We start from the raw sequence: 57,671 nt of genomic DNA, 5'->3' as shown, positions 1-57,671 counted from the left end.
TTGATGGGGTCGGTCATGATGGTCGCCGGATTGGAATTTATCAGAATGACCTCAATTCCTTCTTCTCTCAATGACCGGGCGGCTTGCGAGCCGGAGTAATCAAATTCACATGCTTGACCGATGATAATGGGACCGGAACCAATAATGAGGACAGAGTTGATGTTTGGATTTTTTGGCATTTTTTTGAGGAAAAGTTATCAGTTATCTGTTATTCGTCGCTCGCTTTGACCTTTTCAGACACCCTAATAGGGATATTTCTGATAAATGTGGCGCGTCTAACTTTTAACTTTTGCAACAGGGTTGCTGCAAAAATTGCACAAAATTAGGGGATGAAATGTTTTTTGAGGCATTAAACCTTGAAAAAAAATGAATTGTTAGGCTAAATTAATGTGAAAAAAGAGGTATATCATTGATAGATAGTCTTTTAACGAATATGCATCGTGCAAAATAGGTACGGTAAATAAGTGCATTTTTTGATTTCATGCTAAATCAGCACCTTTGTTTATATGAACCCTTTATCATTTCTTTTGGATGAGTGGCAACAACGCCACCTCCTGACCAACGAGCAGCGTGTGCAATTGGAAACGCACGAGCGCAACCGCCCCGTTTCGTTGTATCTCCTGCTGCGCAGCCTGCTCTACGCAGGCATTTTGCTGTTTACTTCGGGCGTTGGTGTACTCATTTATAACAACATTGACACCATCGGCCACACGGCACTCATTGCCCTTTTGGCGGTGCTGACGGTGGGTAGTTTCTTCTACGTCTACCGCACGAGCGTTCCATTTTCGCGGGGACTCATCGAAAACGAGGCCAAGTTCAGCGATTTTGCCTTGCTCATTGCCTGTACTTTGTTTCTGATATTGGAGGGATATGTACAATGGCGCTACAATGTTTTCGGTACGCGCTACGGTTTGGCTACGGTTTTGCCCGCGGTCCTTTTTCTGTTTTGTGCGTACCGTTTCGACCACCGGGGAGTTCTTTCGATGGGTCTGACGGCCTTTGCTTCGTGGGTGGGCATTACCGTTGCGCCGATGGAAGTGCTGAGCAACAACGATTTTAACGATATGAGACTTATCGTGACGGGGGTACTTTTGGGCATTTTATACATTGGGGCAGGAGTGGCTTCGGAGAGAATGGATTTCAAAAAACACTTCTCGTTTACGTATTTATTGCTCGGAGGAAACGTCTTTTTTATTGGTTCATTGGCGGGGTTGTTTCGGTCAGAAGGTTGGGCCTTTGGGTTTGCGTTGCCGATTGCCGCAGGATGTTGGCTGTTTGTAAATCATGCCCGACGCTCGCAATCGTTTCTTTTCTTGTTGATGGCGGTGGTTTATGGGTACATCGCGTTTACGTACCTACTTTTTGAGGTGATGAACGAAGCGTTGTGGGCATTTTTTGGGATGTTTTATGTAGCCGCAAGTACAGGAGGAGTGATTTGGTTTTTCCTGAATTTTAAAAAATTGTTGAAAGTAAGGGACGAGCAGCAGCAGCGGCAGCGGTGAGAAGTGAGTCAAAAGACCTAATATTTATCATAAAAATCAGCATTCTATTTTGATTATGAAAGCTTACAACGAGACGCTTCTTCTGAACGAATACGCCCAAAAGATGGCTAAAAAATGGCATTCTGAGCGCTTGCTGTCGACGGAACAACTGGCGGAAGCCGTTCAATCGCACGCTCAAGTACCTTATAATCCCAACCTATTTATCAAAATCGGCCTGTTTCTGTTTGGGAATGTTTGTTTCATGTTTGGGGGAGGGTTTGTGTTTATGATTTTGGGTGAGGGGGGAGGCTTTGCGTTCACGGCGCTGTTGTACGGTTTTGGCGTAACTTTTTTGTTGCTCCGACTCATCAAACAGAAACAACTGCATTTTGCGGGGGTGGACAATGCGCTCATATACGGTATTATTGGTGCCACGATGCCGCTCATTTTTGAAGTTTATGATGCGCTGAGAATCAACGAGTTTTGGGTAGGTGTGTTGTTTTGTTTACCCGTTTTGGTGGTGGTGGTTTATAGTTTTGGGGAGCCGTTGGTGGCTTTGGGGGCTTTTCTGTCGGGCTTATTTATTCTGGCTTCCATATTAATGAAAAACCCCATTGGCAAGGCACTTCTGCCTTTTGCGTTGATGATTTACGCGGCAGTGTTTTTTGTCGTTACGCGAAATCTGAGCCAAAAATCAAGTGCCTTTTATTGGAAATTAGCCATTTATTGGGTCAACACTGCCGCTTTGGTGCTGTTTTATGCGGCGGGCAATTATTTTGTGGTTCGGGAGCTAAATGCTGAACTGAACGGACTCGGCTCGCCCTCTCCTGAAGTTGCCTTTGCGGGGTTGTTTTGGGGGTTTTCCATTTTAATTCCTGTGCTCTATCTGTACGGCGGTTTTCGCTGGCGCAACCGTACTTTGCTTTTGTTGGGGCTATTGGGCATCGTGGCTACGATTCTGACGGTCCGTTATTATCATGCCATGCTGGCCATTGAGTGGGTGTTGATTTTGGTTGGTGTTGTGGCGGCAATTAGCGCGTTTTTCCTCATTCGTTCGCTCAAAACGCCTAAATTTGGCTTTATTTACGCTCCCGAAAAAGACAATGACGAGCGTTTTGCGATTGAAATGGTCGTGATTTCTCAAATGACCCAAAATAGTCACTCGGCCGAAAAAGGTGTTGAATTTGGTGGCGGAGATTTTGCGGGCGGTGGCGCAGAAGACAAGTATTGAAGTTGCTTTTTGTGTAGTAATTACCTATTTTTGGGTAAATAACACTGCAATGGGTGCACTTACCATCAAATCAGAAAAAGATCAATATATCATTAATATTGATAAAAATTTGCTTGACAAAGATACATTAATAAAGGTACTTAGCTGGCTAAGAATTGAAGAACTCGCTCAGAAAATGAACGTGGATGATGAAGTGTTTCTCCTGGATGATGAAATTAAATCATCTTGGTGGGAACGAAATAAACATCGTTTTGAGCAGCAATGAAGAAAATTATTGTAGATTCAAACATCATACTTTCAGCGTTGCGTACCAAAGATTCTGAAACACGCCGTAAGCTTATTGCAGCTACTGGGGTTTTGTTTTGCTCCCCTAATTTTTTGATAGCAGAATTGTTTAAGCATCGAACCCGTATCTTCAAAAATGCGATTGCAACAGAAATTGAGATTTTAGAATTTTTAAATCAGATTTTAGAAAAAATCCATTTTGTGAACGAGGAAATTATTTCCATTGAAAATTACTTCGAGGCGTATTACTTATGCCGTGATATTGACCCAAAAGACACTTCTTTTATTGCTCTTACTATCGAATTAGACGCCACTTTTTAGACCCGAGATGATGTGCTCAAACGTGGTTTAGCGGCCAAAGGCTTTGAGCGTTTTTTTGATGAGAATGATTTAACATAAGCGGCCTCACGAGTGGCAGAGAGGGTAAATTTTTGTTTTTCGTTCCTTTCCTGAGTTATACACCCCGAACGAACCCATTCCGAACTCAATGAAAAAGCTGTGCTTCGCGCTTTATTTTTTGCTCCTGTTTTTGCCTTCTTTTGCCCAAAAAAATACCAAACCCACCTCCCAATGGCCCGTCGATATGCCTTGGTGGAAGAAAAATAACCTGCGGGTCATTCAGACCAATCTGCCCGCTTACGAAGCCGCAACGCTGAATCCTGATTCGTTACTCAAAGATTTGGAGGCTTGTTCGGCCAATACGCTGCTCATCAATGCTGGTGGAATCATGGCATTTTATCCTACTAAACTCGATTTTCACTATACCAATCCCTACATGAAGGGAAATATGTTGGGCGACGTCATTCAGCGTTGTCATCAGCGGGGGATAAAAGTCATTGTGCGGTTTGATTTCAGCCGGGTACACGAAAGTATCTTCAAGGCGCATCCCGATTGGTGTTATACCTCGCCCAAAGGCGAGCGCATCATCAATACGGATATGTACGTGGTGTCTATCAATGCGCCGTATGTGCAAGACCGTGCGTTTAAAATCATCGAGGAAGTGATTGATAATTACGGTATTGACGGCATTTTTCTCAACATGCCGGGTTATCAGGTCAACAACCCGTATGAGGGAAAATACCACGGTATTGACCAAAATGAATACGACAAAAAGCGTTTTGCGGAGTACAGTAACGGCCTGACCTTGCCCACAGTAGAGAACAAAGCCGACCCTGTTTTTCAAAAATATTTGGCTTTTAAAAAGTTTACGGTCGAAGATTGGTCGAAGCGGCTGCACGCATTGGTTAAGTCCAAAAGCAATCAAATCGCGATTTGTACCTACATGGACAAGTACGTGGACATCATCCGCCACGAATCACAAACCAACAGCCTGCCCTATTGGCCGTATTCGGCCTCCGACAACGTGGGAAATGCCGTCAATTCCTTTCCTGACCACATCATTAGTAATAGCAGTATTCAGCAAATTTCGTTTCAGTCGCGCTACAATGCCGTGGAGCCAGAAGAGGTTTCCATTCGATTGTACGAAAATATCGCCAACGGTTCGGGGCTAGACATCAGCATGATGGGGGATATGCGTGGCTACGAAGACGAGCGGAATTATGACGTAATTAAAAAAGTCTACGCCCATCATAAAAAGTACGAGCCTTACTTTGGGAAATACACATCGGTGGCCAAAATCGCGGTGGTGGCACCGGGCGCGTGGCCGAGCGGCGCGCCGATGCAGGAGTATCGTGGCATTCAACTGATGCTCAAAGAAGCCCATATTCCGTTTGATATTGTGGAAGACGCCCAAATTGAGCACTTGGCCGACAAGATGAAGAACTACCGCCTTGTGATTTTACCCGACATTACCTATTTGAGCAATGCCTCGGTGCAGGTGTTGAAAGAGGCTGCTCTTCAGGGTGTAAATCTGCTGGCAACCAACCAGACAATGTTTGATAATCCCGACGCTCTGTATCAACTGTTTGGCGCTAAGATCATTAATAAAGACCATGAAGGCAGCGGTTTTTACCTCAAACCCGACAATCATGCGTTGTTTAAGCGCTTTGTGAAGCAAAAAATGCTTTTCTGGAAATTTAATTTAGGCTTGTATGACCTTTCGGGAACTGACAAACAATTCCTGCCCATCCTGAGCAAAGGCCGTCCCGGACCGCCCGAAATCATCGGCGGGCATGAGCCAACGGGCTATTTTGCCATGGGTTTGAATCAACATCCGCGCAGTAAAGCGGTGATTTTGCCTGTTAATGTGGGGCGTTTGTATTATCTGCACGGGTACGAAGAACACAAGAATATTGTCCTGGATGTCATTGATTCTGTTTATCCCGAAGCAAACCAACTGCTGCAAACCAACGCCCACGAGCGCGTGGAGGTGATATTGAAAGAATACATCAAAAATGTTCCCGAAAACAAAGACAAAAAATCGGCGGATGGCCTGATATTGCATTTGGTCAACATCACGGGCTTCAGCGGCAATACGTATTTTGAACCTTTGCCCGTATCCAATCTTTCGTTCAAAATTCAAACAGCCTTTAAACCTTCAAAAATATTCTCGATGGTCAGTAAACAGCCGATAGCATACACTTGGAAAAATGGTAATTTGGAGTTTAAGTTGAATAAGCTGGTTGATTTTGAAGGAATTGTGATTGATAAATAGTGATTCTTGCTATTACTTTGAAACTTTTTGAAAATAAATTAGGTTGACATATCAACAATATTTATTTTTGCGCCATGATAACGAATGAACAGCAAAGCATAAAGGAAAAAATATGGGGACAACTGGGGCAATATCTGACCTTTAATATCAACCATGTGTCACATTTGTTTGCTCGAAAGGTAAACCGGGAGCTTTCCAAGTCTGGGTTTACGCTTCAAATCGAACAATTCCCTATTTTGTTTTTGGTCAATCATTCGACCGAAGGATTACTGTCGCAGCAAGACATCGCCAACTTTCTCCAACGCGACAAATCGGGAATTCAGCGTTCTATTCGCACTTTAGAGCGCGATGGTTACGTACGAATCGTGAGCGATGATACCGACCGACGTAAGAATTTAATTCAATTAACGCCCGCAGGAAAATTTACCATTGATAAAATCACTGAAATGGCAGTTACCTTAAATCAAGAGATTTCTAGCCAACTTACCCCGGAAGAAGTGTCAGCCTTGCTATCAATTTTGAGAAAAATTTCCGCCACCATTGACAATTAGTTTTTTTTATTTAATTAGTTGATATGTCTACTATTGATATGTCAACAATCTATATTTTTCTTTATTTTTTACAAAATGAAACGTTTAGCAGCCTTTTTAATCATCACCTTCGGTGCAGGGTTAACCGCTTCAGCGCAGCAAAGTCGGTCGCTGAAAGAGTGCATCGACTACGGATTGCAGCATTTTGGTACGATGCGCGTGGCGCAGTACCAAGTCGAAACCGCCAACCAGCAGGCGCGGCAAGCACTAGGACAGTATTTGCCCCAAGTGTCAGGAACGGGAAATTTTACGGATAATCTTAAACTTCAAACCACGCTGTTGCCGGCGGGCTTTGCGGGGCCAGAGCCGCGACGTATTTCGTTGGGCTCCAAGTACCAAACCAACTTATCTGCGCAACTGACCCAAACGATTTATGATAAATCGCTGCTCATTGGCATCAAAGCCAACGAAGCGAATCAAAAATTGGCCGATCTTAGTGTACGACAAACCCGTGAAGAGATTATTTACAACATTGCGAGCAATTATTATCAGGTATTCATTGTGCAACAGCAGATTGCGTTGCTTAAAGATAACCTCGAACGCACGCAACAAGTACTCAATATCCTGAAATTACAGCGCGACAACGGCGTGATTCAGCCGATTGATTATACCAATACGGAGGTGAGTTTTAACAACACTCGTTCTCAACTTTCGCTGAGTGAAAACAACTTGGCGCTGGCGCTCAACCGCCTAAAATACCAGATGGGGCTGTCGCAGGAAGCAGAACTTATGCTTTCAGATTCTCTTTTGTTAAAGAAAGTGCCCACCGTGGAGGAAACCAATTTTAGTGCGCAGAGCTTGATTTCGTACCAAAAAGCGACCGCAAATCTGGACTTGCAGCGCTTGCAGTTGTTGCGGACCAAAGCGGGTTATCAACCCACGCTCAATTTTTCGGCGAGTTATGGAACGCTTGCATTGGGTAATCAATTTGCCGATGGCTTTCGCAATTTTACGGGCTTCGGTAGCGTTGGGCTGCGGTTGAATATTCCCATTTTTGACGGATTTCAGCGTGACGCCCAGATTCAGCAGAATCGCCTGACGGTTATGACGCAGGAGGAACAGCTTCGGTTGAATACCGCCGCCTATCAGTTGCAGTTCAGCAATGCCCAAACGCAGATTCAAAAATCGAAGACCAATATTCAAAACGACGACCGCACCGTAAAACTGGCGCAGGAGGTGTACAACATCACCACGTTGCAATACAAACAAGGCACCAAGTCGCTGACGGATTTGATCAATGCCGATAATTCGTACCGACAGGCGCAGTCGAATTACATCAATTCACTCATCAATTTTTACCAAGCCCGACTGGATTTGGAACAATCGCAGGGCTCGTTACTCACTTTTTACAACCAACTTTAGAAATTTCAGCCGAACCATGAAAAAGACCACATTCATCGTCATCGGGGCTGTATTGGCCGTTATGGGCCTGATTGCCTTTCGCCTTTCTTCCAATAAAAAGAAGATTGACACCCAAAATCAATTACCTGCCACCAACGTCACCATCGCTATTCCCGTTACGGTCAGTCACGTAGAGGAAGGCGATGTAAGTCAACAACTGATAAAAACGGGGAATTTAATTCCTTTCAAAGAAGCCGCAATTTCGGCCACCACCGCAGGTCGGGTCACCCACGTCAACTTTAACTTGGGCACGCAGGTGAGCCAAGGAGCGGTGTTGGTTCAGGTAGACAACAAATTGAAAGAACTGTCGCTAGAAGCTACACAGCTTACCATCAGCAAGTTAAAGAAGGATGTTGACCGTTATAATACGTTGTTGGCGGGCAATGCCACCACCGAACTTCAGGTAAATGAGGTGAAGTACAATTACGAAAATGCCATAAATCAGGCGGAGCAAATCAAAAAACAGTTGCTTGACGCCACTGTAAAAGCACCCATCGGCGGCCGCATCGTTAAAAAAGACATCGAAGTGGGTGAGTTTATCAATGCAGGAGCAGTTCTTGGAACCGTTTTGGACGTGTCTCGGCTGAAAGCGGAAGTGCTGGTCAACGAAAGTGACGTGTATCAACTCCGCGTTGGGCAGTCGGTGCGGGTGAGCAGCGATATTTTTCCGGACCGAATTCTTTCGGGGACCATTTCCTACATTTCTCCGCAGGGAAACAGTGAGCACAATTATCCCGTCGAAGTGACGGTCAGCAATTCCCTTGGGTTGAAAGCAGGAACGTTTGTAAACGTAGATTTTTCGCAAAAATCAAATCAAAAAGCGTTACAAATTCCACGTTTGGCTTTGGTGGAAAGCCTCAAAAACCCTTACGTATACGTGGTATCGAACAACATAGCGCAACAGCGTGTCGTCAAAATCGGCCGTGATTTGGGCGATAAAATTGAAGTACTCAGCGGCCTTTCGGCAGGCGATACGGTGGTCGTAACGGGCCAACTCAACCTGAGTGAAGGCAAGCCAGTACAAATTACGAAATAATACACCCTTTTTAAAATACTACAACCATGTCAATAACCGAGATTGCCGTTAAGCGACCGCTATTGGTCACAACGGTGTTCATCGTTCTGATTTTATTCGGTGTTTTGGGGTATAAGCAATTGTCTTATAACTTGTTACCGAAGTTTGAAGCCAACGTCATCAGCGTGGCCACGACCTACATTGGGGCGTCGGCTGATGAGGTCGAAACCAACGTCACCAAACGCATCGAAGACGCGCTGTCGTCGCTCGAAGGTTTGGATAGGATGACCTCGATTTCGCAACAAGGCGTGTCGATTGTTACCATTCAATTGAAAAACGGCATCAATACCACCCTCGCCCAACAAGACGCGCAGCGGAAAGTAGAACAGATTATCAACTTCTTGCCCGATGAAGCCGACCGCCCGATTGTCAATAAATTCTCGACCGATGAATTGCCCGTTTTGCGGATGGGCGTTACCGCCGATTTGTCGCCTACCGAGTTGTTTGATTTGATTGATGATGAGCTGAAACCGCAGCTTTCCAACGTACCTGGAGTAGGGCAAGTGAACCTGATTGGCGGCAATGAACGCCAGATTCAGGTCAATGTGGACAGTGAAAAACTCAAGGCGTACGGTGTCTCAATCGTGCAGGTTTCGCAGGCCATCAACAGTGCCAACACGAGCTATCCAGCGGGGCAACTCGAAACGCGGAATTCGCAGTATTCTATTCGTTTTGACGCGTCTGTCGAAACCACCAACCGCATGAGGGAATTGGTGGTGGCGCGCCGGTCCGACGGAAGTCAGGTGCTACTCAAAAACGTAGCGGAAGTGGTCGATGCGACCGCCAAACCCAGCGCCATCAACCACATCAACGCCAAGCCGTCGATTGGGATTCAGATTTTAAAACAATCGGATGCCAACGCCGTGTCGGTGAGTGAGTTGGTGCGGGCAAAAATTACGGTGTTGGAAAAACAATACGGTAAGAATAACCTAAAATTCACCATTGCCTCCGACCAATCGGTGTACACGCTGGCCTCAGCCCACGCCGTAGTTGATGACTTATTCTTGGCAATTTTGATTGTATCGGTTGTGATGCTGATGTTTTTGCACAGTTTTCGCTCCTCGCTTTTTGTACTGGTGGCGTTGCCGTCTTCTATTTTACCCACGTTTTTGCTGATGTACGTGGCGGGCTTCTCGCTCAACATGATGACGCTCATGGCGCTTTCGCTGGTGGTCGGGATTCTGGTGGATGATTCCATTGTGGTGTTGGAAAATATAAATCGACACCTCGAAATGGGCAAAGACAAACGCACTGCCGCCCTCGATGGACGGAGTGAAATCGGCTTCACGGCCCTCGCCATTACCTTGGTCGACGTGGTGGTATTTATTCCCTTGGCTTTGACGGGAGGCCTGATTGGCAATATTTTGCGGGAGTTTTCGCTCGTGGTGGTTTTCTCAACGTTGATGAGTTTGGTGGTGTCCTTTACGCTGACTCCATTGTTGGTTTCGCGTTTTGGAAAAATGGAAACCCTCAATCCCAAGAGTTTGTGGGGCAAACTAAACATCGGTTTTGAGCGCTTGCTCGATCGCATAATTGATACCTACACGCATTATTTGAAGTGGGTGTTGGGCCACAAGCGCTGGATGTATTTGGCCGTTATCGTATTGTTTGTGGGTTCGGTTTCGCTGGTTCCTGCGGGCTTTATCGGGGCGGCTTTTATGCCCAAAAGCGATCAGGGTGAAATGAGTATTCAGTTGGAATTGGCCCCTACGGCTTCTATTTACCAGACCAACGCCATTGCCCAACGCGCCGAAGAAATCATCATGCAACACCCAGAGGTGACAAACGTATTTTCCAACATTGGCTACACCAGCAGCGGCATCAGTACGGCTTCCAACGGCAACATTGCCGACATCAACGTGAAGTTGATTGATAAAAAAGAAAGGAAGTTTTCGACGGATGATTTTGGGCAGATGCTCAAAAAAGAAGTGGGTCAGCTCCCTGGCGTAAAAGTGACCGTAAATGCAACCAGTATAGTCGGGTCGGCGCAGGCTCCGATTCAGATTGCCGTAAAAGGAACGAGTCTCGAAGTGATTCGAAAATCAGCCGCAGAAGTATTGAAAGTGGTGCAATCAGTGCCGGGCACGCAAGATGTAAAATATTCGGTGAAAGACCCGAAACCCGAAATTACGGTAAATCTTGACCGCGAAAAAATGGCGCAACTGGGCATCAGTGCTTCCGACGTTGGTATTGCTCTACAAAATGCCTTTCGGGGAAACGACCGTTCTAAATTTAAACAAAATGGTAACGAATACGACATTCTTATCAGTTTGGACCAATTTGACCGTAGCAATTTAGCCGATGTCAGCAAATTGCTTTTTGTGAATAGCCAAGGTAAGTCATTTGAACTGTCGCAGTTTGCCAAAGTGGAAGAAAAAGTGGGAGAAAGCGTGCTTGAACGCATCGACCGACTGTCGTCCATCACCGTCAATTCGCAGGTAATCGGCCGTCCAGTGGGTACTGTGGGGGCCGACATTCAGAAAAAAATGGCGCAGGTAAAACTCCCCGAAGGCGTAACGGTCCAGTATTTAGGTCAATTACAACAACAATCTGACGCCTTTGGCAGTCTGGGATTGGCGTTGGGGATTGCCATTTTGTTGGTGTATTTCATCATGGTGGGCTTGTACGAAAGCGTTATTTATCCATTTGTGGTTTTATTTTCTATTCCCGTCGCGTTGATTGGTGCCATCTTGGCTTTGGCCTTGACCATGGAAAGCATGACCGTTTTCTCCATTGTCGGGATGATTATGTTGTTAGGTTTGGTGGCCAAAAACGCGATTTTGATTGTTGACTTTACCAACCAATTGAAAGAGCAAGGCCACGACGTGATTCACGCGCTCATTGAAGCGGGAAAAGAGCGGATGCGCCCTATTTTGATGACGACACTCGCGATGGTGTTCGGGATGTTGCCCATAGCATTGGCCAGCGGCGCGGGTGCCGAAACCAAGAACGGGATGGCATGGGTAATTATCGGTGGACTGACCAGTTCGTTGATACTCACGCTGTTTGTCGTTCCTGCTACGTATTTAATCGTCGACCGTATTAAAGACCGTTTGACTGGTAAAGGCCGAAAGCCGCTGAAACCAGAAATGGCAGAAATTGCCTAATTTTTTTATCCACACCTTCAATAGTTGAAGCCCGCATTGGTTCTCCGATGCGGGCTATTTTTATGGGTAAGAGGAGTTTTAGAAAATAGGATTTGCTTATGAGCGCAGCTTCCATAACTGCAGCGTTTCGCTCCACCAACGCGCCCAACGGTGCGCAAAATAACCCGTAAAGGGCAGCGAAAGCGCGTACAAAACGGAGGTTTTTAAATCGGTGAATCCTAAGACAATGCCCCATTGAATCAGCCACACAAATGGGAAGGTAATGAGGGCAAACAGCACAAGGCGGATGGCGCTCGAAAACTGCTTGTCTTTGAGTTTTTTGGTAACATAAAACGGAATGGAAAACGGAATGACGCTGTTGAGCCAGCCATACAGCGCCACGGGAGCGCTGAGCAGCAGACCCAAGGTTTGTAAAACCAAGGCAAAAACGGACGGTTTGGGTTGCCCGTAAATTTCGGCTTCAATGCCCCGTTTGGATAAAGTATGCTTTAGGTTTTTGGTTTCTTCCAGTCGCTTGGTGTAGGTTTCGGCATTGAGTTGGCGTAGTCGCTCCAGTCCTTTTGCTTTGTCGAGCACGTTGTTTGTCAAATCTCCTTCTTTTCGTATTTCGGTATCAGTCAGCCACTTGAGCGTGTCGTGGTGGGGTAGGTCGTCAAAATGCAGCATCTTGCTTTTGATTTCGTCCGACATACGCTTCGTGAGTTGGGTCAGGGAGCGGGGTTGGTTTTGCTCGTACTCCGCCTTAAAGTCGCGGACGCTGAAAGGTTCTCCAAAGTTTACGACCAATTTTTCGCCCATTTTCTGGCAGTTGGTATAATACAGACCGCAGGGGAGAATTTGCAGGTTGAGGTTCCAGTCGTGGGCCGTTTCGGCCTTAAATGCAATCCGGGCCAAGCCTTTTTTGAACGGTCGTAGGTGGTACTGTACCCCGTGGTTGCCTTCGGGAAACGCCGCCAACGTGCCACCCGCGCCAAGGATATTGACGCACATCTGAAAAATCTCGTCGTTTTGCTGCATTTCATCCATGCCGTCGCGCAGGCGGTACACGGGCAGCATTTTTAGGTACATGAGCAGTTTTCGGACAAAATCTTTTTTGAAAATATCGGCGCGGGTTAAAAAATAGGGTTGACGAGCGCCCACGTTTAGCACCACCGCCAAGGCATCCATGAGCGTGTTTTGGTGATTGGTGACGATTAAAATCGGGGTATTGGGGGCAAGGTCTGTCGGGAAATTCTTAATTTCTACTTTACGATAAAAGATAACATTGTGCCAAAATCGAATATAAGCGCGAAGAGCGTGATAGAAAAAAAGATTATTAAACATTGCCGGCCGATGGGTTTTGGGATGATTGTTTCGGTGTTTTATGTAAAAAAATACGGGTACATGCGGCTGCAAAAGTAACCCATTTTTTGACATGAATCACGGCAAAGTGGGCGTCAAAACGATGCTTTCTCAAATTTTAGCCAACGAAAAACGATGTCCCTTAAGCGGATGCTTTCTCCCGCGCAAGGATGGCAGTCAAGATGCTTAAAATCAGGGTGATGGGCGTGGCGATGTATTTTTCTAAAGAATTGATTGCCACGAGATTGCCGAGGGTATTAACCGCAAAAATCAACGACATACCCCAAAATAGCACCGTGAGCAAACGACCGGGGAAGTTGATTTTTAGCCATTTTGCTTTCACGGCCACCAAAAACATAAAAAACAGGTTGACGGCAATCGAAATCGTTTCAAACTGAATCATTTCTTGGTGGCTTTTGAGCCGCCCACCCCAGGTATTTTCGTAAGGAATAACGCCCGCAAGAATCAAAAAATGAAACACCAGCACGGCCGAAAAAATAAACATGATGCTGAGTTTGATGGCCCGATTTTGCGTATTCATTGGGTAAAAGAGTGGTGATTTTAAAGGTTAGAGTAAACCAATAGAGTGATTGCAATGGCTATTGAAGTACGTAACTATGACAAGTATTGGGTGATTAACCCCTATTGTTGTGGGGAGTGGGGACTAGGCGGAGGCGGGGCATTTGGAAAACGTCTCCTCTACATTTATACAGAATTGCAAATATTGAGTTTACATGTGTCAGCCGTACTTATGCCAAATCAATGCTATTTTTTTACAGAATTATCAACAATTTGTCACAGACCAATAGAACACGGATAAAACGAATGTTCCAACACGGATTGAAATGGATTTAATTCGTGAAAACCCGTGTTTCCAAAGGAATCAGTGTCATCCGTGTGCCATTATGGGAGCTTACGACAAATTCTTTATAAGTCCTTTTTTTATTCTGGTTGTAATGTCGTTCGATTATGTGTTGTTTCAATTTCAAATTTTAGCCGTGATGTTAAACCTTCAAGTCCTGGATATATAAATCCACGGTGAATTCCAATATAATATAATTCGTTTAATATATCCTTCTTTATGTCCTTATCAATTGTAATTTCTATGAAAGTGTCAACAGAAATCCTTGGATTTTCATTTATGGGTATAAAAGGATTATTGTCTTTAGGAATTTCGTGAATTGTAAAACAACCAGATTGATTTGTAATACGGGAGTCAATATGAGAAGGGAAAATAATATTTTCATAAATGTCACCTGACAAATCAATTTTTTTTGCTAACCAAGTGCTTTCTTCCCAACAATTATTAGTTGAAATAAGCCCATATAACCAGACATTGGCATCTTTATTATTTTTATAATTCTCAACGGCAAAATATAAGGCAACTAAAGGATTTGTTGACCAGTCTAGAAGTCTTGTTGGCAGACCATAATGTTGAGCCATTGTCAACCATTCAATTTCATTTGTTGGAATAGTTTTAATGAATGGTCTGGATTCTGCTTTGAATTGTCTCGTTATGTATTCTTCTATTCTGTCCCAGTTTGCCCAAGATTCTGTTCTGTTAACTCTAAAAAGACTTGGAACAAGCTCATAGGACTTATCACTATGACCTCTATAAAACCATTGTGATATCTGTCTATGTTCTTGGTGATTTATAAACTCAATGTATTCTCCTAATGATTTTATATTTGTATTCGGTGTCATAATATTTTAAAGCCTTTCAAGTGAGTCTAAGTTTGGGTTTTTGTATTATGTCTTGTGTTTAGGGTCTGTGAAACTTGCCCACAATAAAAAAATCCCCCAAACCTAATCCTTCACACCCACCAACGTACTTTTTCGTTGCCAATAAAACGCCAAGGCCGTGCCTGATACAATGTGCCAGATGCTCCACCAACCAGCCACGATGGCCATGCCGCCCAGCGGCAAATCGGGTGGAAAAACGGCGGGGTTAAAAAGCAGCGCGAGTCCTAAGCCCGAGTTGTGGATGCCAGTTTCGATGCTGAGCGTGCGACGGTTGGTTTCTGAAAGACCAAAAACGGTCGCGGTCAGGTACCCGATGCCCAGCGCGATGCCGTTGTGAATCAGCACCAACAGAAAAACGTAGGTGATGTGATTGATGAAAATGTCGAAATTTTTGGTGAATGCCACCACCACCAAAACGATAAAAAACACCAACGAAGCCTGCCGCAGGGGTTTGATGAGGCGCTCCGCAAGGCGAGGCAAATAAACCGAGCAGAGCATTCCGAGCGCCATTGGCAGTCCCAAAATCATCATGACCGATTTGAGCAACTCCCGCCAGTCGAGTTCGATGGGCCGCACGAGTGAGTTGGCCTGCGCGTACATGTTGCCCCAGAATGTAAAGTTAAAGGGCGTCATAACCACCGCCAAAATCGTGCTGATGGCCGTTAGGCTGACGGCCAGCGCCACGTTGCCTTTGGCAAAGGAAGTGATGAAATTGGAAATATTGCCGCCCGGACAGGCAGCCACCAAAATCATCCCCAAGGCCACGCCCACGGTGATATTGTCGCCCAGGGCCATCACCAGACCAAAGGTGGCGGCGGGCAATAAAATGGCTTGGCTCAACACGCCCGCAATGAGTTGTCGGGGATTTTGAATGAGGTTTTTGAAATGTTCGGGTTTGATTTCCAGCGCTACGCCAAACATAATCAGCGCGAGCGCCACGTTGATGGTGGCCGAGCTTTCGGCCGAAAAATCGAGGCGGATGTAGTCCAGCGCCGCTAAAGATTCTTTCATAAAAGGGAAGAGGTCAGGTATTTACAGGTCAATTTTGGGCAAAGACAAACGGTACTTTACCGCGATTAACCGAACAATAATAATCAATAATACGCATCCAATCGCATTCCAATCCGAATGAAAATCGTAGTAATCCAGTAAAACAAACACAACCGCCCCCGCCATGCAGGCCGTAGCGTAGATTTCTTTTTGAAAAATCAGCGGTAGTTCGTTGATGAGGGTGTCGCGAATGACGCCGCCAAAGACAGCAGATACCATTCCTAATATAATGGCTGCAAAAGGATTGACGCCGTATTGCAGGGATTTTTGCACGCCCAAAATCGTGTAGACGCCGATGCCCACGGTGTCGAGCAGAAAAATGACTTTATGCAACCGAAAAATGATGCGCTTGAATAGGACCGTAATGATGACCCCCAACGTAATGAAAATCAGGTAATTCATGTCTTTCACCCACGCCAAGGGATACACGCCCAGCGTGACGTCGCGGAGGGTACCGCCGCCGATGGCCGAGATAAAGCCCGTAAAAAAGACGCCGAACAGGTCTTGGTACATTTTCTTATCGGAAGCCGCCAAAGCACCCGATATGGCAAACACCAATACGCCAATCATATCAATATAGTAAGGGAGCTGCATAACGGGGGTTGATTTGACGAATGCACAAAATAAAGAGAAACCTAATTGAGAAACCAATTTTTACCTTTCATGAAGTTTTTTTTACACTTCATGCAACCTTTAGCTACTTGAATGCATCTTATCACTGAAATTAGCAGCGTGAAAACAAAGTAAGCAAGAGATTACAGGCAGTTAACTATTCTTAAAGTATCCCATTGGCTGCCTGTAATCTAAAATTTATCCAAAACGACTCCTTCAAACCGTTTGTCCAAAAAATCAAACCGCTTGTGTAAAAAAAGGTAGCTTGTATTGCAAAGTACCGTAGTTTTGAAGCAGTAATTAACAACAGCCATTTTAAACAACAGCCATGAAAACTTTTACGAGTTTGGTTGCAGCTATGTTGCTGCTTTCTACTTCAATGTTTGCCCAAAGCCCCGTTCGGGGGAAAGTATCGGGCGAAATCCGTGAAACAAACGGAAAAGCCCTCCCATTTGCGACGGTTTTATTGCTCAAGGCAAAGGACTCTACACTGGTAAAAGGAGCCATCACGAGCGAAACGGGTTATTATGAAGTTGAAAACGTGCCTGAGGGCAGTTACTTGATTGGAGCCAACATGGTTGGATTTCAAAAAACGTATTCGGCTCCCTTTGCGGTTTCGGCCGCCGCTTCCACCGTTCAGGTGCCAGCACTTCAGATGACCGAAACTTCGCAGACCTTGGACGAGGTAAAGGTGATTTCCAAGAAACCTTTTGTGGAACAGCAGATTGACCGGATGGTGGTCAACGTTGAAAACAGCGCTGTGTCGGCGGGTGGAACGGCCCTGGAAGTGTTGGAAAAAGCACCGGGTGTTACGATTGACCGCCAAAATGACCGTTTGCAATTGAAAGGCCGTCAGGGAGTGATGGTGATGATTGACGGGAAATTGCAGCAGATTTCGATGCAAGACCTTATGAATATGCTCCAAAGTATGCCCAGCGACAACGTTGAAAAAATTGAGTTGATTACCAATCCACCCGCCAAATACGACGCCGCGGGCAATTCGGGCTTGATTAACATTGTGTTGAAGAAAAACAAAAATTTCGGCACCAACGGAAACTATACCCTCAGCGCAGGAGTGGGAAAATACGAAAAACTGAACGGCTCGATTGGTCTCAATCACCGCACAGCAAAAATCAACTCATTTGCCAACGTGAGCCTCTTCCACGCCCGTTTTCAAAACACGCAGGACATCGACCGGACCATTGCTTACAAAGACCAAATTACTTACTTGGACCAAAACAGCCCCCGCGTGGGTAATCCCCAAAACCTGAGTTTTAGGGCGGGAGTGGATTATTTTGTGACCAAGAAAACCACCGTCGGCATCTTGGCAACGGGCTTCTTGAATCAGTTCAAAATGAACGGAATTTCAAGCACGGATTTTTATGACAAAAACCGTACGCTGACGGGCCGTTTTGCCACCGACGCTTTCAACCATAATAAGTTGAATAACTTCACGGGCAACCTCAATTTGAAACATGATTTTGGGAACGGACGCGAATTGAGCGCCGATGCCGACTACTCGGTTTTTGACGGAAATTCTGGTAATGACCTCAATACCAATTATTTTGACGCCAAAGATGTGCTTACGAGCAAAGAAATTGTTCGCAACATCATGCCTTCAACCATCGGTATTGCGGCCGCAAAAGTTGACTATATCCATCCCCTCAAAAAGGGTAAATTTGAAGCCGGTGCCAAAAGTAGTTTGGTAAATTCAGACAACGATATGCGTTTTGAGACGCAGGTGGATAAGCAGTGGATTCTGGACCCTTCGCGCTCTAATCGTTTTAAATACACCGAAAATATCAACGCGGTTTACTCCAATTACAGCACAAAACTTGATAAAAAAACACAGTTGCAGTTGGGATTGCGCGTGGAGCATACGCACTCAAAAGGAAATTCAGTAACGCTCAACAGCATCGTTGATCGCAACTACATCAACGCGTTTCCCAGTGTGTTTGTGTCGCGTCAGTTGGATACCAACAACGTGTTGAACGTGTCGTTTAGTCGTCGCATCGACCGTCCGAACTACCGCAATTTGAATCCTTTCCAGTTCTTTTTAGATCCGTTGACGTTCCAACAAGGGAACCCGAATTTGCGCCCGCAGTTTACCAATTCGTTTCAGGTGACACACGTATTTAAGGGGATGTTTTCGACCACGTTGGGCTACAGTCGCATCAACGACGTCATTGCTGACCAGATTCCTAAACAGATTGCCGAGGAAAATAAAACCTACGTAACCACCGAAAACCTTGACCACCAAGATAGTTACAACGCAACGTTTAGTATTCCCGTCACCATCAGTAAATGGTGGACAATGCAAAACAACGTGAGTGCGTTTTATAACCGTTACCGCTCGTTTTACTACGGTGCCGACTTGGATTTGGGTCAATTTGGAGCGACGGTATTTGTGACCAACAATTTTACGCTTCCCAAGGGCTACACGGCGGAGTTGAGCGGATTCTGGAATTCACCAACGCAGTACAACATCCTCCAAGCCAAAGCACAGGGGCAAATCAGTGCTGGTTTTGCCAAATCACTTTGGAATCGGAAAGCATCGTTGCGTTTGAATGTACAGGATATTTTCTTCCTGAATCGTTTTGCTGGAACGGTCAAATACCAAGACTTGAATTTCAGCGTCAATTCGCGCTGGGAAAGTCGCCAAGTACGCTTATCGTTTACGTACCGATTTGGAAATCAAAATGTTAAAGCCGCCCGTCAACGGAGCACAAGTACCGAAGATTTGCGTAACCGGGCCAATTCCGGCCAGTAAAGGAGAGGGGTTGAAGGGGGAGTACTGAAAACCGCTTTGGACCAGCGACAAACAAAATGTAGACATTCACTGTAACCATTTCCTTTTTTGCCAGTATCGACAATCAGGAAATACATATAAAGATTTTAGTTTAGGTTAAGAAAACGTCGGAAAGCCGTCCTTCACTTGAGGGGCGGCTTTTTTTTGTCTTTTGTCGCAGGATGTTTTCTAATAATGTCCATCCAAATCAAAGAATAAGGGCTTGATTTACTTTTAAGAACAACTCATTCTTTCATTTTCAAAAATACGATGAAGTACTTTGTGTTGACCTTTGGCTTGTTTTTTAACCTTTTTGCACAGGCACAATTGGTGGAAAAACTAACCCAACTTCGCCCGGATTCGCCGTGGAAATTAACGTCTTCGGTTCGGCTTCAATTTCCGAGTTTTCATCCCCAAGGAATGGTCAAAATCGGCCAATATTTTTACCTGAGTTCGGTAGAAGTCACCCGCAAACGGCAAAACAACGACGGAGGCGCAGGCATCGGCCACCTTTTTAAGTTTGACTCCAAGGGCAAATTAATCGCTTCCATTACCTTGGGCGAGGGCTTAATGTATCATCCTGGCGGGATAGATTTTGACGGAAAACACATCTGGGTTCCCGTGGCAGAATACCGCGCCGACAGTCGCGCAGTGATTTATAAAGTCGACCCTGAAACGATGAAAGCCATCGAAGTGATGCGCGTGGATGATCACCTTGGGGGCATCGTCCACGATACCGAAGCCAATACGCTCAACGCGGTTAGTTGGGGTTCTCGTCGCTTTTATCAGTGGGAAATGCCGTCAAATACTACCGTTTCTCCAAAGCAATTGCGGGTAGATAATCCCGCCTTTTACGTTGATTATCAGGATTGTCACTACATCGGACAACGCAAGATGCTTTGCGGTGGGCTAAAAAAATACAAAACCGCTCCCGACGCGGCGGCTTTTGCGTTGGGGGGCTTGGAAGTAGTGGATTTGAAAGACAACCGTCCGGTGTTTCAGGTGCCGTTGCTGCTGTGGTCGCCCACGGGTGCGCCCATGACCAACAATCCCTTTTGGATGGAATCAACCGTCACGGGTCTGCGCGGCTATTTTGTGCCCGATGATGATGCCGCTTCGACGCTGTTTGTGTACGAGACCGACTTAAAATGAAGTAGAATAAGCCTTTTCTTGCTTTGATAAATAGTTGTATTTCACCCCCAAAAACTTGTTTTCTCATGAATAAAATTGCCACTAAATCGTTCATTTTTGCTGGGTCCATGCTTGTGGTTGGCTTAGCATTTCCCTCAATTGCCCAAGTAGGAGTCGGGGTAAAAGCCCCCAAAAAAGCCGAGGTGTATTTTGACGGGTCGCGCAAAATGCTCGATGAAAAATGGACGTATTGGGATGGCCCACGTTTGGCGGCGACGCTTCCCATCAAGTGGTTTATTGTCAATGACCCTGTCGATAAGGGTACGGCCGTCAATACCAATGACCCTGCCGCCGCGGGTGGAAAGTACGGCGCGGCGGATATTGTGACCAAAGAAAAATTCAAGGATTTTCGCCTTCATGTGGAGTTTTACATTAGCAAACCCGGTGGCAACAGCGGTGTGTATCTCCAAAATCGCTACGAAATTCAAGTATTAGACGGTGATACCACCTCGCACGGCATGGCGGCGGTCATCAACGAAACGCCTTCTCCTTATTATGCTTATAACGGCGTAGGTAAATGGAACGCCTACGATATTATGTTTAGGGCGGCGCGTTTTAAGGATGGGAAACTGGTTGAAAAACCGTTGGTAACCATCTATTTTAACGGTAAAAAAGTGCACAAAAACCAACGCATCAGTCAAGTATGGGGCGGCCCGAACTCGGGCATTGATGGGGGAAATGATGGTGGCAAAGGCATTACCGACGTGCCCGGTGGCTTAAAATTACAGGCCGAAGGCCACGACGTGCTTTACCGCAATATATGGATTCAGAAAATGGACATAACCGAAGCAAATACCGATTTTTAATCACCTGTTCTTCGGAGACTTGGAAAGTTTGGAAAACTTTCCAAGTCTATTTTTTTACTTTTTATTTCGTTTAAAGGTTTTTTCCACTTCTACGGCCCAAAAAGTGATGCTTGATACGCCAAAGGCAACGGCTAATTCTTCCAACGTAAGAGGTTGCGTATGAAAGAAGTCATTCAGAAACGGCACGTATATCACCGCCATCTGCAAGGCAATTGTTAATAATACGGCCCCAAGCAGGGTTTTGTTACCCAATAAACCTTGGCTAAACAGCGATTCTTTATGGCTTCGCACGGCCATCACGTGCCAAAGCTGACTCAAACACAGTACCGTAAACACAATCGTTTGCCAGTGGTCAGCTCCAGAATTGATTTCGTACCACTGCGTGCCAACGGTCAGCAATCCCACCAAAATACCTACCCAAATGATGTGGCGGCCCAGTCCGTTGGCAAAAATGCTCTCTTTGGGGTCGCGCGGCGGGTGACTCATGATGCCTTTTTCGGCAGGCTCGGCCGCCAGCGCCAAGGCAGGCAAACCATCCGTTACCAAATTGACCCATAAAATATGAACGGGCAACAACGGAATAGGCAAGCCAATGAGCGGAGCCAAAAAGATGCTCCAGATTTCGGCGGCGTTGCCAGTCATGATGTACTTAATGAATTTGGTGATATTGTCGTAAATGCGACGCCCTTCGCGGACGGCCTTGATGATGGTGGCAAAATTATCGTCCAACAAAATCATGTGTGCGGCCTCTTTGGTCACGTCGGTGCCCGTGATTCCCATGGCAATGCCGATGTTGGCGCGTTTGAGCGAAGGCGCATCGTTGACGCCGTCGCCCGTCATGGACACAAACTGGTCGCGATTCTGAAGGGCTTTTACGATGTTTAGTTTTTGTTCGGGCGACACGCGCGCGTACACTCTAATGTCTAGCACTTCTTTGGCAAACTTCTTTTCGCTCATGGCCGCCAGTTCTTTGCCCGTGATTACCTTTTGTTGATCGTTGTCCAAAATGCCGATTTCGCGGGCGATGCTCGCCGCCGTGAGTGGGTGGTCGCCAGTGATCATCACGGGCACAATTCCTGCCGATTTACATTCTTGAATGGCCTTTTGTGCTTCTTCGCGGGGTGGGTCAATCAGGCCGACAAGCCCCAAAAAATCGAGGTCTTTTTCGATGGTTTCAATGGTAATGTCGGCTGGTAATGCGTCCAATACTTTGGTGGCAAACCCCAAAACGCGCATTCCTTCTTGGGCCATGCGTTCTTCCTGTTCTTTGATAGCGGTGTCGTCTCCAATGCTGATTTGGGCAATGGATTCGGCCGCACCTTTGGAAATAACCAAAAATTTACCGTCGTATTCGTGAATGGTGGTCATGGCCTTGCGGTCTGAATCAAACGGCAATTCATGCACGCGTTTGTTCTTCTTCCGCCATTGTTTATCAAAAGATTCCTGCGCTTGGGCGTAGTTGAGGATGGCCACTTCAGTGGGGTCGCCAGTGAGGACGTTGTCTTGTTTTTTTACATCTTGATTGAGGGCCATTGCCTGCAACATACGCATTTGGTCAGCTTCATTGGTTACCCAAAGGTCCACCACTTCCATTTTGTTTTTGGTCAAAGTCCCCGTTTTGTCGGTGCAGATGTAGGTCACTGAGCCGAGGGTTTCGACCGCGTATAGTTTTCTGACAAGGGCATTTCGCTTGGCCAAACGGCCCGCGCCCAATGCCAACGAAACCGTGATGACGGCGGGTAATGCTTCGGGAATGGCCGCAACCGCGAGCGAAATGGACGTAAGCAGCATGTTGCCGATTTCTTCACCGCGCAGATACCCCGCCAAAAACAGTACCCCGCAGAGGATGAGGATGATAATGGTCAATCGTCGGCCAAAATCGCCCATTCTTTTTTGGAGGGGCGTTTCACTGCCTTCTTCTTGCAACATCCCCGCAATTTTGCCCAGCTCGGTGTCCATACCCGTGGCCACTACGACGCCCTGCGCTCGTCCGTTGGTGACGTTGGTGCCGCTGAAAGCCATGTTGGTGCGGTCGCCCAAAGGCAGCGATTTGTCATCAAGTGGGTCGGTTGTTTTATCCACAGGCTGTGATTCACCCGTCAGGCCTGCTTCTTCAATTTTGAGTGAATGCACTTCCATCAAACGCAGGTCGGCGGGTACGGCCGCGCCCGCTTCTAGCAAAACGAGGTCGCCTTTGACAAGCTCAGGGGAGGGAATATCGGTGGGTTTTCCGTCGCGGATTACTTTGGTGGTCGGAACTGCCAGCTTTCCGAGCGCTTCCATGGCTTTTTCGGCGCGGTATTCTTGCACAAAACCAATAACGGCATTGAGAAGAATGATGACTAAAATAACGATGGTATCCGATAACTCGCCCACAATCCCCGACACGACGGCTCCCACAATGAGCACCAGAATCATGACGTTTAGGAATTGTTGAAGAAAAATGAAAATAGGCGATTTTTTCTTCTTTGTCTTCAATTCGTTGCGTCCTTCACTTTGCAGTTTTTGCTGGGCCACCGAAATTGTCAGGCCCGTTGGTGAGCTGTGCTGCTGTTTTAAAGCCTCTTCTGGGGAAAGTAAATGCCAGTGTTGTGTCATAATTTAATAGTTTATGAATGTCGGCGGATGAAACATTTTTGCTGATTAATGTCTAAAAAAAAGCCCAGCGTTCAATGAATTAGAATGGGGAAACGAAAAGGAACTTTCGGGCAATTTTGCTAAATTTACGCCCATAAAATTATTTACAGCCATTTTATGTCTCGAATTTTTCCGTTTTTTTTCGTCTTTGGCTCATTATGTTCTTTTGCACAAGATGCTGAAATCTTCAAACCAGTTTCTGTTAAAAAAGAACTTGAAGCTGTCCAAATTTCTTCCACACTTCGCATCGACGGTCTCATGAATGATGCGGAATGGAAACAAGCCAAGCCGTCCGCTGACTTTACCCAAATTGAACCTTTTCAGGGAAAAAGCCCTAGTCACGCCACCGAAGTTAGGGTGCTTTACAACCGAAACTATTTGTACCTCGGCGTTTTTTCGCGGGACTCACTGGGCAAAAAAGCCATTCGTGCTACGGATTTTAAGCGGGATTTTAACGCCCGGCAGCACGATTTTATGGGGGTGGTTTTTGATGGCTTTAACGACAAGCGCAATGCGATGGCGTTGATAACCAACCCTTATGGGGTGCAGCGGGATTTGCTTTCATTCGATGATATTTATTATGACATCGACTGGGATGGGCTTTGGCGGGTGCGTACTTCGCGCTCAGATTCGGGTTGGGTGGCCGAAATCGCTATTCCTTGGCAAACTTTACGTTACCCCAAAACGGAGGCAGTGTCGCAGGATTGGGGATTTAACGTGTATCGAAACCGCCGATTAAGCAACGAACAAACGGCTTTTTCGCCCTATCCGCGCTCTTTCACAGCCATGAGAATGGAATATGCTGGTGTGTTGAAAAATCTCCAGCCGCCGCCGCCCAAGCCCAACGTGCGGATTCAACCTTATTTTTTGACTTCTTACGACCACTACAAAAATTTTGACCCGAGTATCAAGCCTGAGGATACCAACTTTAAATTGGGCGGGGAACTCAAGTGGGCCATCAATCCCAACGCGGTGCTGGACTTGACGACCAATACTGATTTTGCCCAGGCGGATGCCGACCGACAGGTCAACAACGTGACGCGGTTTTCGGTGTTTTTTCCTGAGCGGCGGCCGTTTTTTCTCGAAAATGCCTCATTGTTTGGCGTGGGCGTAGGTCCGAGTGAGGATTTGGCGGGCGGTACGATGCGTGTGCAACCTTTTTTCAGTCGTCGAATTGGGTTGGATGACAACGGAAATCCGATTCCCATTGATGTCGGCGGGCGCTTTGTGTACCGCTCTTTGAAACGTAATTTCGGGGCAATCTTGATGCGGCAACGGGGCGTGGAGGATACGCCGGCTACTAACTTTTTTGTGGGACGATTTTCGGAAAATTTTGGTAAACAAAACCGAATTGGTGGACTAGTTACCATCAAAAACCGTCCCGACGGTTCCAACGTTACCAGTACCCTTGATGGCTTTTTTCGATTGAACGCTTCCCATTCCATCAACGCTATGGTGGTACATTCGGCCTCAACGGGGACGGGTAAACAGGGTTTTTCTGGGTTTGCTCAATATTATTATACCACCAACCAATGGAAAATGTGGTGGACGCAGTCGATTGTGACCAAAGACTTTAATCCCGAAATGGGCTTTGTGTCGCGCACCGACGTGATTGGCACCACACCGGGTATCTTTTTTTATAACCGGGGTAAATGGTTGCCCAAAAAACTCATTAGGGCCTTTGAACCGGGTATCATGACCGAGTTTTATCATCAGGCATCTACTGGACAACTGATTGAAAGACAGGTAAATATAAATCCTGTCTGGTTTAATTTTCAGAATGGTGGCTTCTTTGGGTATTTGATTAACCCTACGTTTCAACGATTGACGGAGCCTTTTGCGCCCTTGGGAATCACCATCCGGGAGGGCGAGTACAATTATGTGCGGCATCAGGTATACTTGAGTACCGACCAGTCGAAAATGCTGAATTTTTTCATGGATTATAGTTGGGGTTCATATTTTGATGGAAAACTTAACGCTTTGAATGCGCAATTGCAATTTGCGCCGTTGCCACATTTGTCATTGACGGGGCGTTTTAATCGTAACCATTTCAATAAAGTAGGTGACGCTAAAACCACCGCCGATGTGGATTTATACAGCTTGGAAGGGCGCTTTGCGCTGAATCCCCGCGTGCAATTGATTGGGTTTTACCAGAAAAATACGGGGACAAATTCGCAAAACTACAACATTCGCTTGTCGTGGGAGTATCAGCCGTTGTCGTACATCTACGTGGTGTATAACCATCGTGGATTTGATAATATGGGAGTGAGAAAGCAAACTGAAGACCACGTCATTGCCAAAATTAGCTATTTGAAGCAGTTTTAAGGCTAAATTTTCAATCTTCGAAACGACTTCGATACAAATTGCGCATTCCGTAAATGTATCGGATGGCTACGCCAAACTGATAACTCACGGGGCGTAAGGTAAGTGAAGATGTGCTTTCAATCAGTCGGTTGATGTATAATTGGGAATCGGAGCGTAGGGCAGAAGCACCCGCGTAGTGAACGCGCCCGAAGGCGACGAGTTCGAGGTGGGTCGATACGCGGCCCACAAATTCAAGGCTTACTTCGGGTTCTAGTTTAGATTTTCCAGTGGAGAAGGTTTGATTTTCTACCAAAAGCGTATCGGGTGCGTTGCCAGCGCCTGATACACGGGTAAGTCCCGTTAATAAAAAAGTTTCGGCATTTTGTCGTTTGCGCGTGGGAGTCCATAAAACCCCCGCACCGACGTAGATACCCGATTGCTTGAGGACGTTGCCCAACCGAAGAATGCGCCATTTAAACCGCAGCGGAATGCTGTGTTCAAGTTCATTGACCCGGACCGTAAAACCCCGAAAGGCATTGACCCGCATGATGGTATTGGAGGGGTTACGAATATAGCCTGATTCGATAGACCACCGTAAATTGTGCGAATATCCCAAATGCCCGCCCGCGTAGCTATCGGTATAGCCAGAGCGATAGGCCAACAGCCCAAAAAGGGAATTGGAAAGCGTAGCCCCGTTCCATTTTCCACCGCCTTCCATGCCGATGTACCAATGACTGTTGGAGCGAACTAAATCGGGTTGGGGAAGAAAAATGGCCGTTTTGGGTCGTTTAAAAGGACGATAATATTCCTCCACTTGGGCTTTTGCAGAAAGAAAGAGCCCACCCCAACATATCCCAAAAATTAGTAGCCGTTGTATCATTAAAAAGCTGAATAATTACAGAACGATTTGCGTTTTGAATTGTTCAATATTACGGTGAAGGTAACGATTTCGTTGCAAAGGACTGCCGTTTTATCGTTATTCGCGTTATTATGAAACTTTTATTTCCATTACCTACCATTGAATCCCCCTTTCGCATTGGCGAGCGGGTAAAGATTGATTTGTTTACTTTGTACAAAAAACCTCCCTACGAGACCATCGAAGGGACGATTTATCAGGTACGGGTTGACTTTCCGTTACTATCGACGACCAAAAGCGACTTTTCGTTTGAATTCACCGAAATTAAATTTCGTTATGGAATCCAACCTGATACCAAGATGTTCCCCAAAATGAAGGATGTTGAGAATGAACTCTACGATGTGCCGGCGGAATATATCAACGAATTAGATTGAACGTACCACCTTTTGAGAACGGGTTGGCAGGAATTACAGGTCAGAATTTAACCCTTGGCAACCTGGAAATTGAAACTATAAAATGGCTTATTTTAAAGGATTAATCATAGAAAGTTTGACCGCTTTGCGAAAAGAAGCTTCAAGTGCTGTTCGTCAACGCGGAAATGATATTTTTAGAAGTGGAGGAGTAAAAATTGCGAGTTTTGACGGAGATTATTACGCGGCAAAGTTTAACGTTGAAAGTCAATCGAGTTCGCAGAAGTACGAGGTGGAACTGTCGAGTATGGACGATACCGATGCCATTGAATGTTACTGTAGTTGCCCCTCAGAGGTATATCCCTGTAAGCACGGCGTAGCGGCGGCTTATGCACTAGAAAATTTTCTGAGTGAAGGCTCAGAAAAAACCAAGCCGACGATTCACGACCTAAAAAAAATCATCATTGACATCACGGATTCGTCGCGGCAGATTGAGCCCCAAAAACTCGTGTTTCATAAGCCCACCCTGCACCGAATGACGGACACGACGGTGGTTTTACGCACCCTCGACGATCAACAGATTCAGAACAACGTACCGCTTTCTTTTTGGGCAAGTCGCCGTCATTATTTAGAAGTGAAGCCTGTAGAGCAGGGCAAAGGCTATGAACGTTTTGAGCTGTCTGTGCGAAAAAAAGGCGTGAATACAGTGCTAATTACCCGATTGGAGAAGTTTAAGTACCATTTTTCGTGTACTTGTCAGCAAGAACTTCGTACGCCGCTTTGTGAGCACATGATGGGGGTTTTGGTGTGGCTCAAGCAACAACGCGGGCTGTACGCACTGGAGTTACTAAAGAATTGGGAGCGCGAAAAAGATGCGTTACTGGCCAAATATGGCTATACTTCGGGGGATAATTTGGTCGGAAAATTTGACTTCAAAATCAATCATTACGGCGAATTAGAACTGGTCGTACTGGACAAAAGCATTCAGCCGATTGCGGGGGTGCAGTGGGGAAATGTCTTTAAAAGTACCCTGCCCATCAAGTCTGCCAGTCCGTTTGTACCTGCCGAAAATGCCAAAGACAAGCCCGTTTTTGTGTACTTATTGGAACATTTTACGACCAAAGAACTCCCTTTTTTCAGGCTGGAAGTAGGCAAAGGATTTTTGAATGCCAAAACGGGAAAAGTGGCACATTTTGCCCGTATCAACTGGACCGATAAAGAACGCCCCGCCGCTGATGCCACCGATTTGGAGATTATGAATTCGAGTCGGTTGTTGGGGCAGGAATTTATGCACGAAACCCTGCGACAGCGTGGGTTTAAGCTTTCCACGTCTTCTTGGAACATCAAATACACCGAAGAAATCATTGATGCCGCCCTCGAAATCACGGGTAAAGTGCTGGAGAAACTGTTCCCGTTGCTGGTGGGCCATGCCGTGCGGGTCAATCAAAAAATTAGCTCCCACAGCACCGGAACGGCCGTAACGGTCAGCGAAACCCCGCTGGATTTGCACTTTCAGCTTTCGCGTACCGAACAAGAAACTATTCTGGAAGCATTTGTTAAACACGGAAATGAAACCCTGATTCCGTTTCAGGAACTTACCGATTTAGAAACGTATTGGTTGGCGCTGCTGCCCAATGATTTACTTTGTCGGTTTCGTTCGGCGGCGGCGGCCAAAGTGGCCCGTCATTTTTTTGAACTGGGTGGGGCCATTCGCCTGCGTTCGGTGCGGGATGATGCGTTTTTCAACGGTTTTGTGATTCCGTTGGCCGACCAGTTTTCGGTCGAATTTGATAAAAATCAGGCCATTTCGCAGACTGACCTCGAATGGCAGGAGGGAAGGGTTTACCTCAAAGAAGCCGACGATAACCTGCTGATTGTGCCCGTTTTTGTGTACACAACCGAAGACGGAGACGAGATAGAACTACCCCGCGATTTTCGGCAGGCGCGGGTCAATGCTTACAACAATACCGTGCAGATTCAACGCCGGGACCGTGATTCTGAAGAAACTTTTGTGCAGTTTTTGCAAAAGCAACACCCCGCTTTTGAGCACCAAACCGACGAGTATTTTTATCTGCCCTCCGAGCAGGTGTTGGAAGCGGGCTGGCTGTTTCAGTTTTATGAAGCCCTAAATCAGTACGGCACCAAGCTTTTTGGGTTTAATAACCTCAAAAAATTCCGTTACAACCCCAACAAGGCAACCTTCAAAATCCGTAATTCTTCGGGCATTGATTGGTTTGATTTGCAGGTAGAGGTTTCGTTTGGCGACCAGTCGGTGGCGCTGGCCGATGTCAGGAAGGCTATTCTAAAAAAGCAAAATTACGTCGAACTTAAAGACGGTTCGTACGGACTGCTGCCCGAAGAGTGGGTGGCGCAATATGCGCAGTTGTTTCGGTTTGGAAAAGTGGATGAAAAGAAAGGCGTGTTGCGGCTTTCTAAACAACATTTTACGATTTTGGAACGCTACAAAGAGTTTATTGAAACCCCAAAATTGCTCGAAGAACTCGACGAGAAGCGCGAAAAGCTGTTGAATTTTACCGAAATTAAAAAAATAAAACTGCCCAAAAACATCACCGCCACCCTGCGACCGTACCAAGAAGAAGGCTATAAATGGCTACATTTTTTGGATGAATTTGGTTGGGGCGGTTGTTTGGCCGACGACATGGGGCTGGGCAAAACCCTGCAAATGCTGACGTTTTTGCAGGAACAGAAAAATCGGAATCCCAAAGGTGTACACTTGGTGGTGGTGCCTAAAACGTTGATATTCAACTGGCAGGCCGAGGCGGCTAAGTTTTGCCCTGAGCTGACGCTATACGTACACACGGGGCCGCAACGCACCAAAAATGCCAAGGTGTTTAATCGCTACGATATTATCCTTTCAACGTATGGTTCGGTACGTTCAGACATTGAATTGTTGAGCAACTTTCGGTTTCATTACGTGGTGTTGGATGAGGCACAGGCCATCAAAAATCCCGATTCGATGATTTCTAAGGCGGTCAAACTCCTCAACGCCCAAAATCGCCTGACCATGACGGGGACACCCGTTGAAAACAATACTTTTGACCTGTATTCACAGTTTGATTTCTTGAATCCGGGCTTTTTGGGGCACGAAGATTTTTTCAGGACCGAGTACGCCACCTTGATTGATAAATACCAGGATAAAACCCGCGCGGCGGAGCTACGCCGTTTGATTTATCCGTTTATGCTCAAACGCACCAAGGAGGAAGTAGCCAAAGACCTGCCCGAAAAGACGGAAACGGTGCTCTATTGCGAAATGGACAAGCGCCAACGCAAAGTCTACAATGCGTTTCGGGATAAATACCGCGACATGATTGCGGGTAAAATGGCGGAAGTCGGGCGAGAACAGGCGTCGTTTTTGATTTTGGAAGGTTTGCTAAAACTCCGTCAAATTTGCGATTCCCCAGCCTTGCTTTCCGACGACGAAGACTACGGGCAAGATTCGGTCAAACTGGCCGAAATTGTGCGCGAGATTGAAGAGAACGCTTCACACCACAAGATTGTGATTTTCAGTCAGTTTCTGAAAATGCTTGACTTGATTCGCCAAAAACTCGAACGCGACCGCATTCCGTACGAATACCTCGACGGTAAAACGCAAGACCGCGCCGAGCGGGTGAATCGTTTTCAGGGCGACGACGAATGCCGCGTGTTTTTGATGAGCCTCAAAGCGGGTGGCGTAGGTCTCAACCTGACCGAAGCTGATTATGTATACCTCGTAGACCCGTGGTGGAACCCCGCCGTGGAGCAGCAGGCCATCGACCGCGTACACCGCATTGGCCAAACCAAGCGCGTTTTTGCGTACCGAATGATTTGTAAAGATACGGTAGAAGAAAAAATTGTACAGTTGCAAGACCGCAAGCGCGCCCTCGCCGACGACCTCGTGTCGACCGAAGCGGGCTTCCTGAAAAAACTCACGCAAGATGATATTTTGGGGCTGTTCAGTTAAGGATTTACGCAGAGGTGCCGAGGTACGAAGTGTTTTTTGCTGTGTCTTGGCGTGAGAAGATTAGATTATTCACGCAAAGACGCAAAGGAGCTAAGGCGCAGAGGGTGGTTTTTACTGCGTCTCTGCGTGAAAGAAAAACTGTTAGAAAGAACGGTATTTTTCCTTTATAGGAAAATGTATCTCAACTTCTAAACAATTAAAATGAAAAGATTTTTTCGGTACTTCAAACTTAGTTTTTTTGCCCTTCCTCTACTCGCAGCCCAACAGGATAAACCCATTCGGGTCATTTTTTTCGGAGATTCCATCACTCAGGCGGGTGTTCGTCCAGGCGGATATATCGTAAAATTGGGTGAAATGCTCGAAAAACAAAACCTCAAAAGCAAATATGAACTCATCGGCGCGGGTATTGGCGGTAACAAAATTTATGACCTTTATCTGCGGATGGAAGATGATGTGTTGTCAAAAAAACCAGACGTGGTTATCATTTACATTGGCGTAAATGACGTGTGGCACAAAGCGTCCCTCGGCACAGGTACCGACCCCGACAAGTTTGTGAAGTTTTACGAAGCCATCTTGAAGAAATTGCAAGCGGCCAATATCCGCGTAGCCCTTTGCACCCCTGCCGCCATCGGTGAGCGCACCGATTTCTCCAATCAGCAAGACGGCGACCTTAATCAGTATTCTCAAATGATTCGGAATTTGGCCAAGAAAAATGGCCTGCCGCTGATTGATCTGCGTAAAGCATTTTTAGACTATAACCTTAAAAACAACCCTAACAACGAAGAGAAAAATATCCTCACCTCCGACCGCGTTCACCTAAATGAGGTTGGTAATCAGTTCGTTGCGGATGAGATGTGGAAAGTACTTAAAGGGATGTAAGCAAAAGATAGCTTGGCGGCGAAAATATCACCAACGGCATTTATCTAACCAAAGTCATTAGCGGTTGAAAAACCCTAATGACTTTTTTTGTTGCCCTAATTTTTGAAAATTTATAATTTGGTAAACTTATGTTTAAAATAAGTAAACAAAAATTTAGCACCTTTGCGAAAAAACGAATACAAAGCACAAAATGAGTTTAGGGAAATTGATGGTTTTTAACGGCCCGGGTGAGGAGATGCAGTTGCAGCACCGTGAGCTGCCTGAGTTGGCGGTGGGAGAAGTATTGATTCGAAATTTATACACTACCATTTGTGGCAGCGACTTGCATACCTTTTGTGGGTTGAGAAAAGAAAATACTCCGACCATTTTGGGGCATGAGATTGTGGGGAAAGTGGTAAAAATAAACGAAAGCCATTCGGGGATAGACTACGCGGGAAACCCATTGAAAGAAGGTGATATTGTGACGTGGAGCATTTTTTCGGCCGACCCAGATTCTGAAATGTCGGCGCAGGGGATGCCGCAAAAAACGGCAGGGGTGTTTAAATACGGCCACGCAACGGTCACCGAAAATGACGCTTTTCACGGCGGATTGGCCGAATATTGTGTGCTAAAATCCCACACCGCTATCCTCAAAGTCCCTGATAATGTGTCGCTTCCCGTGGCGGCTACGCTCAATTGCGCAGTGGCGACGGTGGCAGGAGCGTTACGACTTGCGGGAACGGTGAAGGGCAAAACGGTGCTGATTACGGGAAGCGGCCTGTTGGGAATGGTTTGCGCAGCCATGTGCAAAGATGCGGGTGCCAAAAAAATAATCACGGCTGATATTTCTCCCCAGCGTTTGGAGCAATCTTTGGCTTTTGGGGTCGATGAAACTTGCCTCTTGACGCCCACGTCAGGGGTGGAAAATAAAAGTAGTTTATCTTCTTTTTATTCAAAAATAGAAGTGGTGTTTGACATGAGTGGCTCGCCAGAGGCGATGGAAGAAGGTGTGGCTGCCTTGGCCGTGGGTGGCGTGGCCGTTTGGGTAGGAGCGGTGTTTCGTCAACGAAAAGTGATGGTGGATGCCGAACAAATCATTCGTCGGTTGATTACCCTCAAAGGATTGCACAACTACAATTACGATGATTTTGTGTACGCCGTTGATTTTATGCGTCGAAATGCCCAACGTTTTCCTTTTGAGCAGATTGTCGGGAAGGAGTTTTCTCTGAATGAAGCGGAGCAAGCCTTTGAATACGCCTTGAAAAACAAGCCCTTACGCGTGGGGATTCGAATCGAAGAACCGTAACCAAAAGAAAAAATATGCAATCGTCTTTCAGAGGTCAGCAGTGGAAAATGTTGTTGGTAACGATGTTTTGTTACCTGTTTTTTTACACTGGTCGGCACAATTTCGGGTGGGCTGCCAAGGGCATGGCCACGTCACTCAATGTGTCTTATTCGTACATTGGCTGGATTAGTTTTTCGATGTTGTTGGGCTACGCCATCGGCCAATTTATCAACGGCAACCTCGCCGACCGCCTAAGCGCTCGCGTAATGGTCACCACTGGCGCGTACTTGTCGGTTTTGACCAACATTGCCGTCAGTTATAGCGATTCCATTACCGCTATCATGATTTTATGGGCGCTAAACGGGTATTTTCAATCCATGGCGTGGGCACCGGGCGGGAAGTTAATCAGCAATTGGTGGAATGAGGCGGAGCTTGGAAAAGCCTTTGGGTTTTATACGATGGCGGCGGGATTGTCGTCGGTTCTGACGTATCTGCTGTCCATCGTGCTTTTGCAGCAAGGCATGGAATGGCGGATGCTTTTTCGTTTGCCAGTGTTGTTTCTGCTGGTAGCAGCGACCATTTTTTTGATTGTTGCCCGCGATAAACCCTCTGATGCGGGCTTTAATGACCCTGTTAAGAAAGACGGCACTTCCGAAAAAATTAGCTGGCTGACTCGCTACCGCGTGGTTTTGTCATATCCTCATTTTCTGCTTACTTCTTTTGCCTTCGGTTTTGAAAGCATGGCGCGGTATGGGCTTATTTTTTGGGTACCCGTCCATTATCTTGGAAAAAATTGGAAAGACAACCCGGGCAATTTGTGGGTGACATTTTTGCTGCCCGTTGGCATGGCGGCGGGAGCGTTGTCTTTTGGAATGCTGTCGGACTCGTTATTTAAGAAAAACCGCATCCATTCCATCCGTTTTGGGATGTTAATGAGTGCGGTTATGGCGCTGTTGGTCTATGTGCTTCCCGCCAACAACCTGCTGTTGGCGGGATTTTTGATGCTTTCGGTCGGTTTTTTTGTGTACGGGCCTCAATCATGTTTTTGGCCGTTGAGTCCCGAAATGCTCGGGCGGGATTATACCGGAACGGGCATTGGTTTTATGAATATGTTCGGTTATGTATTTGCTGCCTTGGGCGAACCGCTCTTCGGTTTTATCATTGATTGGGTGGGCAATACCAACATCATTTTTGTGTTTATTTCGGGTATTTGCCTCCTATCAGTTGTGATGATTTCCTTGGCCAAAAGGTCTTGGAATGCTTCTGGACGCGTAGTATCGTAGTCAGAAGCATTGCCTTCTTAGCGTTTTTGTTGGCGATATTCTCCACCGCCAACAAAAAAATTATTGTCCAATCGCAAAGATGGTATAGCTATAGCTGAGCAGCGAGACATTGGTTGCGGTGGGATTGCAAAATCTGACGTATCCTCCCGTGCTCGTTACACTCTCGACCGTGAGGGTCAATCGCTGGTCGAATGTGCCACCCGCAGTCTTATTTCCTACCGCAACCGAAGGTACGGCCGTGAATGTTCCAGCGGGAAAATTGAAGCCCGCGATGTTGCAACCGTTGCTTTGAACCAAAAAGGTAGAGGATGGGGTAGTGATGCTACCCGTATATAATTTTAACTGGGTGGCGTTGCTATTTTGAAGTATACCGACGTTGGCCGATGAGACATTTCCGCTAAAAGCTCCGCCTCCGCTCACGTTTAGGGCGGCGGTGGCGGATGGTACGGTCCCTATCCCAATGGCACCACCGTTATTGATAATCATTCGAGGGGTAAAACCCGTTTCGGTTATTTCAAACCTGTCCCCACCATCTGCGTAGGATAAGCGCCATAATTTTGCATCAGCCGTACTTTTAATGGCGATATTTCCATCCGTAATGTGTAATTTCTCCACGGGTGGTACGGAGCTGTTGATGGCAACTTTTGCACCGACGGAGAGCGGCGAATTGAACCGACCCGTACCGTTGACATCCAGCGGATAAGCAGGGGTAGATTTGTTTAAACCCACCAATCCTTGGGTATAATAAATGTTATTGTTCTTTCTTTCCCATTTTGATTCGGCAAAAGAAGAGGAGTTGACATAGTTGATGCAGTAACACACTTTGCCATTGACGGCATTATAGTACATTTTACCAATGTTGCCCTCACTACAAGGAGTTACCGTTAGGTTGGGTAAGGAAAGGGCATCAACGGTTAATTCACTGAATTGGGCCATTGATTTTTGGGTCAAAAACAATATTCCAACGAAAAGGATGGCTAATTTCATGGCTCGATTTAGTTTTTATATTATTGACCAATGCACAAAACGTTGAAAGTCATGCCAGTTAACGTGATTGGGCTGGCGGTAGGATTACAAAAACGGACTACGGCTTGGGTGGTGGTGGTGGATTGTACATTGATGACCAGTTTTCCAAAATCTCCCGTCCCGCCCGTGAGATTCCCAACCGTGACCGTTGGGGCGGTGGTGAATCCAGCGGCGCTCAGGGAAGCATTGGCCGTAGAGCAGCCTCCGTTTGTGACCGAAAAGGTGGTGCCCAAGGCAACCGAGGCCGTATGGTATTTGAGTTGGGCGCTTGTGGTACTTCTTACGATTCCCTTTCCGCTGTTTACGGTCAAGTCGCCGCTAAAGCTGCCGTTGCCTTCCACGGTCAATTTGGCGGTGGGCGTTCCTGCGCCGATGGTTATGTTGCCGCCGTTGGCAAACACCATGCGTGCGGTGCCGTTTTCGCGAAGGGTTAAGCTGTTGCTTTCGTCAGTGTAGTCAAATTTCCAGGTTTTGGCGTCGACAGTGCTTGTAATGGCAATGTCGCCGTCTAGTACTTCAATGGCTGAGGAAGGAGTGGTGGTGCCGATTCCCAATTTTTCGGTGTAGAGGTCTCCCGTAAATCTTGCCGTACCGTTTACGTCTAGCGAATATTGAGGCGTGGTGGTGTTTATGCCTACGTTGCCCGCATTAAAATAAATGTCGTCAGGTTGAGCAAAAGGGTTGGACCATTGCGATGAAGCGGGTTTCCAAGCGGAGCCATCACAAAACAGCAGGTTGTTGGTGGTGCTGTTGTAATAAATTTTGCCCTTATCGCTTACGGTACATCCGGGGGGCGTGGCGGATTTTGGGATGATAAAGCCGTCGGGTAAGATGGTGCCGTATTGGGCTTGTGAAGTTAGAGGGATAAAAAAAGAGAGTGAGAGGAGTGTGAGATAAATAGTTTTCATGCGTTGCGTTTTCTTGATTACTGCCCCAAAGTTGGGTCATGACGGGGGCGAAGTCGAAAAAAAAACGAGCGAATCGTTGAAAATGGAGCTTAAATAAGGTTGTTTTTTTAATTAAACCGTTTTTAACCCATAGGTTTGGATGAAGCCGCCAATGAGAAATTTTACCCAATTTGGCTATTCTGGCACTTAAATTGTTTTGAAAAATAAGAGAAGCTAAATTTACGCGTGGTGTGGTGCTTTCATGCTCATTAATGGCTTTTTTTACGTTGTGCGAAACTCACTGTTTATGAAATTTTGTCTACTCTTTTTTTGCTACTGCTGTTTTCTGGTTCATTTACGCGCTCAATCAATCATTACTTTTGGTCAGGGAAATACCCCGAATGTTTCGGTGACGGCTTCTTCGCAAAGCAGCGCCGCGATTCAGACCTTGACGGGTACGGGATTTTTGCCCAACTCAGCGGCGGCTTCGCGGTTTTTGTCGCAGGCTACGCTGGGGCATAATTTTGCTCATATACAGGATGTTGCCAACCTTGGCGTTGAGAAATGGCTGGATAATCAGCTTGCGCTTCCCAATTCCTTTCGTACCCAAACGTACCTAGCGCAGATTCACCAAATGATGGTAGACTCGCTGACGTTTAAATATCCCTCCAATACCTACACCCTTTCCAACGTGTTTGTGGGCAATACGCATTTTGATGTTTCGTGGTTTCAGGGGGCCATGACCGCCCCCGATGCGGTCAGGTGGCGCGTGGCGTGGGCGTTGAGTGAGTTGTTTGTGGTGTCGAGGGTGTCGGCGTTTGACGACAACCCGTATGCGTTGTCAAGTTACTACGATTTATTGTTGGAAAATGGCTTAGGAACCTATCGTAACCTGCTTGAAAAAATCACGTACCATCCGGCGATGGGCGTTTATTTGACCTTCATGAACAACCATGCGACGGATTCAACCAATAAAGTTTACCCCGACGAAAACTACGCCCGCGAGCTGATGCAGCTTTTTTCGATTGGACTTTACAAACTAAATGTGGACGGAACAGAAATGCGGGACGTCAACAATAACCTCATCCCGACCTACAACAACAACGACATTGCAGGCCTGGCCAAGGTATTTACGGGACTGTCGTGGGGCGATAGCCGTTATTTGGGCGACAATGAAAAGAACAATTGGAGTTACACTTTACCCATGAAGTTTTTTCCGATTGATTCGAGCGACGCCAAAAAAAATCCGTGGAAGACTACTCCGCGCATCGTGAACGGTCACGAACCCGGCCCGAAGACTTTTCTGGGAGTAACGATTCCTGCCCGGCCCGTTTTGCAGGGTGAGCAAGACATCAAGGATGCATTGGATGTATTGGCCAACCACCCCAACGTGGGTCCGTTCATTGCCCGACGGCTCATTCAGCGGTTGGTCATGTCAAATCCTTCGCCCAGTTACATTCAGCGGGTGGCGACGGTGTTCAATAACAACGGAAGCGGGGTGCGCGGCGACTTAAAAGCGGTAGTTCGGGCGGTTTTATTGGATGCGGAGGCGCGAGATTGCAGTATCGATCAAACCGTAAGTACCGTGGGAGCGCTTCGCGAACCTTTTCTGAGATACATGAATTTAATGCGGGGCCTGCCGCTGACGACGCAGGGGGGAGTGTATCGAAACGTGATGGTGGATTTGTTTTCCCGATTGGAACAAAAACCGCTGAACTCACCTTCGGTGTTTAACTTTTTTCAACCCGATTTTCAACCCGACGGCGAATTGAAAACGCAGGGAAAGTTTGCGCCAGAGTTTCAGTTGGTGAACTCCCAAACCATCACTGCCTACGTAAATGCGCTCGGTAAATGGCTAATTGATGACGATCCCGTTGAATATTGGGGACTTTTTAACGGTGAAACATATAAAACCGATCAAGATTCAAAATTTAATTTGGTGGCCGATTATGCCTTTACGCGAAATGATAAAATTGTTCAATTACTCGACAAATATAACCTGCTTTTTACGGGTGGAAAACTGTCGGCCAAGACCTTGGATTTGATTCGTTCGATGGTCATTAAAATGCCCTATTCCGAAAACACCAACGGCGTGCCCAACGCAGACCAAGCCTATCGCCGCGTCAGATTGATGCTGGTGTTGATTTTGTCTTCCCCTGATTATCTCATTAACCGCTGATAATGGGACGGTTATCCAACAATAATTCATTACAGGGTTTTATACTTAACTTATGAATAGACGGAATTTTCTGAAACAAGCCGGCTGTGTCGGTATGGGTTCGACCACCCTGCTCAGTACGCTGACTAACCTGACTTCCTTCAACGGGCTGGTGGGCAAGCAGCCCAGTGGAGCGGCTTATCCCACGGACTATAAAGCACTGGTCTGTATTTTGCTTTCGGGCGGCGTAGACTCGTATAATATGCTGATTCCCATGGGGGTTAACGCGGGCGGTGATAACGGCTTTAACGAATACAAAGCCATCCGAACGGACTTATCGGTGTTGAATCCCATTGCGCTCACCAACCCCCAATGCGTTGGTTTTCGCGGTATTGCGTGCAATTATGGTGCGTATGGCGTCCATCCCCAAATGACTGGCGTGCGCGATTTGTTCAACAGCGGGAAATTGGCTTTTATGTCAAACATTGGAACGTTGGTTGAGCCGATTTTGACTAAATCTGAATTTGAAAGCGGGCTGAAAAAGCTGCCATTGGGGTTGTATTCTCATTCCGACCAAATCATGCAGTGGCAAACGTCAGTGCCGCAGAGCCGGGATGCCCTCGGTTTTGGCGGACGCATGGCCGATTTGCTCAATGCCGCCAATGCCAACCAGGAGGTTTCGATGAACATTTCGTTGGCGGGAAAAAATGCCTTTCAACGGGGAAAGGATATTTCTGAATACGCCATTAGCAATAATGTTGAACCCAACAGTGTTGGTTTTGAAGCTCTGCCTTCGTGGTGGGGAAACTCGGGTTACCTGACCGATTTGCGCAACTCGACCATGGACAGTCTGGTGTCGCAGACCTACGCCAACCTGATGCAGCAAACCTATTCGTCGAGCACCAAAACAGCCACGGCGGCCTTTGCGTTGTTTAAAGAAGCCCTCAAAAAAGTACCTACCATTACCACCGCTTTTCCGACGAGCAGACTGGCAACCGACCTATTGGCCATCGCCAAAATCATCAGCGTACGAAATGAGTTGGGCGCAAAACGGCAAATCTTTTTTGTCAACTACGGAGGCTGGGATATGCACGATGACCTGTTGTCGGGGCTGGATGACAAGCTGCCCGTGGTGAGTCAGGCGCTCAAAGCCTTTTATGACGCGACGGTAGAATTGGGTGTGGCTGACCGGGTTACATCGTTTACCATTTCTGATTTTGCCCGAACCATCACTTCCAACGGTAAAGGCTCCGACCACGCTTGGGGAGCCAATCAAATCGTGATGGGTGGAGCCGTCAATGGCGGAAAAATCATGGGTGCTTACCCAAAAATGGATATTAATTATCCGTTAAATGTGTCGTTTAGAGGTAATTATATACCTGCGGTGTCAACTGACGAGTTCTATGCGGAGTTGGCACTCTGGTACGGTGTTAGTCCGAGTGACTTGTGCTATGTGTTGCCCAATATCGGCAATTTTTACAGCTATTCGCCGAGCCAATATCCCATTGGATTTATGAATTTTAACGGAACCACAATTTCGTCCGATAATCTTCCTCAAAACTGCCTGACCTATTAACAAATGGCTTTAAAAGAAATAAGGATGGTATCTGTTGACATGACAATTCCAATGATAAAACTTTCATTTTCAGTTCGTTCTTGCTTTTGGGTGGTGGTGGTTTGGGTGATTTTTGCCCTAAACTCATCTGCGCAAACTTGCGTCGGAACTCCCGGGCAGGTCAAATGGTCTTACTGGTCGGGTTTTAATAACTCATTGCCCGACAGCGCCGATTTGGCCGCGCTCGAAAATTTCCCCAGTCACCCCGACGGGACTCAGATGTTGAGTTCGTTGAAAATGCCCGTCAATTATACTGAGTACTTCGCCGCCATGACCCGGGGCTATATTTACGTGAATCAAACCGCTACGTACACCTTTAACCTAACGGGTGATGATCACGCTCTTTTTTATCTAAGTACCGACGAGTCGCTCGCCAATAAACGCAAGCGAGCGGAAGTTACCTCTTACACGGACGTAACTGAACACAACAAAACACCCGGCCAAACTTCCAAGACCATCGAATTGGTGGCGGGACAAAATTATTACTTTGAAATTTACAGCTTCGAAGGCTGTTGCAGCGACCATACAACGCTTTATTGGCGTAAAACCGCCAACTCCGACACCACTTGGCGAATCATTGACTTTAATAACATCAAACAATACGCTTGCGAGCAATCGTGCCCCGTACGCGGCACTGTTTGTAATGACGGCAATGCCCAAACCACCAACGACCAACACGACGGGTTTTGTAACTGCGTGGGAATCGCCCCGACGACGAACCCCTGCGTAGGTGAGCGCGGCGTGGTGGAAGCCTATTATTTTGACAATATCACGGGCAGTTATGTAGAGCCCGATTTGGTCAATGCGCCGAAATTCCCGTTGTTGCCCGACCGAAAAGAGAGGCTAAAAGGGATTTCAGGCCCCGATTTTGCGTCTTATGCCAAAGACAATTACGGCTCGCTGGTGCAGGGCTATTTGACGGTTCCTGTTTCGGGAATGTACGAGTTTAACCTCACAGGCGACGACCAAACGATGTTTTTTCTGAGTAAAAATGACTCTATTCAGTACAAACAGTACCACCAAGCCATGGTGATTTTTGGAATTAACGAAACGGCTCATTCCACCTATACGTTTCAAAATACCTCACCCATTTACCTGCAAAAAGGTCAATTTTATTACTACGAAATAAGGCACAAAGAAAATGGTTGGCGCGACCATTTTAACCTGTACTGGAAAACACCCTTTCACGAGTTTAAAACGTGGAAACGGGTGTCTGATTTTTACCTGTACGACTACAAATGCGAGATTTCGTGCGTTCCCAACAATACCCCCTGTAACGACGGCAACGCATTTACGAAGAACGATACCTACCAAAATTGCGAATGTGTGGGCACGCCTTGCACGGGCCTCGATTGCGATGACGCATCGGCCCAATACCAAAAATATGACTACTGCGCTCCCACCCAAAATATCACGAATTCCAATGAAACGGGTTGGCTCTCGTGCGTGAAAGCGACCAATCCAAACCCCGCCAGAAGCGGTCAGAATCACTGGATTAAGTATGATTTGGGGAATTTATATACCTTGAAAGGAACGCGCGTGTGGAACTACAATGTGTTGAACGAAACGACCAAAGGCTTTAAGACGGTCTACATCGACTACTCGACCGATGGGGTTGTTTGGACGCAATTGGGGGGGCAGTATACGTGGCCGAATGCGCCCGGCGTAGCGCAATACGCGGGTTTTACCGGGCCTGATTTTAATAGCCTCTCGGCGCGTTATGTGCTGATTACGGCCACCGAAAACTGGGGGCATGCCACTTGTGCAGGTTTTAGTAAAATAACTTTCAACGCGCAACAGTGTCAACAAAGCGGCACTACCTGCGACGATGGCGACCCGTTGACAGTGTACGATAAATTTGACGGGAATTGCGGGTGCAAAGGTATCAAACTCGCTTGTTTGGAAGATACCATTAAAACGGGACGGGTGACGCTCGTTCCAGCTATTCACAAGGCCCAAAATGCGATTTTTTCGGAAGGACAATTACCGACAACCCAGAATGTCGCATTTACGGCGGGCAACAGTATTGTGCTGCTGCCGGGATTTCAGATTGATTCTGGCGCGGTGTTTTCGGCCAAGATTGAAGCTTGTTTGCAGTCGATATTTGCCCAAAGTCAAATTTCGCAGGAGGGGAAATCCCTCGCCACGGAATTTGGGGCGGAGCCAACCGACCAACCCAACATCAAGCGCATCATTTTTCGTCTCAACCAACCCGGACAGGTGAAGTTATTGCTGAAAGATAAAAAAGGACAAACGCTGGTAACAATCATTGATGATTACTACCAGAATCTAGGAACGCAAATCAAATACCTACCCACGGGCCGTCTTTCCAAAGGGGCATACGCGATTGAACTAACGGTCAATGAAGCTAAAATCAACCAACAATTTATGGTAGAATAAGGGTTTGGGATATTTTGTGCCGTTTCAAAAGATTGATTTTAGGCCTTCATTGGTATTCTTGGCAACAGGTCGTAAATTACCAACCTACTTTCTTACTCAAAACCGACCCACCCATGCAAGATGTAACCGCCGTTCAATGGCCCCTGTGGCGCAAGCTCATCTTTCGTTTTACGGCCATTTATTTAGGGCTTTACGTGTCCTTTTTTCAGTGGATGCGCGGCGTGTCAGTTATTTCTCCGTTTACCGAACTGTACAGTGAGATTGAAAAATTATTGGTCGAATGGTGCAATCGGACGATTTTTCACGTCAAAGATGTACTGGTGCCGATGGGCGGCAGCGGAGATACTTCCTACGGCTACGCCCAATTGTGTTTTTTTGCGTTGGCTTCCATCCTCGGAACGGTGATTTGGTCGATTTTCGACCGCCGAAAAAATTACGACAAGGCCTATTATTGGCTGATGGTGATTTTGCGGTACTACATTGCCATGGTTTCTTTTATGTACGGGATTATCAAGGTGTTCGGTTTTCAGATGTCGTTCCCTTCGCTGAGTCAGTTGGCCACACCGCTCGGTGACTTTCTGCCTATGCGGTTTTCGTGGCTTTTTATTGGTTATTCTGGTCCATATCAGTTCTTTTCGGGGGCGGCGGAGGTGCTGGTGGGGGTTCTTTTGTTGTATCGCCGCATGGCCGTTTTAGGCGCTTTTTTGGCCGCAGGTGTATTTTTAAACGTGGCCGTTCTGAATCTTTGCTACGATATTCCGGTCAAATTGTTTTCCATACACATGTTCGTTTTTTGCAATATTTTGCTGTTGGCGGATGCCAAACGATTGCTTAATTTCTTTGTTTTTAACAAACCTGTGCCGCCGTCACCCTCGTTTGCTTTGCCCGAAAAATGGATGAGAATCGGTCGAATTGTGCTTAAAACCGCCTTTGTCGCAATATTTGCGGTAGTGCCTTTTTATAGCATGTACCAAAGCCTTCACCAGGTCAATGTGGTATCTCCCACAAATAAGCCCATCACGACGGGGATGTTTGAGGTGGTTTCTTTTGAGGCTAGTGGACGAATGAACGAGGATAGCCTTCGTTGGAAAGACATTGTTTTTGAGAACTACAACGGGGGCAGCATCCTGACCACCGATACCCTTTTCCGACAGCGCTACAACCGGGCTTATTTTTCGTACGTGACTGACTCGTTGAAGCAGAATATCTCTTTCAAAAAGCGCTCGGGCGATAGCCTTTCTCTGTTTACCCTTCAATATTCTATGCCCGACACGAATCAACTTTTGTTGAAAGGAAAAATCAATAACGACTCCCTAAAAGTAGTGTTCAAACGCCGTCGCCGGAACTTTCAACTGGCCGAAAGGCAATTTCATTGGTTGTCGGAAGATAACCGTTAATGCTAGAGTATTTTATTTGAATTCAGCCCATGAAAAGCTATAATTTTGGATTAATTGTCTGTTTATCAGTATTTTGTATTTTTGGCGCACCTGCCCAAACGCCGATAAATTCCGTTCAAGAAACAATCAAGACTCAGGTAAAGAGCCGCATTGACAACAACTATTCGGTGGGAACGGTGGTTGCTTTTTTTGAAAGTGGAAAAGAAACCTACTTTACGTATGGCTATGCCAACGCAGATAAAAAGCAGGTGATTCTGCCCCAATCCGTCTTTGAGATTGGCTCCATCAGCAAAACATTCACGTCGTTGCTTTTGGCAGATTTAGTCCAAAAAAAGGGTATTCGCTTGGAGGATTCCGTCGAGAAATACCTGCCCGATTCGGTCAAAATTCCGTCGTTCAACGGCCGTAAAATCACTTTTGCCGATTTGGCAACGCATACCTCAGGCCTCCCAAGAATGCCGACGAATATTGTTCCTAAAAATCCCGAAAACCCCTACGTCGATTATGGTGTAAAAGAATTATACGTTTTTCTGAAAACGGCTCAACTCCAAAATGGGATGGGGAATTATAATTATTCCAACGTCGGGGTTGGGCTATTGGGCCACGTACTGACGCGGATTTCGGGGGAAAGTTATGAACAATTACTCCAAAATGTGATTTGTACCCCCCTGAAAATGAACGAAACCAGTACCTTAAATTCTTCAACTTGGCTGACGACGGGGCATGTTGACAACAAACCCGTGGCGCATTGGGATTTTGACATTATGGCAGGCGCGGGTGCAATTCGTTCCAATGCCGAAGACCTCATGCGCTACCTGAGGGCGGAGCTTGACTTGTCGGCGGGGGCATCGGCGGGGGCCATGAAACAAAGCCAACAACCGTTGCATGTAGTGGATTCAACCCTTAAAATGGCGTTGGGATGGCATATTACTGCGGCCGCCAATGACGAAATCTACTGGCACAATGGTGGGACGGGGGGCTATCGGGCGTTTGCTGGATTTAGTCAGAAAAGCAATAAAGCCATTGTGATTCTGAACAATTCTACCCAATCGGTGGATGATTTGGGGATGTGTTTTTTCAACCCGTCCGTGACAATCATCCCTTCTAAAAAGCCCCTAATATTGCCAAAGCAGGCAATGCAGTCTTTTGTAGGAACGTATAAAATAGAGCCCAAACTTGAGTTGGAAATAACGCTTGAAAACAATCAACTCTTTGCTAAAATGACGGGAGAGGCCATCGTGCCCGTGTATCCTGAAACGGAAACAAAGCTGTTTTGCCGTGAAGTAAACGCGACAATTGATTTTTTTTGGAATGATAAAGGAGAATTTGACAAACTAATATTAGACCTTAATGGGGATAAAATGCCCGCCATGCGGAAGTAAGGAGGGCTATATTTTTCGGTACTGTTCGGTTGCTCCCGCAGGATGCAATTGTTGGTAAACCACCGTGCGCCAATGCAGCGCATCGGCATTTTCACCCCTCGAAAACCACACGGCTTTGTCGAGCGAAAGGTAGGCGTTGTTCCACTCACCCAGTTCATAATGAACCAATCCCTTCTTTAAGTGCACTTCCACCAGGGTGTTATCAAACGATAATGCTTCGGTAAAATCATACAGAGCAGAGTAGAGATTGCCATCTTCCAAATTGCACTTTCCCCGGTATTCGTAGGCTAAGGCAGACTTGCGGTTTTCTTTTATTTTTTGGTCAAAATAAGCGTATGCGGCCGTATAATCGCCTGATTCAAATAGCGCAATTCCCTCCGCAAAACGTTTCCGGTCTTTGTCGATTGGGGTGTCGTGGTCGGTAAGGTAGTAATGCAGAAAAAACAGTATTACGACAAGCGGGACAACGATGAGAGCATCCATGGTGGGTTATTTTTTCTTGAAAGAACCGTTATGTTTAAAAAACCGTTTCTGCGTCGTTTTGGTTTCTGTAGGTCAAAAATTGGCACAAAGATGTCATTAGTCATAAAAATAAGGGTACTTATGTGACAAATGTCGCAGAATGGGCGCTAGAGTTGGGGGATATTTGCATCATACTTACGAAATACAAATACCATTATGGCACAGGAACATTTTTATGAAGTCTCGGTTGAGTGGAACAGCGAACGCAAAGGAACGATGAGTTCGCCCGTATTGAATGACACCCTTGAAGTGGCTACGCCGCCCGAGTTTCCCAAAGGCATGGTGGGCATCTGGTCGCCCGAACATTTGCTGGTGGCGGCGGTGAATAGTTGTTTAATGACTACTTTTTTGGCCATTGCCGACAATTCAAAATTAGATTTTACCCATTTTGCATCCAAAGGTGTTGGAAAACTAGAAGTGGTTGACGGCAAATACATAATCAGCGAAATCACCCTGATGCCCGTGCTGACGCTTCCTGTCGATGACCAAAAAGAAAGAGCAATGCGGGTGCTTCACAAAGCGGAAGCGGCCTGTTTAATCAGCAATTCAGTAAAATCAAAAATTATCTTTCAACCCGAAATTATTGTAACGCAAGCGGAGTTAGTTGTTTAAAACCTCAAAAAATATGACCAAATACACTTTCATGTTGCTGAGCGCGTTGGTTTTTGTGCTCAATGCTTGCAACCCAAAAGGCGAAGGTGGCGGTGAAACCACCGGCGGAACGTTGTCGGCCAAGGAGTTTAAGGCCAAAATCGACGCTAATCCCGCCATCACGGTGGTGGATGTACGAACGCCCGAAGAATTTGCGGGGGGGCATTTGACCAATGCGCACAACATTGACTGGAACAGCAACGGGTTTGAAAACAAAATTGACGGTTTTGAGCGCGACAAACCTATTTTGGTGTATTGCCTCAGCGGAGGTAGAAGCGCCGACGCGGCCCAAAAAATGCGGAGTTTCGGCTTTACGCAAGTGTTTGAATTGGAGGGCGGTATCATGAAATGGCGGGCCGAGGGCTTGCCCGAAACCACCGCTGAAACGCCCAAACCGACGGGTATGAGTCGCCAACAATTTGATGAATTGCTGAATTCTGAAAAACTGGTCTTGGTCGATTTTTACGCGGATTGGTGCGCTCCCTGCAAAAAAATGGCCCCTTTTCTTGAAGAAATCAAGACGGAGAAGGCCAACACAGTCAACCTCGTAAGAATCAATACCGACGACAATCAGGCGTTGGCCCAGCAGCTTGGCATTGAAGGCTTGCCCACTTTGCTTTTATTCAAAAACAAAACCCTCGTTTGGCAAAACGTTGGGTACATCGGAAAGGAAGAAGTGGAGAAGCAGTTGAACTGATTTTTGACATTTTCCGTCGCTTTTATACTTCATCAATACGTTATTTGTGGTTCCATTTCAGTGGCGAGGTTTTTCTCGCCACTCTTTTTTTGCCCTTTCGGACCGTCATTTTTCAAAAAAACGCCCTAACTTTCGGGCTCACTTTTTGAAGAAGTAAACGACGCAAGCATAAAATGGCTGAACCTGAAATCAATATCCGAACCGTCAACGTAACCCGCTACGTCACGCCGTTGCGGGAGGGCGGCTCGCTACCTGCCATTGTGGAGGCCGACGATGATTTTTTGTACGTGATGAAATTTCGCGGTGCGGGGCAAGGAGCAAAGGCGCTCATTGCCGAACTGATTTCGGGCGAAATAGCCCGGACGCTTGGTTTACGCGTCCCCGAAATCGTGTTTAGCAACCTGCACGAAGCATTCAGCCGCATGGAGCCCGACGAAGAGATTCAGGATTTGCTGCGCGAAAGCGTAGGGCTTAATCTGGCCCTGCATTTTTTGTCGGGAGCCATTACTTTTGATGCCTTGGTAACCACCATCAACGCTACCCTCGCGTCGCGGATTGTTTGGCTGGATTGCCTGATTACCAACGTAGACCGCACCCCTCGCAACACCAATATGCTGATGTGGCACCGTGATTTGTGGCTGATTGACCACGGTGCCTCGCTGTATTTTCACCACTCATGGGACAATTGGGAACAGCAGGCCAAACGCCCTTTTACGTCCGTTAAAGACCATGTTTTGTTGCCTTTTGCGTCCGAATTGGACGAAGTTGATACCCATTTTAGGACCATTCTGACGCCCGAACGGATTCAGCGCATTGTGGCGTTGGTGCCCGATGAATGGCTCATGGATGAGTCCACGACGATGTCGCCCCAGGAGCGGCGGCAGGTGTACGCTCAATTTTTAGAAACGCGCGTTGCCGCGTCCGAACTGTTTGTCAAAGAAGCACAAAATGCCCGAAAAACACTTATTTGAGTACGCCGTGATTCGCGTGGTGCCGCGCGTCGAGCGCGAAGAGTTTTTGAACGTCGGGGTCATTGTCTATTGTTCAGCCGAAGGTTTTTTACAAACAAAATTTGAACTGAACGAGGCGCGACTGCGGGCGTTTTCGGACCGGATAGATGTGCCCGAATTGACCGCTCGACTGGGGGCTTTTGACCGAATCTGCGATGGTCGCTCGAAGGGCGGAACGATTGGACAATTATCACGCGCGGAGCGATTTCGGTGGTTGACCGCTACTCGAAGCACCGTAGTACAGACGTCGGCGGTGCATCCGGGCTTGTGCGAAAATGCCGCCGAAACCCTAGAGCGGCTGTTTGTCCAGCTGGTTTTGTAGGGCGTATTTCAGTGCTTTTTGATTTTCTTTTTCAGTTCTAAATAATCTTCCGACAGCGGGTCATTCCGTTGTTTTTGGGCTTTTTCGTATTCATTCATTACTTTTTTGAGCGAAAGTCCTTCGGGATTTACGTAATAGACATTGTCGCCCGCGTCGACGAGCAGTTTGCAGATTCCCCATTCCTGTTTGGAAGCGGCGGCTATCAGCGGCGTTACATTTTTGAGCTGCTCGAGGTCTCCCGTGGTTTGTTTCAAGTCTAAACCGTGTTGAAGCAACAGTTGTACTTTTTCAAACGTATCATCGCCGTACTGAATGATGGATAAAATCAGCGGTTGGCCTTCTTCATTGGTCGCATTGGGATTGGCCCCTTTCTCCAAAAAATACGCAAACATCGCCGGCTCCATGATTCCCGCATTCCTGACGTGCGTGTCAATTCGCCCAGCGGACGTTGCTTGAATTTTTGCGCCCGCTTTGATAAGCAATTCAAACACGGGTTTCCAGTGAATGGGCGTGTGGGTATAGCGGCTAAAACGGTCGCGGGCGTAGTCGAGCAGATTGATATGGGCGTCGTTGTCAGCGTCGTTGAGGTTGGGCGGCGGATTGTGCAACAAAAACTTCAGCCGTTCTACATCGTACGCATCAATGGCTTGGGCAATTTTTTGCCGAGGCTCGTCTTTGAAGCAGGGCTTTGTTTCATCAGAATTCCAGGAAAACAAGCATAAGTCAGCAAGCGGTTTGCTGTAAATGAGAAACAAAAACAGCCCGAGTAGCAGGGCAATGACGCGGTAATTTGCGTAAGGTTTATTGAGTCTTTTTTGCATGGCAGTGCTTCCAAAAGCGGTATTTCCCTGCAAAAATTAACGGCACCACTGGCACTGAAAAATATAGAAGGCTGATATGGAATAAATGAATGCTGAAGCGTAGAATTCAGCAGTTGAATGCCTGACCAAAACCCACGAAAAACGTTTGTCAGGGCTTGCGGTCTTTGACTACCAAAAACAGGTCATTTTCGAGGGCTAAATACCCGAATTCGTACACAAAGTAGTAGGTAGCACCTTTTTGGGTGGTGCGGGTATTGGTGAAAAAACCAAAGTCAAAGCCTTCGCGTAGGAGGGAGGCTTTGGAAATTTTGGCCTTGTCGTCTTTGCAGGCTTCTTCCAGAATCCGACGATTTTTGCGAAGCGTATTGTTGACGTTTCGGACAAAATTGTTGGAGTCAGAATTTAATTTGTTATTGTAGGCGTTGCGGCACATGTCTGAGCAAAATTTCTTGTCAGACCGACCGATGATTTTTTCGCCACATTCTAAGCATTCTCTCATTTTTCTGGTTGTTCAGTAATAATTTTTGAAAACTGAATTTATCCCTAGTACTTCAGTAGTCTATTGGCTCGATTTTACCACGGATTTTGGTTCACGGAAGCATAATTGTTTGAAAATCGGGTATCATATATTATGTTGAGTCTACCTTTTAATGCTTAAATTGTTCAAAGGTTTGCGCTTGGTCTATTTGTTATCGCTTTCATTGTCAAATAGTTCGTGTAATTTCTGTTGTAAAATCTTCTTGTCAGGTAGTTGTGTTTTGTATTCTGAAACCATTGTTGGTGATAGGCTTCTGCTTAGAGCATATTCCACAACTTCGCTGTCTTTGTCTTTGCACAACAACACTCCGATACTGAGATTTTCATTGGGTTTCTTCACGTCACGGTCTAATGCTTCTAAATAGAAGTTGAGCTGCCCTAAATGTTCGGGCTTAAACTTGTCTGCCTTGAGTTCAAAAGCGACCAAGCATTGTAGGCCACGGTGATAGAAAAGCAAGTCAATATAAAAATCGCTGTTGCCGACTTGTAATTTGTATTCTTCTCCAATAAACAGAAAATCTTTGCCAAGTTCGAGAATGAAATTTCTCATCTGTCTAACAAGTCCACGTTGCAAATCACTTTCGCTATATGGCTCAGATAAATTCAGAAATTCAAAAACATAGCTATCTTTAAATGTATTTGTAGTGTCTTGACTAGTTTCTCTCAACGCTGTTGAGAGTTTTGTGTTACCAATTATTGTCCGCTCGAAAAGGCTTGCGGATATTTGACGGTCTAGTTCTCTAAAACTATAATTTTCTTGTTTGGCAAGTTTTAGATAAAACTCCCTTTCTTCGATAGTTTTGCACCTTGAAAATATCGCCAAGTTATGTGACCAACTAATTTCTCTCAACACTGTTGAGAGTTTTGGGGAGTCCTTGTAAGTCTCGTAAAACTGTTTCATTCTCCAAATATTCTTATCGGAGAATCCTTTTATTTCGGGTTCGTTTTGTTGAATATACTTAGCTAATTCTGCCACCACAGAGTCGCCCCAGTCAGATCGTTCAATTTTTTTACTGATGTATTCTCCAATATTCCAATAAAGGTTAATCAATTGGGCGTTTACGGCTTTTATCGCATTAATCCTAGATTGTTTAATAAGTTGAATTATGTCCGTAAACCGTTTGTCCATAGTATTTCAACAAGCTACAAATTTAAAAATGATTGTCTTTGAGTGTAATTGTAATTAAGTTATTGTTATTCTTTGGGTTACTCTAGCATTAACAGTGTTTTTCTTACTTTTTCATAGCGAAGTCATAAAGAACGGCTAGAATTGTTGTTGTCAATTAAAAACTAATCATGCCAAGAAGGTAAGCGACCAATGCCTTGAAATAATTCTTTGTACTTTTTTCGTAAACTACGCTTATGGCCCAAGAAATATAAGCAAATACAATTAAATAAAGGGCTTAGCAGTTTTTTATTTAGTATTTGCCGTATAAAAGTCATAAGTTGCTTTTGCGATGTCGGCTATAATTTTCTCGTTTGTGTCGAAATTTTCTTTTGATTCGCTCACAAAAACGCTGATAATAAAGTATTCACCATTTGGTAAAAAAACAATGCCTATATTGTTAACGGCAGCCGTAATACCTGTTACTTTATTTGTTCCAGACCAACCTGTTTTATGAGCGACAATTGTTCCTATAGGTAATTGCCCTTTAATTCTTTTTTCTCCAGTCGTTGTTTCTATATTGGTTTTCCAAAAGAAATCATAACTGCTTTTTGATAATAAGTTATTCTTATTTTCATAAAACATTTTGAGCGTCTCACTTGCCGCCTTAGGGGTTGTCCAGTTCTCAAACATATTTTCCCACTTTGATTGCATTTCTTCTTCATTGTAGGTGATTTGTATGTCCTGAATGTTGTTTTTTTTGAAATATTCTTCCACCGTTTTAGGCGTTCCGATAAGCCTTATTAAAACATCGCAAGCGGTATTGTCACTATTTGAAACCGAATATTGAATTAATCTTTCAATGGTAAAAACTCCACCGTTGGGGTTTTCGTCTCTGAGTGGACTCCAAAAATCCTTGGGTAAAAGTTCATCTTTCCCTATCTCTATTTTCTGGTCTAAGGATAGTTTTCCTTTGTCAACTTCTGATAAAACGGCAAGGGCAATATGGAATTTGAATACGCTTTGCATCGGGAAATGCCTATCTCCGTGTAGAGACATGGTGTCTTTACCATTGTTCCCGATAATTGAAACACCAACAACTGCATTCTTGCTTGATACGATTTGCTGAATGTTGCTCCTAAGAGCATCCGTCGAACTTTTTGAGGTCTGACAGTTTGTAAAAAAAAGTAATAATAAAAATATTACACTAACCGATTGAAGTATTCTTGTCATGTTTTTAAATGTTGATATTTGACACCGTCACCGCATTTCCTCTCTATCTCACGCGAACCATGCAACAAAGCCGTTTTGAATTGTAAACGAAGCTTCCCCTTTCGGTTTTTTATTCAATTTTCGCCCAGCGGTTTCGCGGCTTTGCGTAGTGGCGGCATTCGGAGCACTTTACTGTCAACCAAGCACAAATGTTGATTTGAAAAACTATTGTTCAATTTACCACGTCACCCGCCATTACGCCAAACTGCTGTTGTGAGTTCGGTGTTTTGTTTGTCATTAAATGTTGTCTCAATTCTTCTTCATTAAAGTTCATTGTTTTTATATAATCTTTAAAGTTTTCAGTTGTCTGTGGAATTGCAAGTCCAATTTTCTTTAGTGTTCCGTCTGTTTCTTTTATGCGGTATGTTTCAAAAAAACTCGTGTCTTGTCTTGGGAAGATTAAAAAACCATTTTTTGAATTAAACCTGTACATATAAGCAATGGTCTTGTAGTATATGCTTGTAGCTTTTTCGGAGTTCTCTGAATAAGATTGTTGTCTGTCAAGTGGAATATACTTTGCATCCCCGACAGATTTTGGTTCTAATTTGCTGATAAAATCAGGAAATATTGATTGTATATTGTTTTCAAATAGGTAATGTCTATGTTTACCTGTTTTGTTTTCTGGATGAATGAAGTTTTCTTTTAGAATGGTATTAAGATACTCTTCCCAAAGCCAAGCACCGTCAAACAACAAGCCGTAGACTTTATCTTTTTCTTTACCAAAAGTAATTTTCTCGTGCCGCAGAATTTTTAAGCAGATTTTTTGTAAGGCTGAATATTCTATAAAATATGGATGTGTAACTGGTTTTAAATTAGCGGTAATTACTTTTTGTCTTGAATTACCATTGTATGTTTTATTAGTTACAAAAATAAATTTACTCACAATATCTCTAAGTTCACTATCGCCTGTTAGTACGCCACCGCCATAAGGATGAGTTCTGATGTGTTCAATTGTATGTCTAATTAGCTGTGTTAGATTATTATTATAGCTGTGCTCTCTTGTAGTGTAAGCTATTTTTCCTGTAAACGGGATGTTTCTAAGTATGTGACGTTTAACATCAATACTTCCCTTAACGTTTGTATCATTGTATTCCTCCTTTTTGTATGCTTTGTAGATTCCTTGAGAATACGCTTTTTTGAGATAGTATGGAAAAAGGTAAAGAAGAAAATCCCAAATGTTTTCCTTATTCGGTGTTTGGTCAAATTTTAAAAGGTTTATCGAAAAGACTTTTTGCAACATGTAATGCAAAAAATAGTCGTTGTTTTCATCTTTTGCAAAACGAGATGAAATGGTTAGTTGTGTTGAATTTCGTCCAATAAATCCCATTAAATTATACGTCGTCAGGTTTTCATTGTCTAGAGAGAAAATATGAGGATTTTCTACATGGTCTTGATATTTTCCAAATGAATGAGGGAAAACAAACAAATCAGGATTCTCGTTTTGTAAATCCAAAAGGTTTCTATTTGCTATTGCTGATAAATCCGCAATGTTCAAACTGTCAAATTTATCAATACTTTTTCCGCCATTGTTATCGGTTGTTCTCATTAGGCTGTAAAGGCATTTTTCAAAAGTTCAATTTTCTCAGTGCTGTCAGACATACCCCTCAAATATTCTTTCAAGAGTGGTTCAATTCGTAAATTCCAAACATTGTCAATATCCTGTCTTGCATTACCGCTTGAGTCGAGAAAATAGGCTGCCCCAATGTGGTAAGATGGATTAAGACCATCTGTCTCTGAAATTTGCTTATTTAAATTCAACATTTTTTCTTTAATGTGTTGTGACAAATTCATGTTTTCTGCACTTTGTTCTGCTGTAATCTCAATCCAAGTGAAACGCCTTCGCATTGCAAAATCGAAGCTTTCAACACTTCGGTCTATGTCATTCATTGAGCCGATTAGGTAAACATTTTCGGGTACATAAAAAATCTCTTTATCATCATTGTGTAAATTTGAATATTGAGTTTTAACACTACCTTTTTTTCCTCTGTAGCTTGGGTCAATAGAAAAGAAGAGTTCCCCAAATATTTTTGAAATTTCACCTCTATTGATTTCATCAATCACAAATATGAAATTTTTTCTGTTGATTTTTATTTTCGCTTCTTCACCTTTGTTCTTTAGTTTTTCTCTTAACTGTTCTAATATCAAAAAGATAAAAGTATATTGATATTTAAAACGAGTATTAAATACTTTCTGAATATCAGTTGGTTTCTTAATATCATCTGCTTTTTTAAATACTTCTATTGCGTCTTTTTTGAAAACCAATTGTCGCTCCATTGATTCATTATTCAATATTTTCGCATAAAAACATTCCTCTTTTTTTGAATGAGGAACAATAACAAATTGATTGGAATTGTCATTATAATCAAACTTTTTTCCATTCTCAATAGACTCTGCTAAAAAGTTATCTAAAATTGATTCTATATTACTTTCGCTATGAATTTCATCAGGTGTTTTTTCTGAGTTTATTAAATTTTCCAATGCTTTTTCACAAAATGATTTGAATATACCGTCCTTAATTTCAAAGCCAATTATTCCGTTTTCATCTGGTGGCGTAGGTCTAAGTCCTTCAACAAAGTCTGTATAATCGTAGGATGGATGAAATTGCACAAAATCAAATTGTCCACTTTCTTCTAACTCTTCATCGGTTTTTACACCAATCATTTGCTTTGCAATTTGTTTTGCTAAAAATGTTTTACCTGTTCCAGGAGCACCTGTAAGGATGATGTTTTTTGAATCTTTTAGTAGATCTACAAGATGCTGTTTTTTTTTAAATTCTTCCATTATGTTCCAATCGATTATTAAGGATTTGTAACTGTCAAATAATGTAATCAAATTATTATTGGGTGGCTTATTGTCAAACAAACCTAAGTCATTCAGTGACTTTTCAAATCCAAGGATGTTATTACCAGTATCTTCATCATATTTATTAAGATAAAGTGACCCTATATGGTCATTTGTCCATTTAGCATTAACATTTAGCCCTGTCCAATCCCAGTTTAGATAACATTTAGTAGACTTATAACTTCCAAAGTTTTGTTGAATATTAATATGAATCAATCCGCTCTCATAATCACACCAAGCTTTAATCTGCTGTTGAATATTATCACCACTGTAACCTTGACCAGTATACTTGAAGGTGTTCGTATCAATTAGTGGTTTAATGTAAGTAATATATCCAACGTGATTTTGGTCTTCATTAACACACCATTCTAAATGGGCTACAAAATATTCCAGAAGTTTTTTAAACTTATCGTATTCGGTCATTTATTTTTTACTTTTAGTTATCATTTTAAGTGTCGGTCTTTTACACTGAAGCACAACATTCATATACCTGCAAGGTACAAAAATACTATCCGTTTGCAAACGATTGTAAGCGGTATTTATGCTCTTCAAAAGGCAAGGTGGCGGTCTTAAAATTTATGGCTGGCGCTTCTAGGTTTTGAATGGGGGAAGTAAAGCTGAAAGTTAACCAAAAAACGAGGTTGTGAGCAACCTCTGAGCGGTTTTGAGAAACCACTCTCACGCGGTAGATAGGGGAGGGTTTTACGCAACTACCCTCGGCTTCGACTGTGGGGAAAGCTACGTTTATGCAGCCTCTTTTTCGGACTGGAGGTGTTATTCGTTTGTAAACGCTTACAATTGTTTTTATCCAACTGGAAACGTGTACTAACCGAATCGTTTTTGGCCCATCCACCACCTTTGTATCGTCAATTCGGGGTAAAACCATTGGCGGGAACAAATTCAATAAACACAAAACTGTAAGGAACATGAACAAGGTAACATTGATTGGCAACGTAGGGAACGAAGTGATTGTACGGGATTTCGACAATGGCAAATTGGCCTCTTTTACGATGGCAACGACCGAAAACTACACCAATAAAAACAATGAAGAAGTGACCAATACCACTTGGCACAACATCGTGGCATTCGGCAAAGTAGCAGACGTGTGTAAGCGGATGGCGGCCAAGGGTAAGCTGCTTTCGGTAGAAGGAAAGATTAACTACCGGACGTACAAGAACAAGAAAGATAAGATGATTTACGTCACCGAAATTCAAGTGTATAAAATTGAGGAAATAGAAAAAAATTAGTCGTTTAAAGCCTGCTTTCTTCAATGGGAAGCAGGCTTTTTTATAGGGGATTTTAGGGAGGAATCAAGAGGTGAAAATACGATTCGTTGATTTTTATATACCGTTTGATAACTATTTGATAGCATTGGTATGTTTAAGGGGGTTGAAATTTGATTTTTAGAGCCGAAATTAGAACCTTGCACTATACTTCAGCGTAATGAAACAACCTTGATGTCATAGAAGGGGTTAACACATGCTTTATTGTTTTATCATCAGCAAACCTAAAAAAGGCATTCAAGACATTATTGTTAAACACTTACATTCATTGTTTGGTTGCTTTTGAGTACACACTTTACCCTTAATCTATGAGTGCTTTGAATGGTAAAATCCTTTTAATTGAGGATAAGCTTGAGAATATTTCTCAAATTGAGAATATGATTAAAGAAGCTGGTTATGAAGTTTTCAGGGCGGCGGGCACTCCTCAGGAGGCGCTCCGCATGACCATATTGATGCTTCAATCCACCATCATTATTGCCAATGATTCATTGAGCAATACGATTCTTTCAACCGCCCGTGAACTGAATAAAGAAATTTCTATAATTATGTTGGGTACATCTGACGAAACGCTGTTGCTCCCAAGTAGCGAAGCAGGTAAAACGGCCTACCTTAAAGCCCCGTTTACAACGCCTGTTTTAAAAGCAGTAATTGACTTTATTAACCGCTAAAAAAGTCTCAAGTAAAATTGTGTATTCTTCTTGATGCCTACAATAGGCTTCCCTTTAAAGGGTTAAGATATTAAATATCAGTACTTTGCATCAAAAAATAATCCCCGAATATGCGCGTATTTGGCATAATTCGGGGATTTTCGTATTTTAGTTGTGCTAACAAACCTA

46 protein-coding genes (1 of these 46 running past the window's edge) are annotated in these 57,671 nt (G+C 45.1%); 29 read left to right on the top strand and 17 right to left on the bottom strand.

Annotated features, from left to right (window positions below):
- Positions 1 to 179, bottom strand: the 5' end (the start) of a protein-coding gene (gene carB, locus DVG78_RS25075) for a carbamoyl-phosphate synthase large subunit (protein ID WP_114463769.1). It extends 2,650 nt beyond the left edge of the window; the window shows 179 of its 2,829 coding nt (coding positions 1–179); the start codon lies at positions 177 to 179; its stop codon lies beyond the left edge, outside the window.
- Between the two features lie 327 nt (positions 180 to 506).
- Between carB and DVG78_RS25070 the strand changes: the two genes are divergently transcribed.
- The 9 genes from DVG78_RS25070 (at position 507) to DVG78_RS25030 (ending at position 11,784) form a co-directional block, all read left to right on the top strand.
- On the top strand, positions 507 to 1,502 hold the full coding sequence (locus tag DVG78_RS25070) for a DUF2157 domain-containing protein (protein ID WP_114463768.1): 996 nt from the start codon (positions 507 to 509) through the stop codon (positions 1,500 to 1,502).
- A 55-nt stretch (positions 1,503 to 1,557) separates the two neighbouring features.
- Positions 1,558 to 2,712, top strand: a complete 1,155-nt coding sequence (locus tag DVG78_RS25065; RefSeq protein WP_114463767.1) for a hypothetical protein — start codon at positions 1,558 to 1,560, stop codon at positions 2,710 to 2,712.
- A complete protein-coding gene (locus tag DVG78_RS25060) occupies positions 2,669 to 2,977 on the top strand; it encodes a hypothetical protein (protein WP_158550093.1) in 309 nt (102 codons plus the stop codon). Before DVG78_RS25065 ends, DVG78_RS25060 begins: the two co-directional genes overlap by 44 nt.
- Positions 2,974 to 3,318: a PIN domain-containing protein gene (locus DVG78_RS25055; protein ID WP_114463765.1), complete on the top strand. Its 345-nt coding sequence runs from the start codon at positions 2,974 to 2,976 to the stop codon at positions 3,316 to 3,318. The genes DVG78_RS25060 and DVG78_RS25055 overlap by 4 nt, the downstream gene beginning before the upstream one ends.
- 166 nt (positions 3,319 to 3,484) lie before the next feature.
- The gene (locus DVG78_RS25050) at positions 3,485 to 5,611 is read left to right on the top strand and encodes an alpha-amylase family protein (RefSeq protein WP_114463764.1); all 2,127 of its coding nucleotides are present in this window, start codon (positions 3,485 to 3,487) and stop codon (positions 5,609 to 5,611) included.
- A 74-nt stretch (positions 5,612 to 5,685) separates the two neighbouring features.
- Positions 5,686 to 6,162 (top strand): MarR family winged helix-turn-helix transcriptional regulator, encoded by a 477-nt coding sequence (locus DVG78_RS25045; protein WP_114463763.1) that lies wholly within the window; start codon positions 5,686 to 5,688, stop codon positions 6,160 to 6,162.
- Positions 6,163 to 6,237: 75 nt separating this feature from the next.
- Positions 6,238 to 7,563, top strand: a complete 1,326-nt coding sequence (locus tag DVG78_RS25040; RefSeq protein WP_114463762.1) for a TolC family protein — start codon at positions 6,238 to 6,240, stop codon at positions 7,561 to 7,563.
- A 16-nt stretch (positions 7,564 to 7,579) separates the two neighbouring features.
- Positions 7,580 to 8,638, top strand: coding sequence for an efflux RND transporter periplasmic adaptor subunit (locus DVG78_RS25035; RefSeq protein ID WP_114463761.1), 1,059 nt, complete (start codon positions 7,580 to 7,582; stop codon positions 8,636 to 8,638).
- A gap of 26 nt (positions 8,639 to 8,664) precedes the next feature.
- Positions 8,665 to 11,784, top strand: coding sequence for an efflux RND transporter permease subunit (locus tag DVG78_RS25030; RefSeq protein WP_114463760.1), 3,120 nt, complete (start codon positions 8,665 to 8,667; stop codon positions 11,782 to 11,784).
- 96 nt (positions 11,785 to 11,880) lie between these two features.
- Here DVG78_RS25030 and DVG78_RS25025 read toward each other — a convergent pair whose 3' ends face one another.
- The 5 genes from DVG78_RS25025 to DVG78_RS25005 all read right to left on the bottom strand — a co-directional run bounded on the left by DVG78_RS25025 (position 11,881) and on the right by DVG78_RS25005 (position 16,512).
- On the bottom strand, positions 11,881 to 13,107 hold the full coding sequence (locus DVG78_RS25025) for a 1-acyl-sn-glycerol-3-phosphate acyltransferase (protein ID WP_158550092.1): 1,227 nt from the start codon (positions 13,105 to 13,107) through the stop codon (positions 11,881 to 11,883).
- A 160-nt stretch (positions 13,108 to 13,267) separates the two neighbouring features.
- A complete protein-coding gene (locus DVG78_RS25020; protein WP_114463758.1) occupies positions 13,268 to 13,666 on the bottom strand; it encodes a hypothetical protein in 399 nt (132 codons plus the stop codon).
- A 401-nt stretch (positions 13,667 to 14,067) separates the two neighbouring features.
- A complete protein-coding gene (locus DVG78_RS25015) occupies positions 14,068 to 14,829 on the bottom strand; it encodes an FRG domain-containing protein (RefSeq protein ID WP_114463757.1) in 762 nt (253 codons plus the stop codon).
- Positions 14,830 to 14,931: 102 nt separating this feature from the next.
- Positions 14,932 to 15,879, bottom strand: coding sequence for a bile acid:sodium symporter family protein (locus DVG78_RS25010; protein ID WP_114463756.1), 948 nt, complete (start codon positions 15,877 to 15,879; stop codon positions 14,932 to 14,934).
- Positions 15,880 to 15,900: 21 nt separating this feature from the next.
- On the bottom strand, positions 15,901 to 16,512 hold the full coding sequence (locus DVG78_RS25005) for a trimeric intracellular cation channel family protein (protein ID WP_114463755.1): 612 nt from the start codon (positions 16,510 to 16,512) through the stop codon (positions 15,901 to 15,903).
- Positions 16,513 to 16,858: 346 nt separating this feature from the next.
- Here DVG78_RS25005 and DVG78_RS25000 point away from each other — a divergent pair, with 346 nt between their 5' ends.
- From DVG78_RS25000 to DVG78_RS24990, 3 genes are all read left to right on the top strand, one after another.
- Positions 16,859 to 19,300 (top strand): TonB-dependent receptor, encoded by a 2,442-nt coding sequence (locus tag DVG78_RS25000; RefSeq protein ID WP_114463754.1) that lies wholly within the window; start codon positions 16,859 to 16,861, stop codon positions 19,298 to 19,300.
- Positions 19,301 to 19,588: 288 nt separating this feature from the next.
- Complete coding sequence (locus DVG78_RS24995; protein ID WP_114463753.1) at positions 19,589 to 20,470, top strand: DUF6454 family protein; 882 nt, start codon at positions 19,589 to 19,591, stop codon at positions 20,468 to 20,470.
- A gap of 107 nt (positions 20,471 to 20,577) precedes the next feature.
- On the top strand, positions 20,578 to 21,315 hold the full coding sequence (locus DVG78_RS24990) for a 3-keto-disaccharide hydrolase (RefSeq protein WP_229598316.1): 738 nt from the start codon (positions 20,578 to 20,580) through the stop codon (positions 21,313 to 21,315).
- A gap of 54 nt (positions 21,316 to 21,369) precedes the next feature.
- On the opposite strand, the gene DVG78_RS24985 is transcribed toward DVG78_RS24990, so the two are convergent.
- Positions 21,370 to 23,913: a cation-translocating P-type ATPase gene (locus DVG78_RS24985; protein ID WP_114463751.1), complete on the bottom strand. Its 2,544-nt coding sequence runs from the start codon at positions 23,911 to 23,913 to the stop codon at positions 21,370 to 21,372.
- A gap of 156 nt (positions 23,914 to 24,069) precedes the next feature.
- Between DVG78_RS24985 and DVG78_RS24980 the strand changes: the two genes are divergently transcribed.
- The gene (locus tag DVG78_RS24980; RefSeq protein WP_114463750.1) at positions 24,070 to 26,277 is read left to right on the top strand and encodes a DUF5916 domain-containing protein; all 2,208 of its coding nucleotides are present in this window, start codon (positions 24,070 to 24,072) and stop codon (positions 26,275 to 26,277) included.
- A gap of 10 nt (positions 26,278 to 26,287) precedes the next feature.
- On the opposite strand, the gene DVG78_RS24975 is transcribed toward DVG78_RS24980, so the two are convergent.
- On the bottom strand, positions 26,288 to 27,136 hold the full coding sequence (locus DVG78_RS24975) for a hypothetical protein (protein ID WP_114463749.1): 849 nt from the start codon (positions 27,134 to 27,136) through the stop codon (positions 26,288 to 26,290).
- 110 nt (positions 27,137 to 27,246) lie between these two features.
- Between DVG78_RS24975 and DVG78_RS24970 the strand changes: the two genes are divergently transcribed.
- The 5 genes from DVG78_RS24970 (at position 27,247) to DVG78_RS24950 (ending at position 34,909) form a co-directional block, all read left to right on the top strand.
- Positions 27,247 to 27,546 carry a hypothetical protein gene (locus tag DVG78_RS24970; RefSeq protein WP_114065585.1) on the top strand — a complete coding sequence of 100 codons (300 nt, stop codon included), beginning with the start codon at positions 27,247 to 27,249 and terminating at the stop codon, positions 27,544 to 27,546.
- An 82-nt stretch (positions 27,547 to 27,628) separates the two neighbouring features.
- A complete protein-coding gene (locus tag DVG78_RS24965) occupies positions 27,629 to 31,483 on the top strand; it encodes a DEAD/DEAH box helicase (protein ID WP_114463748.1) in 3,855 nt (1,284 codons plus the stop codon).
- A 201-nt stretch (positions 31,484 to 31,684) separates the two neighbouring features.
- Positions 31,685 to 32,362, top strand: coding sequence for an SGNH/GDSL hydrolase family protein (locus DVG78_RS24960; RefSeq protein ID WP_114463747.1), 678 nt, complete (start codon positions 31,685 to 31,687; stop codon positions 32,360 to 32,362).
- Between the two features lie 190 nt (positions 32,363 to 32,552).
- Complete coding sequence (locus DVG78_RS24955) at positions 32,553 to 33,647, top strand: zinc-binding dehydrogenase (RefSeq protein WP_114463746.1); 1,095 nt, start codon at positions 32,553 to 32,555, stop codon at positions 33,645 to 33,647.
- 14 nt (positions 33,648 to 33,661) lie between these two features.
- The gene (locus DVG78_RS24950) at positions 33,662 to 34,909 is read left to right on the top strand and encodes an MFS transporter (RefSeq protein ID WP_114463745.1); all 1,248 of its coding nucleotides are present in this window, start codon (positions 33,662 to 33,664) and stop codon (positions 34,907 to 34,909) included.
- 60 nt (positions 34,910 to 34,969) lie between these two features.
- On the opposite strand, the gene DVG78_RS24945 is transcribed toward DVG78_RS24950, so the two are convergent.
- Positions 34,970 to 35,896 carry a hypothetical protein gene (locus DVG78_RS24945; RefSeq protein WP_114463744.1) on the bottom strand — a complete coding sequence of 309 codons (927 nt, stop codon included), beginning with the start codon at positions 35,894 to 35,896 and terminating at the stop codon, positions 34,970 to 34,972.
- A 20-nt stretch (positions 35,897 to 35,916) separates the two neighbouring features.
- Complete coding sequence (locus tag DVG78_RS24940; protein WP_114463743.1) at positions 35,917 to 36,843, bottom strand: hypothetical protein; 927 nt, start codon at positions 36,841 to 36,843, stop codon at positions 35,917 to 35,919.
- 286 nt (positions 36,844 to 37,129) lie between these two features.
- Between DVG78_RS24940 and DVG78_RS24935 the strand changes: the two genes are divergently transcribed.
- From DVG78_RS24935 to DVG78_RS24915, 5 genes are all read left to right on the top strand, one after another.
- A complete protein-coding gene (locus DVG78_RS24935) occupies positions 37,130 to 39,001 on the top strand; it encodes a DUF1800 domain-containing protein (protein WP_158550091.1) in 1,872 nt (623 codons plus the stop codon).
- Positions 39,002 to 39,053: 52 nt separating this feature from the next.
- Positions 39,054 to 40,556 carry a DUF1501 domain-containing protein gene (locus DVG78_RS24930; RefSeq protein WP_114463741.1) on the top strand — a complete coding sequence of 501 codons (1,503 nt, stop codon included), beginning with the start codon at positions 39,054 to 39,056 and terminating at the stop codon, positions 40,554 to 40,556.
- Between the two features lie 51 nt (positions 40,557 to 40,607).
- The gene (locus tag DVG78_RS24925; protein ID WP_158550090.1) at positions 40,608 to 42,995 is read left to right on the top strand and encodes a PA14 domain-containing protein; all 2,388 of its coding nucleotides are present in this window, start codon (positions 40,608 to 40,610) and stop codon (positions 42,993 to 42,995) included.
- A 113-nt stretch (positions 42,996 to 43,108) separates the two neighbouring features.
- Complete coding sequence (locus DVG78_RS24920) at positions 43,109 to 44,392, top strand: hypothetical protein (protein ID WP_114463797.1); 1,284 nt, start codon at positions 43,109 to 43,111, stop codon at positions 44,390 to 44,392.
- 29 nt (positions 44,393 to 44,421) lie between these two features.
- Entirely contained in the window at positions 44,422 to 45,774 is a 1,353-nt protein-coding gene (locus tag DVG78_RS24915; RefSeq protein ID WP_114463739.1) for a serine hydrolase, read from the top strand.
- A gap of 6 nt (positions 45,775 to 45,780) precedes the next feature.
- Here DVG78_RS24915 and DVG78_RS24910 read toward each other — a convergent pair whose 3' ends face one another.
- Positions 45,781 to 46,257 carry a tetratricopeptide repeat protein gene (locus DVG78_RS24910; protein WP_114463738.1) on the bottom strand — a complete coding sequence of 159 codons (477 nt, stop codon included), beginning with the start codon at positions 46,255 to 46,257 and terminating at the stop codon, positions 45,781 to 45,783.
- Between the two features lie 195 nt (positions 46,258 to 46,452).
- On the opposite strand from DVG78_RS24910, the gene DVG78_RS24905 reads away from it, so the two are divergent.
- The 4 genes from DVG78_RS24905 (at position 46,453) to DVG78_RS24890 (ending at position 48,976) form a co-directional block, all read left to right on the top strand.
- Positions 46,453 to 46,908, top strand: coding sequence for an OsmC family protein (locus DVG78_RS24905; RefSeq protein ID WP_114463737.1), 456 nt, complete (start codon positions 46,453 to 46,455; stop codon positions 46,906 to 46,908).
- Between the two features lie 13 nt (positions 46,909 to 46,921).
- On the top strand, positions 46,922 to 47,644 hold the full coding sequence (gene trxA / locus DVG78_RS24900; protein ID WP_114463796.1) for a thioredoxin: 723 nt from the start codon (positions 46,922 to 46,924) through the stop codon (positions 47,642 to 47,644).
- A gap of 173 nt (positions 47,645 to 47,817) precedes the next feature.
- Complete coding sequence (locus tag DVG78_RS24895; protein ID WP_114463736.1) at positions 47,818 to 48,615, top strand: HipA family kinase; 798 nt, start codon at positions 47,818 to 47,820, stop codon at positions 48,613 to 48,615.
- Positions 48,593 to 48,976: a DUF3037 domain-containing protein gene (locus tag DVG78_RS24890; RefSeq protein WP_114463735.1), complete on the top strand. Its 384-nt coding sequence runs from the start codon at positions 48,593 to 48,595 to the stop codon at positions 48,974 to 48,976. Before DVG78_RS24895 ends, DVG78_RS24890 begins: the two co-directional genes overlap by 23 nt.
- A gap of 8 nt (positions 48,977 to 48,984) precedes the next feature.
- On the opposite strand, the gene DVG78_RS24885 is transcribed toward DVG78_RS24890, so the two are convergent.
- From DVG78_RS24885 to DVG78_RS24860, 6 genes are all read right to left on the bottom strand, one after another.
- Complete coding sequence (locus tag DVG78_RS24885) at positions 48,985 to 49,797, bottom strand: ankyrin repeat domain-containing protein (RefSeq protein WP_147277170.1); 813 nt, start codon at positions 49,795 to 49,797, stop codon at positions 48,985 to 48,987.
- 148 nt (positions 49,798 to 49,945) lie between these two features.
- Positions 49,946 to 50,296 carry a hypothetical protein gene (locus DVG78_RS24880; RefSeq protein WP_114463733.1) on the bottom strand — a complete coding sequence of 117 codons (351 nt, stop codon included), beginning with the start codon at positions 50,294 to 50,296 and terminating at the stop codon, positions 49,946 to 49,948.
- A gap of 183 nt (positions 50,297 to 50,479) precedes the next feature.
- Positions 50,480 to 51,463 (bottom strand): PDDEXK nuclease domain-containing protein, encoded by a 984-nt coding sequence (locus DVG78_RS24875; RefSeq protein ID WP_114463732.1) that lies wholly within the window; start codon positions 51,461 to 51,463, stop codon positions 50,480 to 50,482.
- A 285-nt stretch (positions 51,464 to 51,748) separates the two neighbouring features.
- The gene (gene bla / locus DVG78_RS24870) at positions 51,749 to 52,672 is read right to left on the bottom strand and encodes a class A beta-lactamase, subclass A2 (RefSeq protein WP_114463731.1); all 924 of its coding nucleotides are present in this window, start codon (positions 52,670 to 52,672) and stop codon (positions 51,749 to 51,751) included.
- Between the two features lie 211 nt (positions 52,673 to 52,883).
- A complete protein-coding gene (locus DVG78_RS24865; protein WP_114463730.1) occupies positions 52,884 to 54,257 on the bottom strand; it encodes an McrC family protein in 1,374 nt (457 codons plus the stop codon).
- Positions 54,257 to 55,975, bottom strand: a complete 1,719-nt coding sequence (locus DVG78_RS24860) for an McrB family protein (RefSeq protein WP_114463729.1) — start codon at positions 55,973 to 55,975, stop codon at positions 54,257 to 54,259. The genes DVG78_RS24865 and DVG78_RS24860 overlap by 1 nt, the downstream gene beginning before the upstream one ends.
- A 503-nt stretch (positions 55,976 to 56,478) precedes the next feature.
- Between DVG78_RS24860 and DVG78_RS24850 the strand changes: the two genes are divergently transcribed.
- Positions 56,479 to 56,799 carry a single-stranded DNA-binding protein gene (locus DVG78_RS24850; protein ID WP_229598314.1) on the top strand — a complete coding sequence of 107 codons (321 nt, stop codon included), beginning with the start codon at positions 56,479 to 56,481 and terminating at the stop codon, positions 56,797 to 56,799.
- Between the two features lie 344 nt (positions 56,800 to 57,143).
- Positions 57,144 to 57,503 carry an ANTAR domain-containing protein gene (locus tag DVG78_RS24845; protein WP_114463726.1) on the top strand — a complete coding sequence of 120 codons (360 nt, stop codon included), beginning with the start codon at positions 57,144 to 57,146 and terminating at the stop codon, positions 57,501 to 57,503.
- Positions 57,504 to 57,671 lie beyond the last annotated feature (168 nt).

Origin of the sequence: Runella aurantiaca (assembly GCF_003339505.1) — a bacterium.
In the GTDB taxonomy this organism is placed as follows: domain Bacteria; phylum Bacteroidota; class Bacteroidia; order Cytophagales; family Spirosomataceae; genus Runella; species Runella aurantiaca.
This window is presented reverse-complemented; position numbering and strand designations above follow the sequence as displayed.

Excerpts from the sequence above, each read along its gene's own strand:
- DVG78_RS24940 (WP_114463743.1), bottom strand. The coding sequence starts at position 36,843 with ATGAAAACTATTTATCTCACACTCCTCTCACTCTCTTTTTTTATCCCT.
- DVG78_RS24880 (WP_114463733.1), bottom strand. The coding sequence starts at position 50,296 with ATGAGAGAATGCTTAGAATGTGGCGAAAAAATCATCGGTCGGTCTGAC.
- DVG78_RS25050 (WP_114463764.1), top strand. The coding sequence starts at position 3,485 with ATGAAAAAGCTGTGCTTCGCGCTTTATTTTTTGCTCCTGTTTTTGCCT.
- DVG78_RS25020 (WP_114463758.1), bottom strand. The coding sequence starts at position 13,666 with ATGAATACGCAAAATCGGGCCATCAAACTCAGCATCATGTTTATTTTT.
- DVG78_RS24990 (WP_229598316.1), top strand. The coding sequence starts at position 20,578 with ATGCTTGTGGTTGGCTTAGCATTTCCCTCAATTGCCCAAGTAGGAGTC.
- DVG78_RS25055 (WP_114463765.1), top strand. The coding sequence starts at position 2,974 with ATGAAGAAAATTATTGTAGATTCAAACATCATACTTTCAGCGTTGCGT.
- DVG78_RS24850 (WP_229598314.1), top strand. The coding sequence starts at position 56,479 with ATGAACAAGGTAACATTGATTGGCAACGTAGGGAACGAAGTGATTGTA.
- DVG78_RS25000 (WP_114463754.1), top strand. The coding sequence starts at position 16,859 with ATGAAAACTTTTACGAGTTTGGTTGCAGCTATGTTGCTGCTTTCTACT.
- DVG78_RS25045 (WP_114463763.1), top strand. The coding sequence starts at position 5,686 with ATGATAACGAATGAACAGCAAAGCATAAAGGAAAAAATATGGGGACAA.
- DVG78_RS24875 (WP_114463732.1), bottom strand. The coding sequence starts at position 51,463 with ATGGACAAACGGTTTACGGACATAATTCAACTTATTAAACAATCTAGG.
- DVG78_RS25065 (WP_114463767.1), top strand. The coding sequence starts at position 1,558 with ATGAAAGCTTACAACGAGACGCTTCTTCTGAACGAATACGCCCAAAAG.
- DVG78_RS24950 (WP_114463745.1), top strand. The coding sequence starts at position 33,662 with ATGCAATCGTCTTTCAGAGGTCAGCAGTGGAAAATGTTGTTGGTAACG.
- DVG78_RS25005 (WP_114463755.1), bottom strand. The coding sequence starts at position 16,512 with ATGCAGCTCCCTTACTATATTGATATGATTGGCGTATTGGTGTTTGCC.
- DVG78_RS24975 (WP_114463749.1), bottom strand. The coding sequence starts at position 27,136 with ATGATACAACGGCTACTAATTTTTGGGATATGTTGGGGTGGGCTCTTT.
- DVG78_RS24985 (WP_114463751.1), bottom strand. The coding sequence starts at position 23,913 with ATGACACAACACTGGCATTTACTTTCCCCAGAAGAGGCTTTAAAACAG.
- DVG78_RS25040 (WP_114463762.1), top strand. The coding sequence starts at position 6,238 with ATGAAACGTTTAGCAGCCTTTTTAATCATCACCTTCGGTGCAGGGTTA.
- DVG78_RS24885 (WP_147277170.1), bottom strand. The coding sequence starts at position 49,797 with ATGCAAAAAAGACTCAATAAACCTTACGCAAATTACCGCGTCATTGCC.
- DVG78_RS24865 (WP_114463730.1), bottom strand. The coding sequence starts at position 54,257 with ATGAGAACAACCGATAACAATGGCGGAAAAAGTATTGATAAATTTGAC.
- DVG78_RS24915 (WP_114463739.1), top strand. The coding sequence starts at position 44,422 with ATGAAAAGCTATAATTTTGGATTAATTGTCTGTTTATCAGTATTTTGT.
- DVG78_RS24930 (WP_114463741.1), top strand. The coding sequence starts at position 39,054 with ATGAATAGACGGAATTTTCTGAAACAAGCCGGCTGTGTCGGTATGGGT.
- DVG78_RS25070 (WP_114463768.1), top strand. The coding sequence starts at position 507 with ATGAACCCTTTATCATTTCTTTTGGATGAGTGGCAACAACGCCACCTC.
- DVG78_RS24860 (WP_114463729.1), bottom strand. The coding sequence starts at position 55,975 with ATGACCGAATACGATAAGTTTAAAAAACTTCTGGAATATTTTGTAGCC.
- DVG78_RS25025 (WP_158550092.1), bottom strand. The coding sequence starts at position 13,107 with ATGTTTAATAATCTTTTTTTCTATCACGCTCTTCGCGCTTATATTCGA.
- DVG78_RS24920 (WP_114463797.1), top strand. The coding sequence starts at position 43,109 with ATGCAAGATGTAACCGCCGTTCAATGGCCCCTGTGGCGCAAGCTCATC.
- DVG78_RS24925 (WP_158550090.1), top strand. The coding sequence starts at position 40,608 with ATGATAAAACTTTCATTTTCAGTTCGTTCTTGCTTTTGGGTGGTGGTG.
- DVG78_RS25030 (WP_114463760.1), top strand. The coding sequence starts at position 8,665 with ATGTCAATAACCGAGATTGCCGTTAAGCGACCGCTATTGGTCACAACG.
- DVG78_RS24995 (WP_114463753.1), top strand. The coding sequence starts at position 19,589 with ATGAAGTACTTTGTGTTGACCTTTGGCTTGTTTTTTAACCTTTTTGCA.
- DVG78_RS24895 (WP_114463736.1), top strand. The coding sequence starts at position 47,818 with ATGGCTGAACCTGAAATCAATATCCGAACCGTCAACGTAACCCGCTAC.
- DVG78_RS24980 (WP_114463750.1), top strand. The coding sequence starts at position 24,070 with ATGTCTCGAATTTTTCCGTTTTTTTTCGTCTTTGGCTCATTATGTTCT.
- DVG78_RS24845 (WP_114463726.1), top strand. The coding sequence starts at position 57,144 with ATGAGTGCTTTGAATGGTAAAATCCTTTTAATTGAGGATAAGCTTGAG.
- trxA (WP_114463796.1), top strand. The coding sequence starts at position 46,922 with ATGACCAAATACACTTTCATGTTGCTGAGCGCGTTGGTTTTTGTGCTC.
- DVG78_RS25035 (WP_114463761.1), top strand. The coding sequence starts at position 7,580 with ATGAAAAAGACCACATTCATCGTCATCGGGGCTGTATTGGCCGTTATG.
- DVG78_RS24910 (WP_114463738.1), bottom strand. The coding sequence starts at position 46,257 with ATGGATGCTCTCATCGTTGTCCCGCTTGTCGTAATACTGTTTTTTCTG.
- DVG78_RS24945 (WP_114463744.1), bottom strand. The coding sequence starts at position 35,896 with ATGAAATTAGCCATCCTTTTCGTTGGAATATTGTTTTTGACCCAAAAA.
- DVG78_RS24905 (WP_114463737.1), top strand. The coding sequence starts at position 46,453 with ATGGCACAGGAACATTTTTATGAAGTCTCGGTTGAGTGGAACAGCGAA.
- DVG78_RS24955 (WP_114463746.1), top strand. The coding sequence starts at position 32,553 with ATGAGTTTAGGGAAATTGATGGTTTTTAACGGCCCGGGTGAGGAGATG.
- DVG78_RS25015 (WP_114463757.1), bottom strand. The coding sequence starts at position 14,829 with ATGACACCGAATACAAATATAAAATCATTAGGAGAATACATTGAGTTT.
- DVG78_RS24965 (WP_114463748.1), top strand. The coding sequence starts at position 27,629 with ATGGCTTATTTTAAAGGATTAATCATAGAAAGTTTGACCGCTTTGCGA.
- DVG78_RS24935 (WP_158550091.1), top strand. The coding sequence starts at position 37,130 with ATGAAATTTTGTCTACTCTTTTTTTGCTACTGCTGTTTTCTGGTTCAT.
- DVG78_RS24970 (WP_114065585.1), top strand. The coding sequence starts at position 27,247 with ATGAAACTTTTATTTCCATTACCTACCATTGAATCCCCCTTTCGCATT.
- DVG78_RS24960 (WP_114463747.1), top strand. The coding sequence starts at position 31,685 with ATGAAAAGATTTTTTCGGTACTTCAAACTTAGTTTTTTTGCCCTTCCT.
- DVG78_RS24890 (WP_114463735.1), top strand. The coding sequence starts at position 48,593 with ATGCCCGAAAAACACTTATTTGAGTACGCCGTGATTCGCGTGGTGCCG.
- bla (WP_114463731.1), bottom strand. The coding sequence starts at position 52,672 with ATGACAAGAATACTTCAATCGGTTAGTGTAATATTTTTATTATTACTT.
- DVG78_RS25010 (WP_114463756.1), bottom strand. The coding sequence starts at position 15,879 with ATGAAAGAATCTTTAGCGGCGCTGGACTACATCCGCCTCGATTTTTCG.